Origin of the sequence: Vibrio sp. CyArs1 (assembly GCF_022432925.1) — a bacterium.
Taxonomy (GTDB): Bacteria; Pseudomonadota; Gammaproteobacteria; order Enterobacterales; family Vibrionaceae; genus Vibrio; species Vibrio mediterranei.
The window spans coordinates 461,372-519,042 of the sequence record NZ_JAKRBO010000003.1; the positions used below are offsets into that span (position 1 = coordinate 461,372).

The 57,671-nt window shown below is 44.2% G+C and carries 53 protein-coding genes (2 of these 53 running past the window's edge); 27 read left to right on the plus strand and 26 right to left on the minus strand.

All coding sequences use genetic code 11. The annotated features are described in order from the left end of the window. A protein-coding gene (locus tag MMA19_RS12675) for a hypothetical protein (RefSeq protein ID WP_240206370.1) crosses the window boundary here: on the minus strand, window positions 1-711 show its 5' portion. 198 nt of this gene lie to the left of the window's left edge; 711 of the gene's 909 nt are visible here — the first part of the coding sequence; it begins with the start codon at window positions 709-711; its stop codon lies beyond the left edge, outside the window. Window positions 712-988: 277 nt separating this feature from the next. Here MMA19_RS12675 and MMA19_RS12680 point away from each other — a divergent pair, with 277 nt between their 5' ends. The 4 genes from MMA19_RS12680 to MMA19_RS12695 all read left to right on the plus strand — a co-directional run bounded on the left by MMA19_RS12680 (window position 989) and on the right by MMA19_RS12695 (window position 5,451). Next, window positions 989-1,789, plus strand: coding sequence for a helix-turn-helix transcriptional regulator (locus MMA19_RS12680; protein ID WP_050798561.1), 801 nt, complete (start codon window positions 989-991; stop codon window positions 1,787-1,789). 96 nt (window positions 1,790-1,885) lie between these two features. Next, a complete protein-coding gene (locus MMA19_RS12685; RefSeq protein WP_171393728.1) occupies window positions 1,886-2,395 on the plus strand; it encodes a YgjV family protein in 510 nt (169 codons plus the stop codon). A gap of 102 nt (window positions 2,396-2,497) precedes the next feature. Further along, window positions 2,498-2,917, plus strand: coding sequence for a universal stress protein (locus MMA19_RS12690; protein ID WP_006069193.1), 420 nt, complete (start codon window positions 2,498-2,500; stop codon window positions 2,915-2,917). A 173-nt stretch (window positions 2,918-3,090) separates the two neighbouring features. Beyond that, window positions 3,091-5,451 carry an ATP-binding protein gene (locus MMA19_RS12695; protein WP_240206371.1) on the plus strand — a complete coding sequence of 787 codons (2,361 nt, stop codon included), beginning with the start codon at window positions 3,091-3,093 and terminating at the stop codon, window positions 5,449-5,451. Window positions 5,452-5,497: 46 nt separating this feature from the next. On the opposite strand, the gene MMA19_RS12700 is transcribed toward MMA19_RS12695, so the two are convergent. Then, window positions 5,498-6,142, minus strand: coding sequence for a flagellar brake protein (locus MMA19_RS12700; RefSeq protein WP_240206435.1), 645 nt, complete (start codon window positions 6,140-6,142; stop codon window positions 5,498-5,500). A gap of 397 nt (window positions 6,143-6,539) precedes the next feature. Between MMA19_RS12700 and MMA19_RS12705 the strand changes: the two genes are divergently transcribed. Further along, a complete protein-coding gene (locus MMA19_RS12705; protein WP_240206372.1) occupies window positions 6,540-7,541 on the plus strand; it encodes a 2-hydroxyacid dehydrogenase in 1,002 nt (333 codons plus the stop codon). A gap of 151 nt (window positions 7,542-7,692) precedes the next feature. Continuing rightward, on the plus strand, window positions 7,693-8,340 hold the full coding sequence (locus MMA19_RS12710; RefSeq protein WP_006069169.1) for a hypothetical protein: 648 nt from the start codon (window positions 7,693-7,695) through the stop codon (window positions 8,338-8,340). A gap of 37 nt (window positions 8,341-8,377) precedes the next feature. On the opposite strand, the gene MMA19_RS12715 is transcribed toward MMA19_RS12710, so the two are convergent. From MMA19_RS12715 to MMA19_RS12745, 7 genes are all read right to left on the minus strand, one after another. Then, window positions 8,378-8,947, minus strand: a complete 570-nt coding sequence (locus MMA19_RS12715; protein ID WP_240206373.1) for a glucose-6-phosphate isomerase family protein — start codon at window positions 8,945-8,947, stop codon at window positions 8,378-8,380. Window position 8,948: 1 nt separating this feature from the next. After that, entirely contained in the window at window positions 8,949-10,070 is a 1,122-nt protein-coding gene (locus tag MMA19_RS12720) for an AGE family epimerase/isomerase (protein ID WP_240206374.1), read from the minus strand. Between the two features lie 51 nt (window positions 10,071-10,121). Continuing rightward, a complete protein-coding gene (locus MMA19_RS12725; protein ID WP_006069166.1) occupies window positions 10,122-10,970 on the minus strand; it encodes a PTS system mannose/fructose/sorbose family transporter subunit IID in 849 nt (282 codons plus the stop codon). After that, window positions 10,970-11,773 (minus strand): PTS sugar transporter subunit IIC, encoded by an 804-nt coding sequence (locus tag MMA19_RS12730; protein ID WP_006069165.1) that lies wholly within the window; start codon window positions 11,771-11,773, stop codon window positions 10,970-10,972. Before MMA19_RS12730 ends, MMA19_RS12725 begins: the two co-directional genes overlap by 1 nt. Window positions 11,774-11,853: 80 nt before the next feature. After that, window positions 11,854-12,348 carry a PTS sugar transporter subunit IIB gene (locus tag MMA19_RS12735; protein ID WP_006069164.1) on the minus strand — a complete coding sequence of 165 codons (495 nt, stop codon included), beginning with the start codon at window positions 12,346-12,348 and terminating at the stop codon, window positions 11,854-11,856. Between the two features lie 11 nt (window positions 12,349-12,359). After that, entirely contained in the window at window positions 12,360-12,788 is a 429-nt protein-coding gene (locus tag MMA19_RS12740) for a PTS fructose transporter subunit IIA (RefSeq protein WP_006069163.1), read from the minus strand. A 2-nt stretch (window positions 12,789-12,790) separates the two neighbouring features. Next, window positions 12,791-14,551, minus strand: coding sequence for a class I mannose-6-phosphate isomerase (locus MMA19_RS12745; RefSeq protein WP_240206375.1), 1,761 nt, complete (start codon window positions 14,549-14,551; stop codon window positions 12,791-12,793). A 242-nt stretch (window positions 14,552-14,793) separates the two neighbouring features. Here MMA19_RS12745 and MMA19_RS12750 point away from each other — a divergent pair, with 242 nt between their 5' ends. Beyond that, window positions 14,794-15,795, plus strand: coding sequence for a LacI family DNA-binding transcriptional regulator (locus MMA19_RS12750; protein ID WP_006069161.1), 1,002 nt, complete (start codon window positions 14,794-14,796; stop codon window positions 15,793-15,795). 11 nt (window positions 15,796-15,806) lie between these two features. Here the strand turns inward: MMA19_RS12750 and MMA19_RS12755 are convergent, their stop codons facing one another. Then, the gene (locus tag MMA19_RS12755; RefSeq protein WP_124941815.1) at window positions 15,807-16,760 is read right to left on the minus strand and encodes a helix-turn-helix domain-containing protein; all 954 of its coding nucleotides are present in this window, start codon (window positions 16,758-16,760) and stop codon (window positions 15,807-15,809) included. A 103-nt stretch (window positions 16,761-16,863) separates the two neighbouring features. Between MMA19_RS12755 and MMA19_RS12760 the strand changes: the two genes are divergently transcribed. Next, window positions 16,864-17,655 carry an MBL fold metallo-hydrolase gene (locus MMA19_RS12760; protein WP_240206376.1) on the plus strand — a complete coding sequence of 264 codons (792 nt, stop codon included), beginning with the start codon at window positions 16,864-16,866 and terminating at the stop codon, window positions 17,653-17,655. A gap of 2 nt (window positions 17,656-17,657) precedes the next feature. Next, a complete protein-coding gene (locus MMA19_RS12765) occupies window positions 17,658-18,248 on the plus strand; it encodes an alpha-ketoglutarate-dependent dioxygenase AlkB (protein ID WP_240206377.1) in 591 nt (196 codons plus the stop codon). Window positions 18,249-18,304: 56 nt separating this feature from the next. Here the strand turns inward: MMA19_RS12765 and MMA19_RS12770 are convergent, their stop codons facing one another. Next, on the minus strand, window positions 18,305-19,945 hold the full coding sequence (locus tag MMA19_RS12770) for a diaminopimelate decarboxylase (protein ID WP_240206378.1): 1,641 nt from the start codon (window positions 19,943-19,945) through the stop codon (window positions 18,305-18,307). A gap of 236 nt (window positions 19,946-20,181) precedes the next feature. Here MMA19_RS12770 and MMA19_RS12775 point away from each other — a divergent pair, with 236 nt between their 5' ends. Both MMA19_RS12775 and MMA19_RS12780 read left to right on the plus strand, forming a co-directional pair. Next, on the plus strand, window positions 20,182-21,345 hold the full coding sequence (locus MMA19_RS12775) for a BamA/TamA family outer membrane protein (RefSeq protein ID WP_240206379.1): 1,164 nt from the start codon (window positions 20,182-20,184) through the stop codon (window positions 21,343-21,345). Then, a complete protein-coding gene (locus MMA19_RS12780) occupies window positions 21,345-22,097 on the plus strand; it encodes a hypothetical protein (RefSeq protein ID WP_240206380.1) in 753 nt (250 codons plus the stop codon). The genes MMA19_RS12775 and MMA19_RS12780 overlap by 1 nt, the downstream gene beginning before the upstream one ends. A 24-nt stretch (window positions 22,098-22,121) precedes the next feature. Here MMA19_RS12780 and ggt read toward each other — a convergent pair whose 3' ends face one another. Both ggt and MMA19_RS12790 read right to left on the minus strand, forming a co-directional pair. Continuing rightward, window positions 22,122-23,858: a gamma-glutamyltransferase gene (ggt, locus tag MMA19_RS12785; protein ID WP_240206381.1), complete on the minus strand. Its 1,737-nt coding sequence runs from the start codon at window positions 23,856-23,858 to the stop codon at window positions 22,122-22,124. A gap of 148 nt (window positions 23,859-24,006) precedes the next feature. Further along, window positions 24,007-24,783: a sulfite exporter TauE/SafE family protein gene (locus MMA19_RS12790; RefSeq protein ID WP_240206382.1), complete on the minus strand. Its 777-nt coding sequence runs from the start codon at window positions 24,781-24,783 to the stop codon at window positions 24,007-24,009. 198 nt (window positions 24,784-24,981) lie between these two features. On the opposite strand from MMA19_RS12790, the gene MMA19_RS12795 reads away from it, so the two are divergent. From MMA19_RS12795 to MMA19_RS12850, 12 genes are all read left to right on the plus strand, one after another. After that, a complete protein-coding gene (locus tag MMA19_RS12795) occupies window positions 24,982-25,500 on the plus strand; it encodes a DUF2058 domain-containing protein (RefSeq protein ID WP_124941821.1) in 519 nt (172 codons plus the stop codon). 304 nt (window positions 25,501-25,804) lie between these two features. Next, complete coding sequence (locus MMA19_RS12800; RefSeq protein ID WP_240206383.1) at window positions 25,805-27,457, plus strand: SgrR family transcriptional regulator; 1,653 nt, start codon at window positions 25,805-25,807, stop codon at window positions 27,455-27,457. A gap of 418 nt (window positions 27,458-27,875) precedes the next feature. After that, a complete protein-coding gene (locus MMA19_RS12805) occupies window positions 27,876-28,754 on the plus strand; it encodes an N-acetylneuraminate lyase (RefSeq protein WP_031493723.1) in 879 nt (292 codons plus the stop codon). Next, window positions 28,748-29,659 carry an ROK family protein gene (locus tag MMA19_RS12810; RefSeq protein ID WP_031493722.1) on the plus strand — a complete coding sequence of 304 codons (912 nt, stop codon included), beginning with the start codon at window positions 28,748-28,750 and terminating at the stop codon, window positions 29,657-29,659. Before MMA19_RS12805 ends, MMA19_RS12810 begins: the two co-directional genes overlap by 7 nt. 107 nt (window positions 29,660-29,766) lie before the next feature. Further along, a complete protein-coding gene (locus tag MMA19_RS12815; RefSeq protein ID WP_239913674.1) occupies window positions 29,767-30,873 on the plus strand; it encodes an enolase C-terminal domain-like protein in 1,107 nt (368 codons plus the stop codon). Between the two features lie 2 nt (window positions 30,874-30,875). Beyond that, window positions 30,876-31,796, plus strand: a complete 921-nt coding sequence (locus tag MMA19_RS12820) for an NAD(P)-dependent oxidoreductase (protein WP_236110101.1) — start codon at window positions 30,876-30,878, stop codon at window positions 31,794-31,796. Between the two features lie 16 nt (window positions 31,797-31,812). Next, window positions 31,813-32,784 (plus strand): sialic acid TRAP transporter substrate-binding protein SiaP, encoded by a 972-nt coding sequence (locus MMA19_RS12825; RefSeq protein ID WP_107305966.1) that lies wholly within the window; start codon window positions 31,813-31,815, stop codon window positions 32,782-32,784. A 48-nt stretch (window positions 32,785-32,832) separates the two neighbouring features. After that, window positions 32,833-33,336 carry a TRAP transporter small permease gene (locus tag MMA19_RS12830; protein ID WP_240206384.1) on the plus strand — a complete coding sequence of 168 codons (504 nt, stop codon included), beginning with the start codon at window positions 32,833-32,835 and terminating at the stop codon, window positions 33,334-33,336. A 20-nt stretch (window positions 33,337-33,356) separates the two neighbouring features. Then, a complete protein-coding gene (locus MMA19_RS12835; RefSeq protein ID WP_240206385.1) occupies window positions 33,357-34,622 on the plus strand; it encodes a TRAP transporter large permease in 1,266 nt (421 codons plus the stop codon). Window positions 34,623-34,654: 32 nt separating this feature from the next. Next, window positions 34,655-35,110 (plus strand): YhcH/YjgK/YiaL family protein, encoded by a 456-nt coding sequence (locus tag MMA19_RS12840; RefSeq protein ID WP_240206386.1) that lies wholly within the window; start codon window positions 34,655-34,657, stop codon window positions 35,108-35,110. Further along, entirely contained in the window at window positions 35,107-36,057 is a 951-nt protein-coding gene (locus tag MMA19_RS12845) for a dihydrodipicolinate synthase family protein (RefSeq protein ID WP_240206387.1), read from the plus strand. Before MMA19_RS12840 ends, MMA19_RS12845 begins: the two co-directional genes overlap by 4 nt. A gap of 86 nt (window positions 36,058-36,143) precedes the next feature. Beyond that, window positions 36,144-36,848 (plus strand): FCD domain-containing protein, encoded by a 705-nt coding sequence (locus MMA19_RS12850; RefSeq protein WP_107305961.1) that lies wholly within the window; start codon window positions 36,144-36,146, stop codon window positions 36,846-36,848. Window positions 36,849-36,897: 49 nt separating this feature from the next. Here MMA19_RS12850 and speB read toward each other — a convergent pair whose 3' ends face one another. The 3 genes from speB to MMA19_RS12865 form a co-directional block, all read right to left on the minus strand. Then, on the minus strand, window positions 36,898-37,824 hold the full coding sequence (gene speB / locus MMA19_RS12855) for an agmatinase (RefSeq protein WP_107305960.1): 927 nt from the start codon (window positions 37,822-37,824) through the stop codon (window positions 36,898-36,900). Then, window positions 37,825-39,735 carry a biosynthetic arginine decarboxylase gene (gene speA, locus MMA19_RS12860; protein WP_240206388.1) on the minus strand — a complete coding sequence of 637 codons (1,911 nt, stop codon included), beginning with the start codon at window positions 39,733-39,735 and terminating at the stop codon, window positions 37,825-37,827. It lies immediately after the preceding gene. Between the two features lie 239 nt (window positions 39,736-39,974). Beyond that, window positions 39,975-41,759 (minus strand): sigma-54-dependent Fis family transcriptional regulator, encoded by a 1,785-nt coding sequence (locus tag MMA19_RS12865; protein ID WP_240206389.1) that lies wholly within the window; start codon window positions 41,757-41,759, stop codon window positions 39,975-39,977. A gap of 255 nt (window positions 41,760-42,014) precedes the next feature. Here MMA19_RS12865 and MMA19_RS12870 point away from each other — a divergent pair, with 255 nt between their 5' ends. Both MMA19_RS12870 and MMA19_RS12875 read left to right on the plus strand, forming a co-directional pair. Beyond that, window positions 42,015-43,535, plus strand: coding sequence for an aldehyde dehydrogenase family protein (locus tag MMA19_RS12870; RefSeq protein ID WP_240206390.1), 1,521 nt, complete (start codon window positions 42,015-42,017; stop codon window positions 43,533-43,535). A gap of 146 nt (window positions 43,536-43,681) precedes the next feature. Continuing rightward, complete coding sequence (locus MMA19_RS12875) at window positions 43,682-44,458, plus strand: AAC(3) family N-acetyltransferase (RefSeq protein ID WP_240206391.1); 777 nt, start codon at window positions 43,682-43,684, stop codon at window positions 44,456-44,458. Between the two features lie 37 nt (window positions 44,459-44,495). Here the strand turns inward: MMA19_RS12875 and MMA19_RS12880 are convergent, their stop codons facing one another. The 5 genes from MMA19_RS12880 to codB form a co-directional block, all read right to left on the minus strand. Beyond that, window positions 44,496-44,933, minus strand: coding sequence for a hypothetical protein (locus tag MMA19_RS12880; RefSeq protein WP_031493245.1), 438 nt, complete (start codon window positions 44,931-44,933; stop codon window positions 44,496-44,498). A 50-nt stretch (window positions 44,934-44,983) separates the two neighbouring features. Further along, the gene (locus MMA19_RS12885) at window positions 44,984-45,505 is read right to left on the minus strand and encodes a hypothetical protein (RefSeq protein ID WP_240206392.1); all 522 of its coding nucleotides are present in this window, start codon (window positions 45,503-45,505) and stop codon (window positions 44,984-44,986) included. A gap of 294 nt (window positions 45,506-45,799) precedes the next feature. Then, on the minus strand, window positions 45,800-46,009 hold the full coding sequence (locus MMA19_RS12890) for a cold-shock protein (protein WP_006069145.1): 210 nt from the start codon (window positions 46,007-46,009) through the stop codon (window positions 45,800-45,802). Window positions 46,010-46,288: 279 nt separating this feature from the next. Then, window positions 46,289-47,566, minus strand: a complete 1,278-nt coding sequence (locus tag MMA19_RS12895) for a cytosine deaminase (RefSeq protein WP_240206393.1) — start codon at window positions 47,564-47,566, stop codon at window positions 46,289-46,291. 19 nt (window positions 47,567-47,585) lie between these two features. Further along, the gene (gene codB, locus MMA19_RS12900) at window positions 47,586-48,830 is read right to left on the minus strand and encodes a cytosine permease (RefSeq protein WP_006069143.1); all 1,245 of its coding nucleotides are present in this window, start codon (window positions 48,828-48,830) and stop codon (window positions 47,586-47,588) included. Window positions 48,831-49,254: 424 nt separating this feature from the next. On the opposite strand from codB, the gene MMA19_RS12905 reads away from it, so the two are divergent. Continuing rightward, the gene (locus tag MMA19_RS12905; protein ID WP_006069142.1) at window positions 49,255-49,995 is read left to right on the plus strand and encodes an RNA methyltransferase; all 741 of its coding nucleotides are present in this window, start codon (window positions 49,255-49,257) and stop codon (window positions 49,993-49,995) included. A gap of 80 nt (window positions 49,996-50,075) precedes the next feature. Here the strand turns inward: MMA19_RS12905 and fdxA are convergent, their stop codons facing one another. Continuing rightward, window positions 50,076-50,399 carry a ferredoxin FdxA gene (fdxA, locus tag MMA19_RS12910; protein WP_006069141.1) on the minus strand — a complete coding sequence of 108 codons (324 nt, stop codon included), beginning with the start codon at window positions 50,397-50,399 and terminating at the stop codon, window positions 50,076-50,078. A 221-nt stretch (window positions 50,400-50,620) separates the two neighbouring features. Here fdxA and MMA19_RS12915 point away from each other — a divergent pair, with 221 nt between their 5' ends. Then, a complete protein-coding gene (locus MMA19_RS12915) occupies window positions 50,621-52,234 on the plus strand; it encodes an NAD(P)/FAD-dependent oxidoreductase (RefSeq protein WP_006069140.1) in 1,614 nt (537 codons plus the stop codon). A gap of 125 nt (window positions 52,235-52,359) precedes the next feature. Here MMA19_RS12915 and gbpA read toward each other — a convergent pair whose 3' ends face one another. From gbpA to hutU, 4 genes are all read right to left on the minus strand, one after another. After that, window positions 52,360-53,811, minus strand: a complete 1,452-nt coding sequence (gene gbpA, locus MMA19_RS12920) for an N-acetylglucosamine-binding protein GbpA (protein WP_240206394.1) — start codon at window positions 53,809-53,811, stop codon at window positions 52,360-52,362. Between the two features lie 328 nt (window positions 53,812-54,139). Beyond that, window positions 54,140-55,363 (minus strand): tryptophan synthase subunit beta, encoded by a 1,224-nt coding sequence (trpB, locus tag MMA19_RS12925; protein ID WP_006069138.1) that lies wholly within the window; start codon window positions 55,361-55,363, stop codon window positions 54,140-54,142. Window positions 55,364-55,546: 183 nt separating this feature from the next. After that, window positions 55,547-57,079 carry a histidine ammonia-lyase gene (gene hutH, locus MMA19_RS12930; RefSeq protein ID WP_239913666.1) on the minus strand — a complete coding sequence of 511 codons (1,533 nt, stop codon included), beginning with the start codon at window positions 57,077-57,079 and terminating at the stop codon, window positions 55,547-55,549. A 10-nt stretch (window positions 57,080-57,089) separates the two neighbouring features. Further along, window positions 57,090-57,671: the 3' portion of a urocanate hydratase gene (gene hutU / locus MMA19_RS12935; protein WP_240206395.1), read on the minus strand. It continues 1,110 nt past the right edge of the window; only the last 582 of its 1,692 coding nucleotides appear in the window; its start codon lies beyond the right edge, outside the window; it ends in the stop codon at window positions 57,090-57,092.

Below are 57,671 nucleotides of genomic sequence, written 5' to 3' on the forward strand. Positions count from 1 at the left end.
GGCTTCGACTGCCTCTTTATGAAGTTCTTTATCTTTCTTGGTGTAGCTGTCGCTCTCTTTTAGCCCGAACGTATCAGCAGACACTTCGGTTATTTTATCAACCAATTGAAAAGGGGAGCTTAAAATACCGCCAATGACTCCGGAGACTGCACCTTTACTCGCCTCTCTTCCTGCCTGCTCTGCTTGCTGAACAAGGCCTTCTGCTTGCGTAAGAATATCAGGTACTTCTTTTCTAAGAGCCGCACTCTCAGACAAAATGAGTGGAATTTGTTTATTTGTCGCCGCGATTTGCTGGTTGGTTTGACGAACCGTTGTATTGGTTTTGTCCACCTCTGCCAAAATATCGGGTACAGACTGGCGCCATTTTTGCGTTTCACCGAGAATGGGTGGAATGGCTTCACGCACTTGAGCGACTTCATTGACAATAACCGGAACCTGCTGATTGACATCATCGATTCGTTTTAGAACTTCTGGAATAAGTCTCTGGTACTCTTCACTTTGAGCCAGAATCTGAGGCACAATTTCTTGAATATTTTTTATTTCTTGAATGACCGGGGTGATTTTCTGAGCGGTCGAGTCAACTTGTGCTAATAGCGTAGGAAGTTCGAGTCTGAGTTGTCTCGCTTCCTGCGTAAAGTTATAGATGGACGCTGCCATCACAATCAAAGCAATCGAAAAGGCGAACTTAGATGCCGCCATAAACTTTTCCATGTATTAAACCCATTACATCAATCTTGCATAACAAACAACATAACTGATGTGATTTTAGGAGTAAACGATAGGTTAAATGCTAGGGTAGAAAAGTTTTTTTTGTCTGCTTCCTGTTGAAAGGTTATTGGGTGTAAAGGTTCGCTAACCAACGCATTACGGTGACGAACAAAACGAATAAGAAAAGACTTGAGTAGTTAGCTGTAAACTTCGTTTGATGACTACGGCTTAGTGTAAGTTTTATCCGTTACTAATAAATCTAATAATAATTCGAGGTTATATGAATTCGTTTAGCCGCCAAACATTTTCCGAGGCGATGCGTTATTTCAGAAAGCAATGTAAATTATCCCAAACAGAGTTAACTGATCAATTGTCTACCTCTCATAAGCTATATCAGAATGTTAGCCAGAGTATGATTAGTCACTGGGAAAGAGGTAATGTTGAGCCTTCTCTATTAAGACGAATTGGTATCGCAAGTTTTTTCTCTAAAGATTATGTTTATGAAGAATCTGAAACTGCGATTATTTCAAAAGCACTTAAAAATAAAGATAATCTATTAGCCCAGCAGTGCCTTTATAATTTTACCGTTGATAAACAGGTAGTAACGCATTGGGACATGTTGGACGACACTAGCAAGCAACTTATCTCTCAGGGTCACTCAAAAATATTTTCGTTACCTCTTGAGCATGTTTTGAATAAGATGAATATTCAGCGGCCTCAGGTGCTGCGGCTATTGCACGGTGGCGCAATTATTGGGCATGCGATCTTCTCCATTGAAAACGGGGTATTTTCCCTTGCCAGTTACGGGGCTCTGGCTGAAGATGTTCGTATTCGTCTAACAAAAACTCTTCTAGAACTTTGCATTGGTTGCGAGCTTCATGTGGTGGTTCATGCATCTAGTCTTGAGTGTTTTTTGCGAGATATCTATTTGGAAAAAACGGAACAAAATGGCAACGTAAGTTTCTATCGAGGTCACAGCACTCAACTACTTAATAACCCGCTTTCCGAACCAAATCTGCACACCAATAGTAACTTCAGATGTCTGCGTTATTTGCAACAAAAAGGAGTTGGGCCGTTTTAAATGTAAGGAATGGATAACGCCTAGCTGTTAATCACAATACCGTTTCAAGACAAGTGACATAATGGTGCTTTACCGAAAATAATCAACGAGAGCTAAGTGAGCAGTGAACTAATACAAGCATTAGGCTTTATGGCGTTTGGCGTCAACCTGTTAGCTGGGAGTACAGTCAACGATAATAGAATGCGAGCCCTCATTTGTTGTTCTTGTTTGTTGTTTTCAACCCATTATTTCTTTATGGGAGCAGTAGTTGCTGCCATTAATCTATTGATCAATTCAGTGCGTGCGTTTGTCTCTCTGAGGTTTAAAGGCGCGCCTATGTTTTGGTTATTTTTGGCTATCCAAACCGTAATGACCATCACCTATTACTCGGAGGCGAAGGATCTTCTACCTTGGCTGGCGTCATCGTTGAGTTGCTGGGCACTATTTCTTGGGCATGGTTTAAAAATGCGATTGGCGTTTTTGCTTTGCACACTCATTTGGCTGGTTAACGCGGTGATAGTAGGTTCTTATGGTGGGATGCTAAACGACACATTTAATGCCATCGTGTTATCGACCACCGTGTATCGTTTATATCGTCTGGAATGTCAGCCTAGCAAAGAAACTTGAGCGAATATGTAAACTTAGCTTGCTGGAATTAATTCACTAATATCTTGAGTTTTATCGTGTTAAGACCGAAATTATAGGTAGGTATCTTAACGGGACGAAACCATGCTTTATCAAACTATTCTTCTAGCGCTTGACCCAGCTGACGAGCGCTCTCACCGATTATTGGTGAAAGCTGGTGTTATTGCAGAGCAAAACAACGCCGATTTACATGTTGTTTATGTTGAGCCAGGAATCGGCAATAACAGCTTCAATGATCTTGAAGTCGAGTTAGCGTCTTTTCATGACTCCGAACAGTTTCGTAAGTTTGAAGAGCTTATGGCGCTTGCCAAGGGAACGAGTTATCCCATTCGTGCTATCCATATGTCGGAAGGGAATGTGACGAAACACTTACTTAAACTGATTGAGGAATTGAACGCGAACCTAGTTGTGTTTGGTAAAGAGCACAGCTTTTTCTCTGCGATTTCCGGCGCTGAATCTGAACTTCGAAAGCACAACTCCATGGACTTACTGTTTATTGGCTAAACATCTTGTCTGCGTGCCAGAGTATACCCTTACTCTGGCACTTTTCACCTCTACTACAAGCTACTGCTTTGTCTAAAAACTGACCACTTAAACGTAATTTCTTACTAAGTCACTAAATTGTAAAGCCAATTCGGCTAAACTGAAGTGAAGAAGGAAATGATAAGGAGCTGGTTATGGCGATCCAACGATTAGAAACAAAACAGCTATACCACGCAGCAGAACTGGAAAAACTGCCTTGTAAATCCACCAAAGAACTTCCACCAATTGATGAAATCGTCGGACAAGAACGCGCTCAGAAAGCGGTTGAGTTTGCGATGTCAATTAAAGAGAAAGGCTACAACATCTACGCTATTGGCCAGAATGGTCTTGGCAAACGTACGATGATCTTACGTTATTTAAGTCGCCATCCTCATGACAGCAGTGACCTCTATGACTGGTGTTATGTGGCTAACTTTGCCGATACTCGAACGCCTAAAGTCTTGAAGTTGCCATGCGGTGTCGGCGAGAGGCTAAAAAAAGATGTTGAAAAACTTATCCTCAAGCTAGTAAAAGCCATACCTATGGCGTTCGACAATGAACTTTACTTTGGTCGTGCCGATAAGCTGAAAAATGATCTCGCTAAGAAACAGCAAGTAGAGTTACAAAAACTCAGTGAAGAGGCTAAAGAGAAAGGTATTAGCCTGACCATTACGCCTCAAGGTGACTACCAATTTGTGGCAATGAACGAAGAGGAACTGCATACAGAAGAGAGTTTTGCAGAATTGCCGGATGATGAGCAGGAGCGCTTTGGTTTAACGATCGATGAGTTGGAAGTAAGCCTACGTGGAATGGCTCGTGAGCTAACCGACTGGGAAGAAACCTATACTGACAATATTCAAAAGCTTAATGAAGAAGTGACGCTTGGTGTTATCAGCCATCTGATTAAAAAGCTTAAGAAAGAGTACAACGGTTACACGGAAATCAAGAAGTACTTTACAGAGTTGCAAAAGGACATCTGTGAAAACGTTGATATTTTCTTAGAAGAGGGCAGTGAGCAGGGCGAAATCGCGTCTGCCTCCCTTGATAAAAAGTTCCCTCGTCGCTACAAGGTAAACTTGATTGTTAAGCAGTCTTGTTCCGACTTTCCTATCATTGTGGAAGAAAACCCGAATTATCACTCGTTATTCGGCTATATCGAGACGGCGACCTACAAAGGCACAGTATTTACCGACTTCTCCTTGATTCGAGCTGGCAGCTTGCATCGTGCGAATGGCGGCGTATTGTTAATGGATGCGGTAAAAGTACTAGAACAGCCTTATGTCTGGGATGGTTTGAAGCGTGCTTTGCGTTCACGACAATTAAGTTTTACGTCATTAGAGAAAGAAGTAACTCTGACCGGTACGGTTTCGCTTGATCCGCAGCCAATTCCTCTTGACGTTAAGATCATCTTGTTTGGTGATTATCGTACCTACCAATTGTTGCAACACTACGATCCGGAATTTAGCGAGTTGTTTAAAGTGACCGCTGATTTCGAAGATGAGATGCCGCGCAGCGCGGACTCCGAGCTACATTATGCCCGCTTTATCTCCAGTATCATTCATGACAACAACATGTTGCATTGTGACCGTAAAGCGATAGCTCGTATTATCGAGCACAGCTCTCGTTTATCAGGTGATCAAAATAAATTGTCATTGCATTCAGCGCACATAGCGAACCTATTGCGAGAATCAAACTATGTGGCTCGTAATGCCAAATCCAATTTGATCCGAGCTGGGCACGTTGAACAGGCGTTGGAATACCAACAGATGAGAGTCAATCGCTTACAAGATAATGTGATGGAAGGGTTTGTGAATGGCACAACGCTAATTCATACCCAAGGTTCGGCCATTGGGCAAGTGAACGCGCTTTCGGTTCTGACAACCAGCGACCACATGTTTGGCGCACCTAATCGTATTACCGCGACGACCTCTTACGGCGATGGTGATGTTATCGACATTGAACGCAGCGTGGATTTGGGTGGCAGTATTCACTCCAAAGGGGTAATGATCTTAACGGCGTACTTGTCTTCGGTATTTGGTAAGACTGCTAAAGTCCCGCTTACCACTACCATCACCTTTGAGCAGTCGTATGGTGGTGTTGATGGTGATAGTGCGAGTATGGCTGAGTTTTGTGCGGTAGTGTCGGCGTTTTCAGGACAGGCAAATCGACAAGACATCGCTATCACCGGGTCGATGAACCAGTTCGGTGAATCTCAACCAATTGGTGGTGTGAATGAGAAAATAGAAGGCTTCTTCGATGTTTGTGCCATTAAAGGTAGAACCTCTGAACAAGGTGTCATTATCCCTCGCTCAAATGTTCATAACCTAATGCTAAGACCTGATATTGTGAAAGCGGTTGATAAAGGTGAATTTAACATTTGGGCGATTGATCATGTAACAGAAGCGATAGAACTGTTTACCGGGAAAGAGGCGGGTACACCGTCATTGGAAGGCAGTTATCCTATAGATACCGTTTATGGCATCGCGCAAGCAAGGCTCAATGCACTTAGAAAGTAGTTAGGCCATTATTAAAGGGAAAGCCAAGTGTTATCACTTGGCTTTTTTATGCGCGTAGTTTGAGTTTAGTACCATCGAATTTTAGATGAGAGAGCAACTCTTTTGCGTTTTTCTCGCCCTCTTCATCAAACTTTATTCCGTAACCAGTGTAGTGGCTAGACTTTTGCTGATTACAAATTAATCCTGAGAGCGCAGGAAAGAAGCGGTCTTTGTCTCCACCCGAAGCTACTTTGAGGGCGACTTCCTGTCCAACAGTCAAGCTCTTCCCTAAGGCTGGTAAGATAAATCGACATCCACTTTTTGACATGTCACGAAGTTCACAACGAACTTGTGTATCACCAGTATAAAGACGTGCACCCAAATTGACCTCATATCGCGGCTCTTTGCGGAGGTTGGTCACCTGCATGGATTGGGGAATCGATAAAATGAGCAGTGATAGCGGCTCATCAACTATATGTAGCAGTTGAGAACGGAATTGAACCACCCCACCTTCTCCACGTTGAGAGATAGCACGAACGATTAACCAAAAGCCTTCTTGAAAAAAGTACTTAAGGTCACTTTCATCGATATTGGGGATTTCTAACAGAATGCGATGATCGGAGTGAGCACCAATGAATTTAGTCGCACTACGAAATGAGGTGCCAACGGGAGTGGTCACTGTAAGCGTCACATCCCCGCCATGCTCTATCATGGCTAAAGCATCCGTACTATTTAGTGTTTGTGTACTTTTTTGAGTTGTGTTGGAGAGTGTTTTTTTATTATTTGTTTGCGTCACTGCCTGTTATTCCTGACATTTGTTACTTCACACCTATTATTTTTTGGAATGGTGTTCGCGAAATACTAGGATCTCAAGCAGTGATATGCAATCAAAAAACTTATCGAAGAGTCAAAATATTGACTTAGTTGTCAATTTTAAAACTAAGTTGGGGATTCAAATGATAGAGGTATTAGAAAATTGATGAGTTTTATAGACGTTACAGCCATAACTTATTAATTCATCAACAGTTTAACCATACTTTTTGTCATGTGTAATTGCTTAAAAGTCGGCGTATGCTAACCGATATACAATAATCGATGGGAGAGTGAGTATGACTTCGATTGCTTTTTTCAGCTCTAAATCTTACGACCAGGAATCATTTTCAAATGTGAACCAACGCTTTGGCAATGAAATGCATTTTCATGATTTCAGGTTGACCGAAAAAACGGCCAAGATGGCAGCTGGATGTGATGTGGTGTGCGCTTTTGTCAATGATGACCTATCGGAGCAAGTGCTGGTTAAGCTCCAACAAGAGGGGGTAAAACTTATTGCGATGCGTTGTGCTGGGTTCGATAAAGTGGATTTAGACGCGGCAAAAGCGTTAGGTTTGCAGGTAGTTCGTGTTCCAGCTTACTCACCAGAGGCCGTGGCGGAGCACGCCGTAGGTTTGATGATGTGTCTAAACCGTCGCTTTCACAAGGCTTATCAGCGCACACGTGACGCCAATTTCTCATTAGACGGCTTAGTGGGTTTTAATCTCCACGGTAAAACAGCAGGAATTGTCGGCACTGGAAAAATCGGTGTAGCGACCATGCGAATCCTCAAAGGATTTGGTATGAAGTTGGTGTGTTTCGATCCTTACGAAAACCCACAAGCGTTAGAATTAGGAGCAACCTACTGTAGTAAGGAAGAGTTATTCCGTACCAGTGATATTATTTCTCTGCACTGCCCTATGACGAAAGACAACTACCACCTACTCAATGAGCAGGCGTTTAGCTTGATGAAGGATGGGGTTATGATCATTAATACCAGCAGAGGCGAATTGTTGGATTCCTCTGCGGCTATCGAAGCATTGAAGTCTGGCAAGATAGGTTCACTTGGTCTGGATGTTTACGACAACGAAAAAGATCTGTTCTTCCAAGATAAGTCTAATGATGTCATCGTTGATGACGTATTTAGACGCCTGTCAGCCTGTCACAATGTGCTATTTACTGGCCACCAAGCCTTCTTAACCCATGAAGCGCTGGACAATATCGCTGATACCACATTGAACAACATCCAAGCGTTCTTCTCGGGTTCATCTTCTAATAACGAACTCATCGAACTTAGTTAATGCTCGCATACCTAAGCCCAGCAACAGTGTATGCTGGGCTTTGTTTTTCTATTACTACTCTTTACTAAAGCTATAGAATTAGACTGAAAAGAGATTGAAAACGTATGATTGCGGCCATAAGATAATCAACGAATCATAAGTGAGATTGAAAATGAACGAAAACGCCAAAAATGAGTTAGGTAAGCTATTAGTGAACCAGGAAGCTCTGCTAGAAGTCCTTTCAAAAAACCATGCTTCATTGACCGACTATCCGGAACTTCAGGAATATTTGGCTCGTAAAAACCCTAATGTTGCACAGTATGCGAAAGCAGTAAGAGAAGGACAGTTTACGCGTCAGGAATATTTAGATGAAATAGGCGAACGTCTTAATTGGCTTGCTTATGAGCTTCAACCACTTATTGATATGGAGTTCATTATTAATCGTGTTGCCTCTATCGTTGGAGACGACATTGATAAAATTAAGACGCTGACTATCGAAGACATTGGTGCCGATTGTATTTCTAAGTTACTCAATCTTATTGGGCACGCGGTCTACGCTACGCAGCAGGTAAAGCCAAGTTACCCATTCCTTGCGACAAAAGGTCAAGTTGACCACGTTTTCTGGAAACAATCACACCTTGCGTATGATGCATGGGCAGAGGGATATCAAAGCCATTATAAGCTGACGAATTTCTGCCAAGATCAACTTGATTGCAAAGCGCCACAAAGTTCAGTCCGATTCTTCCGTCAGTTCGGTGACCCTCGTGATATTCCTGAGTGGCGCGAGTATGCGGGTTATGTGGTTGAAGATAACGTGTAATACCAACAATGATGAGTGCAAGGGATTTGCACTATCGTTAAACGGTTTGCTGCTCTTCCTCAGAAACTATTTGGTATCCGTCATTACTTTTTAGTACCCGTACTTTAAACCCCACCTCATTTAGAAAATCGTAGTTATGCCCTGCGATAGCAGGCCAAACTGCAAGCGCAGATAATCGCGTGTTACCCGTATTGATCAATCGGTGGGCGACAAAGCCTGGAATATGATGCACGCTGCCTGGGAATACTTTCTCAATCGACACCTCTCCTTGTTCTGTTTGCATGAGTAATAAACCCTCACCCTGCGAGCCGAAATAGAACTCTGCTTGCTCTTTACGTTGGTGGATGTGACCTCTCGTCATGTGGAACTCATCACCTACAGAACCGGGTTCAATATGCGAAACACCAAAGTTTAGTTCTCCTTCTGCATGCTGGGCAGGTAGCATTTCCACTTGGTAGATGATTTGGTCCTGTGCACTTGCGGCACGTTGGCTTTCGTCAGCAAATACACCTTCAAGTGAGCCAAGTGTAGTTTCTTTGCAGATGACGTTTTCTGCATCAATATGACCAGTTAAGTAATTGATGCTAGGAGGAATAGATAAATGCATGTTAATCCTTATTGGCGATTTTGAGTAATTCAGAAAAGGCTAGAAATAGATGATAAAAACTGCTCGCTGGAGAGTGTTCATTTATCGGCTCACCCGTGCTATCTACTTGATCGACCCATAACCCTGGCAACGCTGGATTCAAGTAATGAACGAAGATGTGTTCCACTGCTTGACTGACTGCGGCTCTGCGAGTTTCGCTAGGATCTCTTTCCCAAAGTGCAATACAGGCTTTTAAGTATTCGGTTTGACACCAAAGGCGTGATGTTGAGCGCAACGGCTTGCCGTTGGCGTATATCTCGTCTCTAACAAGATCATTGTCGTTGTGTCCATATTGCTGTGCAAAGTGGTACAACACGTCGATGGTCTTTTGGACTTCAACGCCAGTCAGTTTCTGATAATGATTGAGTAACCAGATCCATTCATAATGATGACCAGGGTCAATATGGGTACCTGTTTCCATGTCAAGTGAGAAATCGGCCTGAAAGAACTCGGCTAAATGGTCATTTTGCATAAAATGAGTTTGGAACAACTGATAGATTTGTGTTGCTCGCTCTAGCCAAATGGGGTTGTCGGTATGCTCATAGCTGACCATTAACGCTTCGAACAAATGCATGTGGGGGTTTTGCCCTTTGTTGACCGCGTTGCCTTCAGTCAGAAAGAAACCACCTTGTTCTGTATCCCAAAGGTGCGTTGAGATGTATTGGTAAATGGCTTCCATTGAGGCTAGTGCACTCTCATCCGCTGCTAGTTTGTAATGCCAAGCAAACCCAAGAAGGGCGAAAGCTTGTTCATATAGGTTAATCGCCTCACTCTCACTGCTTTTGCAAAGTGCGAAACGATAACCGGATGATGGTGAGCCAAAGTGTGCAAATCCTTGTTCAATGGCCGCTAAAACTTGGTTGCGACCGTCGATTAGATTGAGCTCAGAGGCATGCGCGAAGACGTAAACCTGACGTGGTTGAACGCGAAATCTAAGTAAACTGTCACTAAACTCTTGTCCGTCGGAAAGTAAGCCTTCGGCAAAAATCCCGTTTTGACTGGATTGCGCTTTTTGCCACCGAGGTAGGGCATGCTGCGTGAGCCAGTGTTGACAACGAGCAATTTGAAAGGTTAGGGAGTCCATGGTTTGCTCCAAAGAATAGGGCACTCAACGAGTGCCCTAAGTATTGAAAAATTAGAAGAGACCGATAGCGACACCGATGAAAGAGATAACCACTAATGAAAGCATTGCTTTTACTGGGCTAAGACCTTTTTTCGCCATCGCAAACCACGTGCCTAAAACGACAACTAGTGGTAGTAGTTTGGGGAAGATTCCATCAAGCATCATTTGTACGTTAATGTCGACGCCGTCTTTGGTGGCAAATTCAAGACCAGTGCCTAGGTTGACGTAACTGGCTGCAACACCGCCCATGACAAAGACACCTAATAGCGACAACGCTTCACGGATCTTGGTTGAACGGTGGCTGACAAGCATCTCAACGGAGCCTGCACCCATCTTGTAGCCTTTCATAAACAGCTGGTAAGAGCCGATGATAGCGATGGCGTTGAATGCCACGATGTAGAAGATCGGGCCTAGCATGCTACCGCCAGCGGCTAGTGCCATACCAATACTGAGTAAGATAGGTACTAACATACCCGGAATCATGGAATCGCCAATACCGGCAACTGGTCCCATCAAACCGACTTTGAGTGTATTGATGGTCTCACCGTCAATAGGCTCGCCGTTGGCTTTCTTCTCTTCCATACCCACAGCCATACCATTGATGATGGCGCCCAACTGCGGTTCGGTGTTGTAGAAGGAAGCATGGCGTTTCATCGCTTCTTTTCGGTCTTCTTGATTCGGATAGAGCTTTTTCAAAGCAGGCATCATACCGAGACAGAAGCCAAACGATTCCAAGCGTTCAAAACTCATCGATGATAGGTTGTACATCATCCATGCACGCCAGCATTTCTTAAGATCTTTTTTGTCGAGTGCGACCTTTGGTTCGATCTCAGTACCAATTTTGTTGTGTTGTACAGTCATTAGAATTCATCCTCGTCATCATCAGCCTGTTGAACTGGCGCAGCGTTAGCTGTTTGTGGTTCTGGTTTGTAGTTGTAATGAAGTAGAGCGAATAGTGCGCCAATCATTACCAAACCCACCATGTTGAGGTTTAGGAATACGATGCCAACGAAACCGACTAAGAAATAAATCAGCATCGTAGACTCTTTGATAATCTGCTTTAACAGAATTGCGATACCAACAGCAGGTAAGATGCCACCTAGAACCGTCATAGTGTTAATCACCATATCCGGGAGGCTAGCCATAAACCCTTCGATGTATTGGTTACCGAAGTAAACCGCAATAAAGGTCGGAATAAAGCGCATTAAGAAGTTGGTGACCTGCGGATAAATGGCGGAGTTCATGTACACGCCTTTCTCATCACCGGCTTCTATGGCTAAGTCCGCTTTATGGTTCCAGTAAGAGTTAATGACCATCATAAAGTTGAAAATGATGGTTCCAGCGATACCGATAGTCGCGGCGATAGCAACAGCGACTTCCACGCCCTGTCCTGACATGATGCCCAGCGCGACAGCAGGGTAGGCGACAAAATTAAGGTCGGCTGGCATAGAGCCGCCAGGTGTTACCATTGCGATGTAAACGGCTTGTACTGCCACACCAACCATGATGCCAGTTTGAATATCACCTAAGATGATACCCACCAACATACCGGACACCAGTGGTCGAGTGATGGTGTACCAACCACCTGTTAATCCAAGTAACCAGGGGGTGGAGAGGGCACCGAGATAGCAAAGTATCCCGATAAATACTGCTTCTATAAACATAATGTCATCCTTTAGCTCACGTATTAGTCGCTCCACTTTTGCCGCGAAAAGTCACGTCAAAAGTGGAGGTTGTCTTGTTGTTATTTCAGTTTTTGCAGTGCATCTTGCCAGGTGTAGGAACTGGCATCAGGAACCAATCTGAAGTCGATGTGGTGACCGTCTTCTGAGAGGTAGTTAAATGCAGAGATTTCTTCTTGGTTGACGCATTGGTTGCCGCCAATTGTCGTTGTGCCTTCTCTAGCACTCATTGGGCCAACGTTGATTTTGTTATTGAGATTTTCAAGGCTAATACCCGCTTCGCGAATACGGCGCAGCGTGACTGGAGATTTCGCGATGACGAAATACTTCTTGTCGCTGGCGATCACCTTCGGTAGCTTGCTGACGGCGGTCGCTGTGTCAAATAGCCAAACTTTAACGTCGGTTACAGCGCCTTTCATGACTTGTGATAGCAATGGGTCAGCTGCAACAGCATCGTCAATGGCTACGATGCCATCACAAGGAAGTTCTTTCGCCCAACGAGTCATTAACTGTCCATGAATAACGCGGTCGTCGATACGCACAAATGAAATAGCCATAGTGTTTCTCCTTAAAAATCGTCTTCTTGTGCCAGCTCTACTGGCTTGGCAACGACAACCGTTTTTAGCGCTTCTTGCTGCAAGGTCGTTGCAACGTATGAAGCGTCCATCTCTTCAACAAAGTCTGCCGTCATTAAAAGTGTTGGGAAATTCACCCCTGTAACGACTTCAACCTTTGGATTGAAATCTGGGTTGAATGCGTAAGTGCAAGCAACGTTGTAAGGCGTGCCGCATTCCAAATCGCATAGCACAACAATGCCGTCGACATTGGGCGCTATCGCAGTGATTTCACGGTGGAAATCTCGTTTAAATTGCTCGATGCCTCCCTCTTCGGTGAGACAGATCGCAGTCGTGTTACTAAGTTCGCCAAATACCATGTTGGCACTGCTGATAAGTGCAGTGGCTAATGGGCCATGACTGGCTACGATAAAATGGAGCATGATTAACCTCTTACGAACGCTTTAATAGTGGCAATTTCTTGTCCTTCGCTTTCGCCATATGGTTGGATGACATAAGCGTCTATGTGAGCTGGGATAACGAAGGTTTCGGCATAATGAACAACAAATGGCTCAAATTTATTGTCTGGACTCAAGATAATTGCCTCTTTACCTTCTACTAAGTTCAGAACATTGACGGTTCCCTCAGTTTTATGAAGAACGGGTTTGCTGAACCAGTGGCGTCGGGTCTCGATAAACTCACGCTCATGCAGGCCCGTTTTTTCTTCTCTCCAGCCTTCACCTTCTGCGATTGGCGTAATGGCGTTAACTAGATGCTCCTGACACCATTCCGTGTTTCGTTCCCATTGAATGACTTCTTTACCGTGATCCAAATGTACTGGTCGTGGTAGGCCATCAAGCCCTAGACGATCCCAATCCCACAGTTTGAAAGTGAAGATGTATGGGGTTGCACTGATTTCAAGCACCATAGAATCGGAGCCTGAGCAGTGAATAGTGCCCGCGGGGATTAAGAAATGGTCGTGCTTTTTCGCTGGGAATTGATTGATAAAGCGCTCATCATCGAATGACTTTTCGCCGCGCTGCGCTGCATATAAATCATCCATCATTTCATCTGGGTTGATGCCAGACTTAGTGCCAAGGTACACACTGGCTTTTTCTCCAGCGTCTAACATGTAATAGCTCTCGTCTTGGGTATAGTGCATCCCAAACTCGTTCTGAATGTATTCTGTTAGAGGGTGTACTTGCAGACTTAGATGCTGACCTTGCATGGTATCGAGGAAGTCGAATCGAATCGGGAACTCGGCGCCAAAGCGAGCATGGACACTGTCGCCTAATAGAGCGCGCGGTTGCGTTAATACCAAATCTTGCGATGGAATTTCGACAACAACGTCGCCGTACTTAAGCAGTAGGCTGTTTTCCTCAGGGACGCAGTCAAAACACCATGCATAGTTAGGCTTGTCTTGGTCGAGGTCGCAGACTTCTTTCATCCATTGACCGCCCCAGACGCCAGGGTCAAAGAAAGGTACCAGTCTAAATGGTTGAGTTGTTGCTTGCTGTAAGCCTGCGTTGAACGCTGTGCCAGAGACCATTTTAGGGTCAAAAGCGGTGTTGGTGTCTAATAGAAAATCCACATCTGACAGCAGCTTAGTTTTATATCGGTCGAAGACACGCCATTCAATAAAGAATGAACGCTTGTATTTACGCAGGACGTCTTCGTTGTAGTTTTCTGCTCCCCAGTTGCCAAGCTCTCCACGGCGGAAGCGTTGCTGAATTTCCCAACGGGCTAAATCGGCGTAAACAAAGGTATCACCATCAGCTACCAGTCTAGCTCCATGACCAATAACAACGATCAAACCTGAATCAGCATTACTAACAGTTTGTTTCAAGCCTTGTAGCTTCTCGCTATCAAAAAACTCGTCCAGCTTGTGTGGTGCAATGACGCCAAATACTCGGTCATCGGTAATGTTGCGTTCTAGCATGGCGAAGATGTGTTCTTCGGAGTATTTCGCATCGTCCATTGACACCACAAGAGCGGGGGAGAGCGGTGCTACAAGCTGGTCGAGGAGTTCATTGTGATTGACACCATGATAGGTGTCGATCACCAAAATATGTTTATCTTGGCCCTGAATGCGTTGTTCAATTGTGTCAACGATACTGTCCCAACCGCGAACGGCAGCTTGGTCAAAGCCCTTCACTTCTACATTTGGAAACTTGTCATAATTGGATTGACCAGATAGGTACTTCATACATCACCTTGAGTTAATCATTTGACTACAGTCTAATCACTCAGTTAATCAACTAACAAACTGGTTAACACGTTTAACCACTCATTTAGCAGTTGTTAACCAATAATTGGCGAGGCAATTTTGTAGTTAATCACATAATCATGACGATAAATGACAGCTGATTGGGTTAATCGATTAACCTTGTTTTAATCAGAAAAGAAAGTCGCTATAACTGGTGCTAATTTCATTTACTGGAGTTCAACATGGCCAAAGCAACCATTGCGGACGTGGCTAAGCATTGCGGTGTTTCCACCGCGACTGTGTCCATGGTATTGACTAACAAAGGACGAATCTCGGCGACTACTCGTGAGCGGGTTTTAGAGGCGGTTAAGGAGCTTGGTTATGTTTACAATCAAGCAGCGGCTAACTTGCGACATAAGCGTAGTAATCTAGTCGGGCTCGTCACACCTGATATTACCAACCCTTTTTTCTCTGAAATGATCGCAGGACTTAGCCATTATCTTGAAGAGCAAGATTCGCTACTGTTTCTCGCTAATGCTGAAGAGAGCGTTGAGCGTCAAAGCAAGTTCATTGATTCATTGTTGAGCCAGAACGCTGGTGGTGTAGTAATGTGTCCTGCGATGGAAACTAATTTGGACTTCTTGGAGACAGTACAAAGTCGTGGTTTCCCAATAGTGTTGGCTGTTCGACCTATTGGAGAAGATCAATTTGATTTCGTTGGTACCAATAACTTTATGGGCTTGCAGTTGGCAACCGAGCACCTTATCAAAAAAGGTCACAAGCATATTGCGTTCGTTGGTGGACTGGAGATCTCGAAGACGCGTTCCCATCGTCTTGGGGGTTATATGTCGAAGTTGATGGAACATGGCATCCCGTTCAATGAACGATACATTCGAAGCTGTTCAGCAAGTCGTTCTGAGGGTGCTAAGGTAACGAGGGAGTTACTGGATCAGCACCCTGAAATTACCGCTATTATTGGCTACCAAGACATTGTTGCTTTTGGCGTAATGCGAGCCATAAAAGATCTCGGTAAAACCGTGGGCAAAGACATCGCGGTTGTAGGTTTTGATGACGTAGCAGAATCCGCGGATACCAATCCAGCGCTGACTTCCATCTCTGTCTCAGCACGAGAAATTGGCCGTGCGGCGGGAGAGATCATTCTGTCTCGCATGGAGGGCGACAAACAGCCATACAAAAGCGTGGTGTTCCCGCCCAAGTTGGTGGTCAGAAGCTCATGTGGTTAACATAAGGTACGTTAACCTTGGAAGGTCGCGCGCCATTGGCTCGGTGAGGTGTTAAACGCTGCTTTGAAGTGCTTACGAAACACACTTTCTGAGCCAAACCCAGAAAGTTCGGCAGTGGTCGCCACTGTATAGTGGGTTGACTCTAGTAGTTGCTGGCTGAGAGCGAGTCTTTTGTTTAGTAACCATTCTCCAAAAGTACAGCCGTAAGCCGCTTTAAATTGTCGTGTAAATGTGCGACGACTCATTGCGCAGCGCTGTGCAACACTGTCTAAATCATAATGTTCGGCAAGGTGTTGCTCGATTTCACCAATAACGTGGCCAAAGCTGGTCGGTTTGTCAGGTTGCTTGGTGATCGGATTAGGAATGTACTGTAGTTGCCCACCACTCCGAAACGGAGCTGTCACCATCATACGAGCAAGGTTTGATGCAATATCGCTCCCGCACAAAGAGCGAACAATATGCAAGCAGCAGTCAAGCGAGGCTGCTGTTCCGGCTGATGTGATGATTCTATCCTGTTCGATAAAAAGGGGCTCACAATCTATATCGACTCGTGGAAAAGCGTCGATGAAAATCTGTTGGAATCCCCAATGGGTCGTTGCGCGTTTACCATCTAATAAGCCAGCTTTTGCTAGGGCATAAGCGCCTAAACAAAGACCAACGATGGTGGCACCTCGTTGATAGTTCACTCGTAACCGTTTTAGTAAGGTCTCACTTGGTTCGGGAAGTGAATTAGGCCAACTGGGGACAATGATAATGTCCGCTTTATCGAGCGCGGACAAGTCGTGACTGACAGAAGCTTGAAATCCAGTACTGAGTGAAATGTGGTTGCTACTTTCACTGCAGATCATCAACTCAAAAAGCGGTTGCTGTTCTACAAAGACATCTTGAAATACCAAGCAAGGTACCGACAGATGAAATGCACTAATATTGTTAAGTGCCACTAAGGCGACTGTGTATTGACTCATTTTATTTGTTGTGACCCGATATGAGCGTTAGATGTCCCTTGGGACAGTATTGCACACGCTTTAGCTTTTGCATAATTATCCTATATTCAGATAGGAGGTAACTATGAAAATTCATCACTTAAGAAGCGCCACGTTTGTTATTGAATCTGGCGAAAATTTCATTTTGATTGACCCAATGCTTGGAGAAAAAGGGTCAATGCCTCCTTTTTCTGTGTTTCGATTTAAAGCAGAAAAGAACCCTACCGTTGATCTTCCAACCAATGCGGATTCGATACTTAATAGGGTAAATCAAGCCCTTGTTACTCACAGCCAGACATTTGGTTTTAAGCCTCTCCAGCATGGGGATCATTTAGACCCCGCGGGTGAAAAATTCTTAATTGATCATCAAGTACCTGTTACGACTCCTCTCAAAGATAAAGCGTATCTCGAAAAATATGGGATAACGGTAGCGAATGGTCTCGAAGCATGGGAACCAATACCATTTCTAGGAGGAGAAATCGTTGGTGTACCTGCTCAGCACGGTCATGGTTGGATCCATAAAGTGATGGCAAATGGATTTGGGTTCTTTTTACGACTTCCAAATGAACCAAGTATTTATATCAGTGGTGATACTGTGTTGACAGAGGACGTAAAAAGAGCGCTTAACGAGCTTAAGCCAGACATTACTGTTGTGGCAGCAGGTCAAGCGCAAATGGATGTGGGGCAACCGTTATTGATGCCTGCCAATGAGGTAATGGAGTTTATCCGATTGTCTCCGGGTAAAGTTATCGCAAATCATATGGAAGCACTAAACCACTGCCCAGTTGACCGAGAAACGCTGCGTCGATCACTGGAAAAACATGGTCTATCAGATAAAGTGTTCATTCCCGAAGACGGAGAAGTTATCGAGTTTTAACTATGGAATTAACACAAGGACGTTGGACTGAAGTACTGGGCGGCAAACTACTGTGGATTCCTGATTTTATTGACGAGTTCGAATCATTAGAGTGGTTTCGTCTGTTAAACAGCGAGCTGCAATGGCGTGAAGATAAGATCATGATGTTTGGTAAATGGGTGACGATACCAAGGTTGCAAGCATGGTATGGTGATGCGAGTTATCAATACTCCAATTTAACGTTGGATCCGCTACCTTGGACACCGCATCTCGAAGACTTAAGACGGCGATGTGAGTTGGCTTCTGAAGCACCGTTTAATTCGGTTTTAGCTAATCTGTATCGAACAGGACAAGACTCGAATGGTTGGCATAGCGATAACGAACCAGAACTTGGCAACTCTCCAGTGATCGCATCGTTGAGCTTTGGTGGCACCCGCCGATTTGCGCTTAAACATCGAGAAACCAAGCAAAAGATAACGCTAGATTTACCCAGTGGAAGTCTATTAGTGATGGCTGGTGATACACAGCACCATTGGTTACATACGGTACCGAAAACAGCCCGCCATGTTGAACCGAGGATTAATCTCACGTTTAGGCATATCTACTCCAAATAAGCTTAAGGCAAAAAAGCTCCTACCAGTGGCGAGGAGCTTTTTCGTTCTACGTTACTCTATATTTTGTCGGCGCTTCTACGAGACACTCTGCGAGCCGCAGGCTTTTTGGCAGCGGGCTTTTTAGCAGCTGTTTTGGCTGCTGGCTTCTTCGTCGCAGCTTTACGTGCTGGCTTTTTCACTGGTGTTCTGGCTTTTTCGAGTTCCGCTTTTGCTTTGATAAAACGTTCTGGAAGTATCTGAGTTGCAAACACATCTTCTACGGTTTCTGCGCGCTTGATTAGTTCAGATTGACCATCCTTAACCAGTACTGTAGCCGGGCGCGGTAACGAGTTAAATTGGCTGGCCTGAGACTCAGCGTAGTGGCCTACATCCATAATCGCCAGTACATCTTTTGGTTGCAGTTCAGGCATGGTGGCTCCACTTTCCCAGATTGAAGGGATGCAGATTGGCCCTGCAATCTCAGTGGTTTTTGCTACCACTGGTTGTGTCATTTTACTTGCTGGAAGGACAGGGTTTTTAGACTCCTGAGATTCCACCAAGGTCGCTAGGTAAGTAGACGCATCCACCATAGTGTAGGTGTAGTCCATTTCTTGATCGTCTTTAACGACATAAACTGACGTGAGAAGCGTACCTATGTTACCTGCAATATAACGGCCCGGTTCTAACCACAACTGAGGGATGTCAAAACCAGCACGGTTGAATTCGTCCAACATGCCCGCGCAAACCACTTTTGCGTAGTCTTCAATGGTATTGGCGTTCATCATGTGCTCTTTGCTACGACATTCAGGCTCACGTTCACGTGGCCAACCGCCGCCAAGATCGACTTGGAATGGTTGAACATCACAAGCACGAGAAATTTCAATCACATCTTTAGCATATTGGCGATACAACGCATCCCAGCCTGCTGGATCTTTAGAGAAACGACCTAGGTGAGTGTGGAAGCCGTAGAATTCAAATATATCGATCTCTTTTACGCGGTTAACGATTTTCTTCGCTTCTTCACGCAACAAACCAAACTTGATCCACTTCATTGCACCTTTGAAGTCAGGGAATGGGTAGGCATCTGGTGAGAAGTTGTCGAAGAAGTCGTCTGGTAGAACCTTGAGACGAACAGCAATTCTTACTTTGTCCTCAGGTTTTACTTCACGGGCGATACGTTCAACTATTTCGATTTCTTCATAAGAGTCTAGGTGAATGGCATAGCCGTACTCAATCGCTTTGCGAATTGCTAGCTCAGGTTTCACGGTGCCGTTGAGAGCGATCGTTTTCGGATCTGCTCCAGCAATATGAGTCGCTTCTACTTCACCCGGGCCAAAGCAATCACCGCCAACACTTTCTTCATTACAAATAGCACGTACCGCGAAGTTAGTATTCGACTTGATTGCGAACATAACGTTGACAGGTTTCGGCCAGTAATTCCCAAACGCTGCTTTAACACGACGCAGGTTACCACGCAGTGTATCTTCACTCAGCACAAATAGCGGGCTGCCATACTGTTCAATAAGATCGTTTGCTTTGCAGCCTCCAATTAACAGATCATCGCCCTTGGTTGTGAGTGTGTCTGTTGGAGTGAGAATATTCTCAAGACGCTCGGCGTAGTTCATGGTTGCTTTGTGTTCTTCAAGTAACTGCTTTTGCTCTGCTAATACCATGCCGAGATGGTTCACGGTTTCTTCTAAACGATCTTGATATTTCATGTCTGGCCTCTGTTAAAGGTAAAGTCTTGATTCATTTAACTAAGGCTTAGATTAACCAGTGGTCAAAACAGCATCATGTCACTCAGTGTCAATAAAAATTACGCTAAATCCAAATCGGTGTTAAATGAGAAAGAAACCCTTAGTACTAGGCTGCTAGTAGGTCGTTGATTTTAATTCTATTCCCCCCAAGCATCCCTTGCCGTATACTGTCGTTTTTCTCCAACGATTTCATAAACATGATGTTTAAATTTGCACAAGGAACCGTGTGTCGGTTAAGCGTGTTGCTCGCCGGTTTCTCTCCAGTTGCATTCGCTGTTGAACCTCTTATTGCTACTCCTAACGATTACCAGCCCAATATCGTGGACGATGTTCTGGATATATTCGGTGCTGATGCAGATTTTGATCGCTCAAAAACAATAGACATGAGTTATATTCCGACCGCCTACTATACGCCTGAAAAGCAATTCGGAGTGGGGCTGCTACTTGTGGGTTTATATAAAACTGATAAGGCGACAGAACAAGAACAGCCCTCTTCCCTAGTTGTTAACACTTATGCGTCAATGAACCAGTCTTATGGCATCAGTGCGGAAAACATGACCTACTTTAACCAAGGTCAGCAACGTCTAAATTTGGAATTGGAGCTGCATAATGAAGCGGCAGTTTATTATGGGATAGGTAGTGCCGCCGGAGATAACGAGAATAATAAAAATGATTTTGATGAAGTGCTGGTATCTTTCAAACCGACATGGATGACCGCGCTAGCTGATAATTATTTTGTGGGCATAGGGGCAGAGGTTACACACGCTAAAGCAGAAAACATAGAAAGTGAAGCTGGGCCGACTTCTTTGACTTTGCCGAGCAGTACCAGTTCCGGTATTCGTCTTTTTAGTAGTTATGATTCGCGTGATTATCGTCTAAATGCCTCAGAGGGCTGGTTATTTGAAGTCGATGCGGCTTTGTTTCATCGTTCTGATAATAATGAGCAATATGGACGTTATGGCGTTGAACTCAACAACTATATTGATCTCTCTCCCATGCCTGGTCTTTTGGCTTGGCAGCTGCAAGGTCAGTTCAGCAGCGGTGATGTTCCATGGTATGCATTGTCTGATCTTGGAGGTTCAAGTGCGATGCGCGGTTATATTCGAGGTCGATATCGAGACAAGCAAATGGCGATGGGACAAGTCGAATACCGATTACCCGTTTTTCAACGTTACGGTATGGTATTCTGGGGCGCGGCCGGTAGTGTAGCACCTAGTATTCATGAGTTGAACCAAGATGTACTTGCCTCTGTTGGAACTGGTTTTAGAGTCAGAATTAAAGACCGAATCAACCTGCGTGCAGACATAGGTAAAGGTAAGCATGAAACGCATTTCTATTTGAATGTGAATGAGGCGTTTTAATGGTTGTTAAGTTAACAAAAGCGTTGAATCACCTCGCTGGATTTGGTGTGCTGCTAACCTCTGCCGCCGTCAGTGCTGAAGCAATGAAATCGCATGATAATAGTGCACTGTGCCGAAATAGCTTTGACTATGCGATTTATTTTAGTGGCATTCGAACAGGCAGTATGCAGCGCTATGAGACGTTTGATGGGCACCAAGGGAGTGTCGAGTCTTATAGTCGCGCCAGTATATTAGGCATTGGTACTAAGTATCATCAGAAGGCTCAGTTTGTTTACCGAAATAACACTTTCCTTACTCAAACCTTTCATCAAAAGGTATCCGGATTTCGAAGTCGGGATATGTTAGTTAGCTTTTCTGAAAGTGGTCTTCAAAGTGAAGTGAACCTCAATGGTGAACTAACTTCCTACGATAATCCAGCCGAACCGCTTCGTGATATGGATACGCTTTCTCTTCAACTTAGAGAATGGGTCAAACAAGGGTTTAGTAGCTTCACGTTAACTAGGCAAGCTTCTGACGGCCCCGAACCGTATCAATACCAAGTAATGGCCTCGCAGCGAATGACGGTTGAGCCGTGGGGCGAGCTTGAGGTGATCCAAGTAGAGCAAACAGGTGCGGAAACCGTAACGTATTGGTTTTCACCAAAGTTAGATTATCAACTCGTCAAAGCGACTTATCATGGTTTTTTATTCAATGGTGGTTTAGAGCTCAAATCTATGACTTTAGGCTGTGAAGAAACAGAGTCCAGCATTTAACCTCTAGACTCTGTCTCAATGATTTTAATCACCTAACGAAGTCGAGGCTCGGCGACGATCAGTGGCGCCATGTAGCTCACCATCCTTAATTTCAATTGCGTTGAGCCCGCTTACCACTGGGATGACGTGAACTTTGTAGCCCATTTCGGCAAACTCCGGCACCATAGACTCTGCAAATGTGCGCTTTTCGACCAATAGACCTGTAGGGTTATATGGCTTGGTACGGTCGATTTTTGTCCCGTACTGAATGTTGGGCAGGTCGATAGCATTTTGAGCTGGAAGATTCCAATCAACAATACCAACGATGGTTTTTAGCACATACCCCGGAATCTGAGAACTACCCGGACTGCCAACCACCAAACGCAACTGGCCTTTGTCATCCATCATCATTAGTGGCGTTATGGCAGAACGTGGTCGCTTACCTGGTTCGATAGAGTTTTGAACTGGCTTACCCTTGATACTCGGAATTGAAGAGAAGTTTGCCATCTGAGCATTAAGTAAAACGCCATCGACCATAACGCCGGAGCCCATTCCCGTTCCTACGGTACTCGTCATGGCTACCGCATTACCTTGTGCATCGACGATAGAAATATGTCCAGTGTCTTGACTCTCAAAACCCTCGTGATTGGCTGGCGTCTTAGCCGGAGGCAATCCTGGTTTTATCGATTTCTTATTACCTGCCCCTTGCTCAGGAATGAGCTCATAGCGATCATCGATATAGTCTTCCGCAAGCAGTTCTTTGACGGGTGTATCAACGTAGCTAGGATCGCCTGCGTATGCGATACGATCTTCCTTAGCGAGTCTCATCGCTTCTACCATTAGTCGCCAGGGTTCGGCGCTGGTGTACGTCATGTTGGAGATATCATACTTCTCGAGCATATCAAGCGACTGAGAAACAAGGACACCGCCGGAAGCAGGGTAACCGAATGAGACGATTTGATTGCCTCGGTAATTTGAGCGGATGATATCGCGTTGCTTCATTCGATAATCGGTAAAATCCTTTAGAGTGAGTTTGGCTTGTCCGTCTTTTAGCTGTGCGTTGACCGTCTCAACAATACGCTCTGCCAATGGTCCCTGATAGAGATAGCTATCCCCTTGTTGGGCGATCATTTTAAGTGTTTTCGCCATTTTAGGGTTGGTCATTTTAGTACCAGTTGGCCGAATCGTCTCTCCTTTCCAGTACAGCGCTTTTATCTCAGGGTCATTGACTAAACGTTCACTTTCACGCACGACAATGTCATAGGTATAGCTGTTCATAGCGTAGCCGTTTTCAGCATAATCTATAGCTGGCTGGACCAACTGTGCCCACCCTAACTTGCCATGCTTTTGATGTGTTTCGTAGAGGAGCTTAAGGGTCCCTGGTATTGCGACGGAGCGAGGTCCCAATATGTCGTTTCGGCTTATTGCCTTGCCGTTGTCATCGAGAAACATGTCGGGCGTTGCACTCGCTGGAGCGGCATCTCGTCCATCGTAGGCGGTAAAGCTTTTGGTTTCATTGTCGTAATGTAAGGCGAAGGTACCACCGCCAATACCAGTCATGTCCGGCTCAACAACCGACATAACCATTTGCATAGCCACCATAGCATCAATAGCATTTCCACCTTGCTTGAGAACGGTGTAGCCAGTGCTTGTGACGTAAGGATTGGTAGCACTGACCATAAACTCTTTCCCAGTATCATTGGGAATGGTCGGGAAAGGGCTTGGCTGTGCAAAAGCCGCCGATGAAACAAGCGATAACAGAACCGCGTAGCGTACTGACATGAGGGCCTCGGTGTTTTTGGATACATTTATTATTAAGGGTAGGAAGTATCAGTAACATATCCACACACCGAGTTGATTACCGTCCGGTCATCACTTTGTCATTGATAGGTTAGAGGGTTATATAAGTTATATTGATTATTCCCGCTGGTTATAGATATATGTCGTAGAAAAAGTAGCAGGTGATGGCAATGGAGCTCAGCGCAACAAAGCCACGAACGTAAGATTGGGGTACTTTTCGTGATAAATCAGCGGCAAAGTAACCGCCCGTTAATGTGCCCAGCATGACAGCAATGCCTGATTGCCAATCAATCAATCCATTGAAGATAAAAAGTACGATGGCAATAGCTGACACACAGGTTGAAATTAGCAGTTTGAGTCCGTTCATTAGGTTGATGTCACGATAGCCTGCGACCGCTAAATAACTCAGCCCGATAACCCCTAAACCCGCATTGAAGAATCCGCCAAATACACCAACCCCTATTAGGAACAATGAAAGCATCAGCGATATTAACAAGCCAAGCTTAGCGTGGCTGCTGACCTTTTTGAGGTGGTTATTGATGATGTCGCCAAATAAGAACAACAAGGTAGCGACTAAAAGAAGCCAAGGTACCGCAGTAACAAACTGTTGCTCAGAGACTTGGATCAAAAGGAAACTACCGGTAATACCACCAAAAAGGCTTAGTACAATGATCTTGGTAAGGTTTGCTCTGTCTCTGACAATTTCTCGTCTGAACGCGTAGGTGCCACTTATATAGCCAGCACATGCGGCGAATGTGTTGGTGGCATTGGCAGTGATTGGAGGGACACCAGCTAGAAGTAGGGCAGGGAAAGTAATAAAACTTCCCCCTCCAGCAATGGAGTTGAGAATACCGCCGAGAATACCGGCAACAAATAAGGTGGCTAATTGAGTGATGTCGAGCAGCATAAAATCGTTAATTTTTTGTTATTTTCTAAGCAATAACATATAGCAATCCTACGTAAGTCTCAAAGTGTTTAAATACCAACGTGATCTCTGATTTGATGTAACGGATTTTTATTTTGAGATAGCAGCGTAGCACTTGCTCTCGCGCGAATTTCTTGGGAACATTAAGGCAATAGGTAAATTGATTCAGGTCTACATCCCATGTCGAAACTAAGCCTACAAGAACAGATGTTGAAAGCTGGCCTTGTAAACGAAAAAAAACTGAAGAAAGCCAAAAAAGGCTCTAAAAAATCTCGTGTTCAAGCGCGTGAAGCAAAAGCGGCTGTTGAAGAGAACAAAGCGGCTCAAAAAGAACGAGATCAAGCGTTAAACAAACAACGTGACGAAGAGAAATTGAGCAAAGAGATTAAGGCTCAAGTTAAACAATTAATCACATTAAATGCTATTGAACAGCGCGACGGTGACATTAAATACAATTTCACTGACGGCACGCTTGTGAAGTCTATATATGTGACTCAGGAAGTCCGAGATCAGCTTAGCAAAGGAATACTTTCTATAGCACGACAAGAAGACACTTATACCGTTATCCCAAGTGTCGTTGCCAAGAAGATCATGGAACGTGATTCAGAAACTATCATCGAGAATGAATCGAAAGAGGAAGTCCTTGAAGAGGATGATCCATATGCACAGTATGTGGTGCCTGATGACTTGATGTGGTAAGTAGGTATTTTCTAGAAGCCTCGATGCTGGCAACAGTATCGAGGCTTTTTTCTATCTGCAAAATGTGAGTTTGCTCTCATGGTATCGGTTTTCCCCCAATCGCTTACAGAACAAGAATGAGTTGAAGAAATACAAATAAAATGCTCAGCAGCTTAGGTTCGGTCGCTTTGGCGGCATAGCGGTAATCTTGGCGTTCGGCCCTTACAGTGTGTGTTGGATAATATACAGGATACATATTGACCTCCGGGTTGAGTGTGTGGTTATTATGTAAACTAATTGGCGAACAAAGAATGAAGAGATGATTATGGGAAGTTCACCTTTTTACTCGATAACGCAACTTAGAAGGCTCCAACAGCTCAATCAGCTATATTCAGTCGGAACCATTCATCCTGTTACGATAGGAGAACTAGCGGAAAATCTGTCGTGTTCCGAACGTAATGTCAGCAAGCTGATGGGCACTTTGATGGAGCGTGGGTGGCTAGATTGGAAAGCAGGTAGAGGGCGAGGTAACTTGTCTAAAGTTACATTACTTGTTGACTTTAAGGCAGTTATCCTAAATCAGCTGAGAGCTTTAGTTGGTGCAGGACAGGTCCAAACAGCGTTTGAATTAGCGGAACATTTTGATTACCAGATTGACTTTAAAGCCAACCTTTCTAATTGGTTACAAGATGCAGAAAGTGAGCTAAGAAAGCAAAATACGTTGATCTATGCGACTCCATTCCCACTTCCTGAATGGCGACCGATGCATGCTCGTTCGTCTCGCTCTATCATGCTACTTGAGGGCGTATTTGATACATTGTTAAGATTTGATACTGTCACTCAGCGTGTCATACCGCACCTTGCCCACCATTTCAGCTATCAAGATAATCAACTGAGCTTCCGATTAAGAAATGACGTCTTTTTTCATGATAATCAAAGACTAACGACAGAGATAGTGAAGGAAAATCTGTTAATCAGGCATACTAGTGAGCATAGCTACAAAATACTATTCAGGCATTTAGAGAGCATCACTATTGAGGGACAATGGGTTCACATAAAACTACGTCAACATGATCCTGTATTTGTTCATCTTTTAGCGGACGTCCATTCGGGTATCTTTGATACCGAACAACCTACCTTTCCTAACGGAACGGGACCTTACTCTGTTGGTACGTTTAAGACTTTTCACTGGAGCTTTACTAAAAACCACAGATATTTCGCACTCGGTGGCTTGATAGATCAAGTCGAATTTTGGGAAGCGGATTCTTCTCCCACAACTGCCCACTTTCAGGAACTAAGAGAGTTATCACATAGCAATGATGAAGATAGCCAAGTAGCTGAGCAAGATGGAGGTTTAGTACTTCAGTTTATTCATCATAACAACATGTTATCGTCTGAAGAACGACATTGGATTGTGAATCAATTCAGATCGGTTGAAATGAATATGTGTCAGGCAAACAGCATAATGCGATGTCATCAAAAGGAAGGACTGTACTTCTTTACGACAACATCTGCATTACCTCGAAGACCTGTGGTTATTGAAGTCAGGCACGTACATCGCAGCCTGCTTTTGAAAGTGTTAGAGCAAATCGATGTCGCATCTGAATCTTGGGTCGTGGTAAATAAAGACGAAGCACATAATTACAGCGTTGACATCTCTTTTGACTGCTATGTGTTTAGTGAGGACCAAGCATTTCAGTACTACGAATGGCTCTTAACATCCGATGTTTTCCGAAGGTGTCTCTCTGTGGAGAACCAGAAAAATATGACCCGCTTTCTAGATGAATGGCTAGAAGAGAGTGAAACTAGTGACGACTTCCTATTAAAGATGCACAAAGCTGAAAACTGGCTTATCCAACAGTTCTACTATTGCCCATTATGGCGAGATGACATGATATTCAAGACGTCACATAACTTATCAGGGGTCGAGATCAATGGAATGGGGGTACCGACTCTGGCGAAAATGTGGTTGGACTAGTTTGTATTTATCACACAAGCTGTCATCTATTACTTGGCTAAAGTTCGAGTGTTTGCTCATGAATTTTTCAACCCCCTGAGTTCGCACTATTACTCGCACCTTAATCTGCTTAATGTTACTTAACCTCGTATTTTAACGAGCGATTGAATTTAAAGAATCAGAACATCCACTATCTCGATTTCCAATGATCCTCAATATAACTAATTGAATTTTAGCTAACTTAATCATTCTGAAGCTATTCAAAGCTGTCGCTTCTCCTATTCGTAAACGCTAGAAACACGTGATTGTAGAAACTAATAACTAGATCACATATTTCTTTGTTGTTGAATTTTTGCTCAATAAGCGTGATCGCTATCACGCACTATACTGGTATAACAGGTATAGTGATTATAGTTAAGGTAATAAATAGGACGCATTGATGGATTTATCAGGTTTTTATGCAGCTACGCTCACTCCTTTTAACAAAGATGAGAGTATTAATTTTCAAGATCTACAGAGATTACTTGAATTCAATACTCAATCTGGATTGAAAGGACTTTATGTCGGCGGTTCAACTGCAGAAGCATTTCTATGCACTACTGACGAACGAATTGAACTCTTAAAAGCAACTGCGGAAGTTGTTTCTTCAACGAATGCTACGTTGATTGCTCACGTGGGTGATATCTCTACTAAGAAGAGTGAGACGATAGCAAGGGCTGCTGCGAATCTTCCTTATCATGCGGTATCCGCCGTGACGCCTTTCTATTATCCAGTAGGGTTCGAGCAATTAAAACAGCACTACTCCAGTATTATTCAAGCTGCTGGGAAACCAATGGTTGTATACAACTTCCCTGCATTCTCAGGGATGAGTCTAAGTAGAGACCAAATTGGTGAACTCCTTAATCTGGAAGGTGTTGTTGCACTCAAGCAGACTTCTGCTGATCTATATCAAATGGAACAGCTTTCTAGAGGTTTTGCCGACAAAACTATTTTTAATGGTTTCGACGAAATACTTGCATCTGGCTTGGTTGCGGGAGCAAAAGGTGGAATTGGTTCTACTTATAACGTCCAAGCTCAACGTATTTTAGATATTAATACCGCTTTAGAGTCGGGAGACGTAATCAAGGCTACACATCTTCAAAGAGAGGCAAATAAAGTCATTGATACACTTGTTGCTGCCGGTGTTATTCCAGGTTTGAAATATGTACTTAAGCTGAAAGGCATATTGAGTTCGGAGTATTGTCGCCGTCCACTTAATAGTGTTTCTCAAGAGCACAAAGCTAAATTAGCTCAACTCGTAGAGGCAGGGTTATGCTAATTGGTTTGGATATCGGTGGCACAAAAATTGAAGGTGTTTTGGTTTGTTCGAGAACGATGGCGATAAAACAACGAAAGCGTGTTACTACGCCGAGAACGAATTACAGAGAGTTTTTGGCGTCTGTAAAGTCGTTGATTGATGACTTGATGGCTCAGTCCAGTATTGAATCTATTGGCGTAGGTTGTTGCGGATCGATTAATAGAACCACCGGTACCATGCAAGGTGCAAACATTCTGTATCTAAATGGCCAAGACTTTTTAGCAGATCTGAAGAGCGTTTATTCGTTACCAATTGCCTTGACCAATGATGCAAACTGTTTGGCCATCTCCGAGTTTAAGAATGGAGCAGCCAAAGAGGCAGCAAACTCATGTCTTGCAGTGATTTTAGGGACAGGATGTGGCGGTGGTGTAGTTATTAACGGCGATATCGTTGATGGACTTCATGGCCTGGGGGGAGAAATTGGCCACAATCCATTACCCGGATACGACGCTAGTGTCGATGGCCCTACAGTAGATTGCTACTGTGGGTCACAAAACTGCGTCGAATCTTTTCTCTCGGGAACTGGGTTAGAACGACTCTGGGAATTGTCTCATTCAAAGATATCAGCAGAGAAGATCTTTGACTTATATAAGACAGGAGATCAAGACGCAATTAGACATATCGATGAATATACAGACCGGCTGGCAAGAGTATTAGGCTCCGTTGTTAATATCATTGACCCAGAAATCATTGTCTTAGGTGGTGGTGTTTCGAATCAGTCGAATATCTATCCAATGGTACAAGACAAACTAAGTCGATATACGTTCAACAAAAAAGTGTCTACGCCTGTTGTAAAGGCACTTCATGGCGATTCAAGTGGTGTTTTGGGGGCGGCAATACTTCCTCAAATGAAGGGGCTAATTTGATGGTAACTATTAAGCACATTCGTCCAATTATACTAACCGGCGAATACGGATTTGAAGGTTGCGCAGAGAATGCTCTTCACTTACCTGAGGGACTTAGGTGTTGCTCGATGTTGGAAATTACATTGAGTAATGGTGTTAAAGGCATTGGTGAGGGTTACCTCGGTGTATTTGCACCAGATGTGTTTTGCTCGATAGTCAACCTAATTGCACCTTCGATACTTGGTTGTGATGTTACTGATGGCTATCAAGCGCCATTAACGAAAGCAAAAAACACAACAGCTTACTGGTCGTTGCAAGGTGCAGCTCAACACGTAATTTCAGCATTAGAAATTGCGTTAGTTGATGCTTATGCCAGATGTAAAGATATTCCTGCGGTCGAGCTTTTCGGCGGAGCAAAATCCAAATCGATTGCTATGTATGGGTCGGGAGGAGATTCTTTACATCCCGTCTATATGCGAAGTGAGTTGGAACAGCTTCATTCACGTGGAATCGACATTATTAAGATTCGAGCTAGACACAATCAAATTGATAAAACGGTTTGGACTGTGGAAGCTGGAAAGCGTTTAGGTATTCGTGTTGCCGTTGATATGACCCAAAATCTAGCTATCAACGGACAGACTGCGAAGCAAGTTACTGACTTTTGTCAAACGGTCTTTAACAGAACAGGAGAGCAGTTGGTTTTTGTTGAAGAGTGCTTAGGGCTCGACAAGCTCTCGCAACTTCCCTCCCTAGCAAAACTCTCTGAGATATGTGTCGCAGGTGGAGAAATAGTCACAACAAAACAAGAATTGTTTGAACGTATTGATCAGGCTTATTACAACATTGTTCAGCCTGATGCATCAGTCATCGGAGGAATTCAAGACACAATCGAGGTTTGCAATTATGCACAGCGTTCGAATTGTCAAGCGGTAGTGCATTCTTGGGGAGGAGCCGTGTCAATGATGGCGAATTACATCGCTGCTTTTGCTTCTGGAGGTTCACTCATTGAGTATCCTATGCCTTATTTTTCTCTGCGCCCAGCATTGTTTGACTTTGATGAGTACATTGATGGAGGAAAGTTTTCTTTACCAGATGCACCAGGACTGGGTATTGAGTTAACTCCAGATGTGGAGCATGCATACGCTTACGAAAAATCTGCGCTATACCATTGCTCACCATTGGAGTCGGGTATTCAAGATCTGAATCGCAGTCATTCAAATTGGTCTGAGGGGTAGATATGAAAGTATACGTACATCCCTTACTTAACGAGCGAGAAAGAGAGTATTTCATTACCCATTCTGCCACTGAACTAGCGTTCACCTTCAATGATGGCACGTGTACGTTAAAGCACTGTCGGGATGCGGACATTGCTATAGGGAATTTCAATACGTCTTGGATTGAGGAGATGACTAATCTAAAGGCTATTCTTCTAGATTCAGTTGGCACGGACAATTTCAATGGTTACCAATGGTCTAAAGGTAACACGGTTATGGTTTGTAACTTAGCGGACTTTTTTACCATACCAGTCGCGGAAGAAGTGTTGGCAAGCTTGTTGTCTGTCTATCGATTGCATTCTGAGTTATACGGCGCTCAACAAAATAACTGCTGGGCCAAAGATACTATCCGTTTTAAGAAAAGACTTCTTAGTGATGCTTCAGTCCTTATTATTGGTTTCGGTAATATTGGGCGCAGAATCGCATCGTTATTAGCACCATTTGGTTGTGAAGTTCAGACTTTTGATAATCAAGATATGGAAGTCGGTGGTATAGCGGCATTAACTTCAGCAGTTTCTCTTAATGATGTAATTATTTCTACGATTCCCGCAACCACAGAAACTCTTGATATTTTCGATGAGAAAATGTTCGCAGCTATGCGCTCTGGAGCGACGTTTTTGAATGTTGGCAGAGGGCAAGTGGTTGATGAAGTTGCACTGTGCCAAAAAGCAAAAAATGACAAAACGTTTAGTGCGTGTTTAGACGTGACGGTACAAGAGCCAATACCCGACAATTCTTTACTTTGGAAACTCCCTAACATCTATTTGACCCAACATACAGGTGGTGGGTCGATAGATGAAAACTATAAGAAAATTGACATCTATATAAGTCAAATACATCGGTTGTTAAATGACCAACCACTTAACAATATGATCCAATTCTAACAAGGATATTTAGAACATGACGATGAAAACTACCCTCAAAATTAGTGTTATAGCTAGTGCTTTACTCGCAGCGAATGCTTACGCGAAAACGGAACTCAAAGTGGGTTTCAATGAAGCGTATAACAGTCCCATTTACCACGGTATGGTTACCGCCTCTGAAGAACTGAAGAAGCTCTCTAATGGAGAATTAACCATGAGACTGTATGAAGGCGGTCAATTGGGCAGCGTACATGAAATGTTAGAACAGGTTTCACTAGGTGAAATCGACATGTCAATGCAGGTTTTTGGTGGCTACGCTCAATATGTTCCGGAACTTGGTGCTTTGGAAACAGCATACATAGTAAAAGACTTCGATCACTTACGTAAGATTTTTAACGGTGAATGGGGGCTTAAAATACGCGCGGAGTTAGAAGATAACTTTGAACTTAAGCCTATTGATATGTGGTACTTTGGCGTTCGCCAAACTACCTCAAACCGTCCGATAAATTCAATTGAAGACATGAAAGGCATGAAGCTTCGTACTCCTAATGCGAAGGCTTTAATTGACTACGCAAAAGCAACCAGCGCTATACCTTCTCCAATCGCATATGCTGAAGTTTACTTAGCGCTTCAGACGAATGCTGTTGATGGCCAAGAGAATCCGATCCCTTCCATTGAAGCAATGAAGTTTTATGAAGTTCAAAAATACTTGGCTATGACAAATCACGTTGTACAAGACCAGACCATTTCAATTAATTCAAATAGTTGGGATGATCTTTCTGAACAAGAACAAAAATGGCTCATTACAGCGCTTCACAAAGGTGGAGAAGAAGCTGAACGTCGAATCAACGAAAACACGGATAAGTTCCTCGCATTATTTAAAGAGTCAGGAGTGACAGTTACACACCCAGATTTAGAACCGTTCCGTGCCGCAATGAAACCTTATTATGCTGCGCTAGACAAAAAGTATGGTAAGGGATTTACGCAAACACTAATTGACGCGCAATAGAAACGTGAAGTGGCGGAGCTGTGCTCCGCTACAAGATAAGGTCCATGTATGAATAATATAATCCGAAAAATGGAGTGGGCAGAGAAGTACCTTTCAATTCTTCTTTTTTTGGCCATGCTTTCTGTTCTCACTATTCAAATAGTAAGTCGGTACTTTTTTAGTGTTGCCATACCTTGGACAGAGGAACTGTCTCGTTGGCTCTACATTTACATCGTGTTTATTGGAGCAAGTGAGGCGGTCTCGCGAAGAGACCATATTGCTGTTGATATTGTTCCAAACAGGCTCGGTGTGAGAGCTAATTTAATCCTAGATGTCTTGATTCACGGCAGTTTTGCAGTGATATCTGTTTTCATTGTTTATCGTGGTTATCTCTTTATGGAGCGAATGGATCGATTGGGCTCGATCACAATGGATGTGCAAATGTCGTGTTTGTACGCTGCGGTTCCGATAGGTTTTGCACTGGTATTTGTTAAGTCCATTTTAAATGCAGGGCTCTCTTTGTCTAAGCTGTTTCAGCAAGAGAAAGGTAGTACAACTGCGATTCCCCAATAGTATGAGAAGGGTTTAATGCTATGTTTAGTATTTTTGGAGGCTGGGGCGCTTTATTAGCTATAGGTATGCCTGTTGCATTTACGCTTTACGCTGTTTCTATCATTTATTTGTTGCTCAATGGTGGCATTGCTCTCGCGCCACAAAAAGTGATTTCAGGACTAAATTCTTTTCCCCTTCTTGCGGTTCCATTTTTTATCTTTAGCGGGCTGCTTATGAACTCGGCGGGAATCACGGACAAAATGTTCAAGTTTGCTAGAGATTTGACTGGACATTTAACAGGTTCGTTAGGACACGTTAACGTATTGGCAAGTTTATTGTTTTCAGGAATGTCTGGTTCTGCTCATGCTGATGCCGGAGGGTTAGGGCAGCTTGAAATCAAAGCAATGCGTGATGAAGGTTATGACGATGGATTTGCAGGTGCCATAACGGCAGCTTCCAGTGTAATAGGACCTTTGATGCCACCAAGTATTCCTATTGTAATATATGGGGTTATGTCCGGCGCTTCTGTGGGAGCTCTATTTTTAGCTGGAGTTGTTCCTGCGTTACTCTGTGCGGGCGCGTTGATGATTATGGTCTATTTCATCGCTAAGAAAAAGCGCTACCCAGTCTATCCTAGAGCATCATTTAAGACTATTTGTCATTCATTTAAAGATGCATCTTTAGCGTTACTAACACCGGTGTTAATTATTGGAGGCATATTTTCAGGGCTTGTTACTCCGACTGAAGCAGCGGTCGTTGCATCACTATATGCAATGTTCTTAGGGTTTGTTGTATACCGAGAGCTGACGTTTAAACGTTTTATAGAGTTAGTTCATGAAACGGTGAATACTTCAGCGGTGATTGGCTTTTTGATTGGTGGGGTAGGCTTATTCGGTTACGTAATTATTAAGGAAGATATCCCTTTAAAAGCCGCTGAATTATTCTTGCAAGTAACAGATTCTCCACTGGTATTTTTAGTGCTAGTCTCAGTAATGCTCTTTATTCTGGGGGCTTTCATTGAAACGCTTGCTCTATTGTTGATTCTAATACCGATTCTTCTGCCTATTACGGTGCATTTAGGTATCGACCCTGTACATTTTGGGATCGTGGTTGTGATGAATATGATGCTGGGTATCCTTACGCCGCCAATGGGAGTATCTTTATTCGTCGTAGCAAAAGTGGGTAAGATTCCTTATGAGACATTGGCCAAGTCAGTATTGATTTTTCTAGTACCGTTAATATTTGTTCTTGGGCTGATTATTCTCTTTCCTGAGTTAGTGATGTTTTTACCGAATCAACTTCTTTGATTTTAGAATGATCGTAGCTAAAGGAGAGAAATATGGTTGTTTCTAGTTTAAATGCGATGGACAGAAGCAAAACGCTTGGCCAAATCATACACCATATTATTAATGATGGAGTTGATACGTATCCAAATGGTCTGACGGAAGTAAGTGGCAGCGATGTTTTTGTTAATCGTATTCGAGGCCAAGCGAAAGACGTTGAAGATGCATTGGCGGAAGTACATGATGAATATATTGATATCCACCTAGTGTTATCGGGAAAGGAGAAATTTGGTTATTCATTAAGAGTCAATGAGAGTGAAGATGAACTCGAGAAGTTTGTAGACGACGCTAAGCTAAGTCGCCATATGAGCGGTGAGCAGTTTGTTATTCTAGAACAAGGCAATTATTGTGTATTTCTACCGGGAGAGTGGCATCGACCCATGCTTAAGGCTTTAAGCGATGACCACATAGTAGACAAAGTAGTGATTAAAGTGAGAGCGTCACTGTTATGAGAAAAAAATCCCAACTTGAACTACCGGAAATTCGAGGAAACTGGGCGACACTTTTACTTCCAGTAGAGCATGAGACAATAAACTTTGTAATGTTAGAGCAGCAGATTGACTACTATATTGAAGCAGGTGTCGATGGTATTTATTCGAATGGTACAGCTGGTGAGTTTTATACTCAGTCAGACGAAGAGTTTAAAAATATTAGTACCTTATTAGCGAAGAAGTGCCGTCGTGCAGAAATGCCATTTCAGATAGGTGCTAGTCATTGTCATCCACAAGCAACGTTAGAAAGAGTTAGATTTTCTGCTTCCTTAAAGCCAAGGGCTATACAAGTTATATTGCCAGACTGGTTCCCATGTTCTTTAGATGTGGCAGAAAGATTTCTGCGTGGAGTTGAAAAGGAAGCTGACGGAGTAGATATAGTCTTATATAACCCTCCGCACGCAAAAGTTAATCTGAGTGCGAAGGAGTTACTTTATCTGTATCAAAACATTGAGACCTTAGTAGGTTTTAAATTAGCCAGAATCACGCCTGAAATTGAAAAGACAGGCTTACCTCTAGTAGCATCTATTTTTGTAGCGGGACACTTTCTCGCGACAGATGCGTATAAAGGGGCAAAAGGGGCGTACTCAAATGTGTGTTGCTTAAACCCAACCGCAGCGCAAAGATGGACAGAGCAGTGCTTATCTTTGGACCCTCAAGCCTTAGAGTTGGAAACACGAATCCAACGATTTATGGAGCGAGAAATAGCGCCATACATTGTTGATGAAGGCTACAGTAATGCAGCCGCAGATAAGTTTATGGCGGCGATGGGGGGGTGGTGTAACATTACACCAACAATGAGGTTTCCGTATGCTTCAATTCCCGCAAAGTTTATAGCACCGAAAGCAAAAAAACGAAAAATGTACTTACCCGAATTCCAACTGGTGCCAACAGAAGCAACAAACTAGCTTTATTGCTTAACCCAGGTGAGTCGTTCGGACATAATAAATACCATTCTATTAGAATGTAATGAATGCAAGATGAGGAAACTCTTATGGGGTTAACGTCTTTTCCACTAAAGCCTATGAAAAAGACCAAGCTGTCCGATAGTGTGGCGGAAGAGCTGGAAAAACTGATTATCAATAACACATTAAAAGAAGGCGACACGTTACCGTCAGAACGGGAGTTAATGGCAGCTTTTGACGTTGGACGTCCTTCAGTGCGTGAAGCTCTAATGAAGTTATCTCAAAAAGGTTTAGTTGAAATAAAAAGTGGGGAAAAAACGCGAGTAACTAAACCCTGCACTGAGACCTTATTGAATAATGTTTCTGGTTTAGCGATTGGTTTATTATCTCAACAGGATGAGAAGCGTCAGTTCGAGCACCTAAGACAATTGTTTGAAATTGCGATTGTAAGGGAAGCTGCATTAGTGCGCACTGACGAGGATCTTGTCCGGCTCAAAGCTATTCTCGAACAGAATAAAATGCACTGTAAAGACTACAATTCTTTTGTTAGCACAGATATAGCGTTTCACCGATGTATCATCGATATGATCGGCAACCCAATGGTTTCTTCATTGTATGAGTCCTTGATCTCTTGGTTGATTATGACGAGAAACCCGGAAGACTATACGCCGTATCATACTCAGAACTATCATGAGCATGTGACTATATATAACGCTATCGCTGAAAAAGATCCTAACAAGGCGGAGAAATGCATGCGTGAGCACTTAGATGCTGTAATGCGAATAGAGAAATAAAGAGTAGCGCTAGACAGCAAGGCCAGTAAGCCTTGCTGTTTTTTTATGTTTAATCTTGAGTCGGTCTACTCGCCCAAACATAAAGCAGCTCTAGCGCTATGGTTGCACCAGCGAGAGCAGTCAGTTCGCTTTGGTCGTAAGGAGGTGAGACTTCTACCACATCCATACCTACCACGTTGATACCAGCCAAAGCGCGGATGATCTTAAGCACTTTATCTGAATTTAGTCCGCCGCAAACAGGCGTTCCCGTTCCTGGCGCGAAAGCGGGATCCAAGCAGTCGATATCAAACGTGATATACACTGGTTTGTCACCGATAGTCTCACGGATCTGGCTAACAATTTCGTCAACACTCTGGTCATTCGCTTGCATTGCGTTGATGACTTTAAAACCATGGTCATCGTAATCATACTCAGTACGAATGCCTATTTGGACCGAATGCTTGGCTGAGATTAACCCTTCTTTTGGCGCATGGTAGAACATGGTACCGTGGTCGTAACTACTGCCATTAGCATAAGTGTCAGTATGTGCGTCGAAATGGATTAGCGCCATTTCTCCGTGATGTTTAGCGTACGCGCGTAAGATCGGCAGTGTGATGAAGTGATCACCACCCAATGCGAGCATAGTCTTACCACTCTTTAGAATTTCACTAGTCGCTGCTTCTAAGCGATAGGTGAAATCTTCTGCGTCACCACAGTCGAAAACTAGGTCGCCAGAGTCGATAACTTTTGTTTTGTCGAATACGTTAAAATCCCAAGGAAACTTCTTTCCTTCCCACGCAAGATTGACTGATGCACGGCGAATGGCGTCTGGCCCTAAACGAGCGCCAGGGCGACCAGAGGTCGCCATGTCGAGTGGAACACCCAAAACAACCACATCTGCGTCAGCAGAAACTGGATTTTTCACGTATGGACGACGAACAAACGTCATCGCGTTTGAATACAGTGAATAATCAGTTTTAGTAAACAAATCATTCATTTAAAAATCCTCTAAATAGGTATAGCCTGTTAGGCCGTATTCTAATTCTGCTAAAATTAAGGCTTGTTCATCAGCTTCGATGTGTTTTTCAACAAGCTCTTTATAATTGTTTTTGATCGCTTCTACGTCAATGTGCACATAACGCATCATATCTTCAACGGTATCGCCAAGGTCGATAGCAGCAAACTCGAAATCACCATTATCAGTGACGTTAACTACCGCGCTGTGCGTATCGCCAAACAGGTTATGCATATCACCCAAGATCTCTTGGTATGCGCCTACTAGGAAAAAGCCCATTAAGTATGGCTGGTCTTTGTTCCAAGCTGGCACTGGTAGTGTTGACTCAATACCCTGACCATCAACATATTGGTCAACTGCACCATCAGAGTCACATGTGATGTCTAGCATAACAGCACGAGTCTGCTCTTCACTTCCTAAACCAGATAGTGGTAGCACTGGGAATACTTGGTCAATTCCCCAAGCATCAGGAAGCGACTGGAATAGCGAGAAGTTCACGAAGAACTTATCAGCCAAACGCTCGCTCAGTTCGTCAAGAATCGGTCTGTGGAAACGATTCTTGTTGTCCATTTGTTTATGTAGCTCGCCATAAATGCTTAAGCTTAATTGCTCAACCCAGGCACGCTGATGCAAATCCACGACACCAGAAGTGAAGAGTGTTTGAGCTTCGCTCAGGTCACTTTGAGTATCGTTGTAAATCTCGATAAGTGCACGTGCATCGGTGCCCGCTCTTAGGTTTTGCCAGTTCTGCCACATATTTTGCAGCAGCAGCGGTGCGTCTTCGCTCGGTGCATCGACTGATTCCACATTATAGCTTTCCGTACCAATTACATTGGTAATCAATACCGCGTGGTGTGCGGTGAGTGAGCGACCAGATTCTGAAATGATCACTGGCGCGCTTTCTTCATAAAGAGCACACACATCACCTACGGTACTCACGATGTTGCGAGCGTACTCTGCCAAGCCGTAGTTCATGGAACTGCTTGATTGGCTACGTGTACCATCGTAATCAACGGCTAGGCCGCCCCCAACGTCGAAGTAAGTAATAGGCACTGACATTTTGCGAAGCTCACAGTAGAAACGTGCAGCCTCGTTCACACCATTGCGTACATCACGGATGTTGGCCATCTGCGAACCTAGATGGAAGTGAACTAACTGAAGCATTTCTAGCTGGTCTTCCGCTTTCAATCTCTCAACGACTTGTAGCACTTGAGACGCTGACAAACCAAATTTCGATTTTTCACCGCCGCTTGCTTGCCATTTACCTGCCCCTTGTGATGCTAGGCGAATACGTAAACCGACACGAGGTTTAACGTTTAGTGCTTTTGCTTCCTTAAGAACGATATCCAGCTCGGATAGCTTCTCAAGAACGATGAACACTTTGTGGCCAAGCTTTTCGCCAATCAGTGCAAGACGTACGTATTCTCTGTCTTTGTAGCCATTACAAACAATCACTGAGCTCGCACGTTGAGCCATGGCCAGTACTGCCATTAACTCAGGTTTGCTTCCTGCTTCAAGGCCAAGTTGTTTTGTTTCTGCTTCTGCTTGGCTAGCAAGAATTTGTTCTACTACGTCTTTTTGTTGGTTCACTTTAATTGGGTAAACCAATAGATATTCGTTGTTATATCCGTAATCATTGATCGCTTGGTTAAATGCGTCGCAGATACCATGAACTCGTTGATGGATGATTTGCGGAAAACGCACTAAGGCAGGCAAGGTTAAGCCTTTTTCTTCAAGTGCTTGTGCAATACGAGTTAATGGAACATGGTGTTGGCCGTCTTTACGAGGAGAAACAGTTACATCGCCGCTGTCATTGATGCCAAAGAAATTTTGGCTCCAGTGTTGTACGTTGTAGTCGGCGCGGATGCGGTCAAGTTTGGAAGTATTAGTCACGGCATGTCTCACTTATCATGCGCTCAGGCTGGTACTAATCTTTTTCTTTTTCGAATTTTCGCTCGATTTGATGATTGGGAATTAGCGTTAACCTGAAAAATCAAACCTCGTGATGATCTTCCATGATGGTCACGAACAGCTTCTTGAGTGCCAATGTTGTGGAGCAGGGTACTCAAGAGTCGTGCGCATTAACGGATATATTGGGTTTAATGTCTAACAAAAGGTTTTTCTCGAAACGATTAAGAAATTTTGTCTATCCCGAGCTTCCTCAATTTTCGATAAATAGTGTTTCTACTCACGCCTAATATTCGCGATGCCAAGCTCACATTTCCGTTTGTTTCTTCGATAGTTTTCAATAGCTTATTGTCAATGGTCGATTGTAAGTCGTTATCTTGTTCGAGAGTAGCAGTTCGTGTAGTGGTGAGCTTACGGATTATGTTTTCTGGAAGATCATCTAGATTGACGATGGGATTATCACATAGAGCGGCGATCAAACGGCAGGTAGAGTGCACTTCTCGAAGGTTTCCCGGCCAATCATACTTAAGCATGAGGTCAATAACGTCATCTGAGAGACGCTGTTTATTGGACTCCTGCGTAAACGTTGACTCAATCAGCTGTTGAGTGTCTTCTCTTTCACGAACGCTTGGTAAAGTGATACTCAGTCCTTCAAGTCGATACCATAGGTCTTCTCTGAACTCCCCTTTAGCGACCATATCAGTTAAGTTCTTGTGGCTAGCAACGATGACGTAGACATCAACGGGATAGCTGCGATTGGCTCCAATGGGTGCAACAATTTTCTCTTGTAGTACATGTAAGAGGCGAGATTGAGCATTAAGGGGAAGGTCTGCAATTTCGTCGAGAAACAAAATGCCGCCATTGGCTTGCCTAAATCGACCTTCGAACCCCTTGGGGTGAGCACCTGTAAAAGCTCCCGGAGCATAACCAAATAACTCGGACTCAATAAGGTCCTTTGGTAGCGCTCCACAGTTGATAGCAATAAGAGGTCTTGCGGCACGTGAACTTTGTTTATGCAATGCTTTTACAAATTCATTTTTCCCGGTTCCGGTTTCTCCTGAAATTACCAAGCCGATACGTTTTGACATGACTTTTATAGCTTGTTGCCAAGCTTTTTCAACACAACTATCTCCTTGGTGTAATGGGCAGCTTGAAGACTCGGCTTTTGATTTACTCTTAGGAAGGTGACGCAGAGGTTTAACAGACTCAACTTGATAGTAAAACTGGTCTGTTTTACGGATACGATCAAGAGTCAGTGAACCAATAACAGACTCAATAGGATCACCCGGTTTAAGTTGATTAGCTAGTACACTGGAGGCAATAGCATTTTGAGCCAGCACTTGCCCATTTTTATCGGTGACAACGATTCCTTGCCAACCACTATTAAGAACAGAACTATCATGACCAAGGCGTATTTTTAATGCAGCATCGGGAATAAAGTTGAGTAGTTCGCTCTCTATGTTTTGGACCATGTTCTGAATAAGTACCCTAGTGGCATCGTTATGGGTTTGATATTCACTGGTCACGTCCAATATAGCAATGAGTTTTCCGGCGGGTGAAAAGATCGGGCTGGCAGTACAACTAATGAAATGATGATGCCTAATAAAGTGTTCTCCACCTATGATGGAGACCGGACGTTTTTCTACCAAGGCTGTCCCTATCGCGTTTGTACCTTTCAGTCCCTCATCCCAAAGCACTCCTTGATCGAGTGCTATTTCCGTGAGTTTCTCGCGAAATCGCTTTTGTCCCCACGTCTTTACTATTGCACCGTTGGTATCCGCTAAGATAAGTCGGCTATCAGTACGAGAAAATATCTGACAAAAAAGTGGGTATGCATGTTTTTCAATGACATTTATTAACGTTTGATGCTTATCGATTCGTTCAGTAACTTCGACGTTACTAAGTCGATGATCTTCGGGCAGATGGCGGCTACTTAAACCAGCTTGAATACTGCGTTTCCAAGAGTCCTTGATCCACGCCTTTTCGTTAGTTGTATGGCTAATTAACATGAGTGTTCCATTTTGTAGCAGTTCACTGTGACATCATGCTACATAACGGAACAACGGCCATTTGAGCATCAACAATAGAAGGACAAATACAAGTTACGTTTAAATTATATTAATCATAAATTTACAAAATTATAACATCTCTTTTGTTAGATTGGCGTAATTGTTGCCTCTATCACGATGTCGTATGACACATAAGGCATGACTTTTTTGCATACGACGCTGCTAACATTCGATTAAATAACAAAAGGATAAGCTATGATTTACGCTCAGCCAGGAACGGAAAACGCAGTAGTTAACTACAAGCAACGATATGAAAACTATATTGGTGGAGAGTGGGTAGCACCAGTAAACGGCAAGTATTTCGAAAATACATCTCCAGTTAATGGTAAAGCGTTTTGCGAAGTCCCTCGCTCAGATGCCGATGATATTAGTTTGGCCCTCGATGCTGCCCATGCTGCACGCGAAGCTTGGGGCAAAACCAGTGTGACTGAGCGAGCAAACGTCCTGCTCAAAATCGCTCACACGATAGAGCAACACCTTGAAGAACTTGCCGTCGCAGAGACGTGGGAAAATGGCAAGCCTGTGCGTGAAACATTAGCTGCAGACCTTCCTTTAGCCGTGGATCACTTCCGTTATTTCGCTGGTTGTATTCGTGCGCAGGAGGGATCTGCGGCGGATATTGATGCCAACACTGCAAGCTACCATTTCCCAGAACCTGTGGGCGTTGTTGGTCAAATCATTCCATGGAACTTTCCAATGCTGATGGCAGCATGGAAACTAGCACCAGCATTAGCAGCAGGGTGCTGCGTGGTACTCAAGCCTGCGGAGCAAACGCCAGCATCTATCTTAATGCTTATGGAAAAAATCGGTCACTTAATCCCTGCTGGTGTGGTCAATATTGTCAACGGTTATGGAGCCGAGGCCGGTCAAGCGTTAGCAACTAGCGAGCGTATTAATAAACTAGCGTTTACTGGTTCGACGGAAATTGGCCACCATATATTGAAATGCGCAGCGGAAAGTTTGATACCTTCGACGGTTGAACTTGGAGGTAAGTCTCCGAATGTGTATTTCGAAGATATCTTTGATAAGGATGATGACTTCTTAGAAAAGTGCATTGAGGGGACACTATTAGCTTTCTTTAACCAAGGTGAAGTATGTACTTGCCCATCCCGAGTATTGGTTCAAGAGTCTATTTATGACAAATTTATCGCCAAGCTTGAGGAGCGCTCAGCAACCATAAAGCAAGGAAATCCTCTGGATGTGACCACGCAAGTCGGTGCTCAAGCGTCACAAGAGCAGTTTGATAAGATCATGAGCTATCTTGAAATAGGTCGTCAAGAAGGTGCAAAAGTGATCATTGGCGGCGACATGAACAAGCAAGAAGGTGACTTACAAGACGGCTATTACATTCAGCCAACCATGCTTGCAGGTAACAACAAAATGCGTGTATTCCAAGAAGAGATTTTTGGCCCTGTTATCGCGATTACCACCTTTAAAGACGAAGCCGATGCCCTGCGAATTGCTAACGATACTGAGTATGGTCTAGGCGCAGGGGTTTGGACTCGTAATGGCAACTTAGCGTATCGCATGGGACGTGAAATTCAAGCAGGACGAGTGTGGGTTAACTGCTACCATGCATATCCAGCACACGCTGCATTTGGTGGTTACAAGAAGTCGGGCATTGGACGAGAAACTCATAAACTGGCTCTCGACCATTATCAAAACACCAAGAATTTGTTGGTGAGTTATTCGACTAGTCCGTTAGGTTTCTTCTAAGGTCTCTAGTTTTTGCTAAGCCGGAGTTTTTTGCTCCGGCTTTTTTCGTCATATCTCTGTAAATTTACCAGAATACACGTCTGGTTAACGGTTATTTACTGCGGTTTTTGTCAGTATCTTTCGAAACAACGAAAACCAACAAAAAAATGATCACGAAACAGAGATTAATTAGCGATTTTCAAGATATCGGCATCAATCCAAATGGAACGTTGCTCGTACATTCCTCCATGAAAGCCATAGGAGACGTTGAGGGTGGGGCTGACACAGTACTGGATGCTTTGAGTGAGTTTATGTCGGAAGGGCTGTTATTGCTACCCACGCACAGTTGGGATAAGCACAATCTTGCTAATGGTATTTATGATCCTAAAACAGAACCCTCTTGTGTCGGTATCCTTGGTGAGATGTTTAGGCAAAGGGAGGGCGTGCTTCGTTCGCTTCACCCTACTCACTCTATGGCCGCGTTGGGGAAAAATGCCGAGCAGTTTATTGCTGGCGAAGAAACATTGACGTCTCCATGCCCTCGACATGGCGCTTGGGGAAGACTCTATGACGTTGATGCGCAGATTCTCTTTCTAGGGTGTCCTTTAACTCGTAACACATACATACATGGTGTGGAGGAGTGGAGTGCGATTCCTAACCGTATCGATTCTGAGTCAGAAGCCATCACGATTATTAAAGGTGATGAGGCTATTGAGACGATTTTGCGTCGCCATAAAAGTCCGTTTGGTAGCATTCATGAAAACTATGACAAGCTTGAGCGTCCATTTGTTAAACAAGGTATCGGCCATTGGGGGACTATTGGCGAGGCAAGATCGTTTTTAGCCAGCGCGAAAGGAATGGCAGATATAGTGCAAGCGTTCTTAAAGCGAAACCAAGATGTCTTTTTGTACGATGAGCCCATCCCAGAGTCGTGGTATGAATAAAGTAAAAAGAGCCTAAATCTAGGCTCTTATATATTGCTTATCCGTGACTTTCACCGACGATAACGACTTCCCCGGTTTCTTCATCGAGATACGCACCAATCGGTTGAATATCCACAATGTCGAACTCATAACAGGTTCTAGAATCCCAAACGCCAGAACGGTTTAGTTCGTCGCCAGCGAGCTTTCCCGGCTTATTTTTGCTTAGCCATTCATTGGCCACTTCTCGTAACTCCCCAGAATCGGAGGCACTGAAGATACCGCTTTGGTTATAACAAACCAGCATTTTGTTCCTGCTTTCATTATGAGGCACAGGAATACTGTATTGGCTGCCATTATCAGAATTATAAATGGCGCTATTTCTTAAGATTAGGTCGTAGTCCGCTTGCAGTTGTCCTGCTTTCACCGCGTTGTAGACGGAACAGCCTGATAATAGTGAAGCGCCAATGACTAGCATTGTTAATTTCAGTGTTTTCATATGTCTTGTTTCGAATGATGACATTACTGTGAGCTTCTAGTTACAAGGTTTTAGAAACGGTATCCGACTAAGAAGCTGATGTAGGCTTTATCCTCGATAGACAGTTCGCCTGCACTGCCAACATCTAGTTTGTCATTTTTGCCGATAGTACCGTGCAGGTTAAGATTGAGGCCGTTTTTGAATTCATATCCAGCACCTAAAAATGGCAGCACTTTACGGTTGCTAAAAGAACCGATCTCACTTGCAACATGGTCGAACTTAAGACTATTAACGGTGACACCTGCTTTAAGGCTAAGCCCCATGTCAAAGCGATAACCTGAATAGAATGAGAAATTATTGCGTTCTACGGTGCCTAGAGCTATTGCGTTTTTTGATGTTAAATCGGCTACGTTTGAGTTTTGCTCAGCGTGTAGCTGAGTACCCAGTAGAATGTTTGCATAATCAACTTCAAACGCTACAGTAGGTGCATTGCGGTCGTACCCTGCCAAAATGTTAAAATTAACGTCGTCCATACCTGCTGCGATAGTTGAGGAAGAAGCCACGATTAGTGCAGATGCGAATAGTTTTTTCATTGTCTTTACGATTCCAAAATTGTCAAAAATACAGTTAGAAAATACCAACTGACGAAATCGCATCCCTGCGTGGAAATCCATAAGATTGGATGACTGACTCTCCTGATTTAGAGCCTCGGAGAGACAGCCTATGTCACGGTGAGTGACAGGAGATATCGTAAAGATGATGAGTTTAGTAGCCTAATGTAGCAGTGTTAGAAAAGCGTTGGAAAAGAGAGGTGGGTAGTTGTGTTTGCAGATACAAAAAAGGCTTCGATTACTCGAAGCCTTTTAGAAATTCTTTAACTGTCGTTATTATTGAGGAATAACGTTAACAGCTTGAGGACCTTTTTGGCCTTGCTCAACACCAAAAGAAACCGCTTGGCCTTCTTTTAGAGTTTTGAAACCTTCGCCAGAGATAGCGCGGAAGTGAACGAATACGTCTGGACCGTTCTCTTGAGCGATGAAGCCGTAGCCTTTCTCTTCGTTAAACCATTTTACTGTGCCAGTATTTGTGTTAGACATGTTATGTCCCTTACTTTTAAGATTAAAATTTGCCTTTCGGCGATCTCGCTTTGTGTTTCCGTTTATTTAATCAAGCCGTAAATGGGAAAAACGAATGACAAATACCCGCAAGGGAAATTATCTGACAATACTTCTCGTACTCTTTTACTCTTACTTTAAATAACTCTGAACACCAGAGCGCAAGCAGTGTAACACACCTAGCAAAGGATTAAATGAATTTCTTATGAATTAGTTACAAAAAGAGCAAGCCATTCGTGACTTGCTCTTTTGAGATGATAATTAGCGTTTAAACGTAACGTTTTCAGAGGACTCGAGGTGGATTTGAGTCTCGGCTGGCTTCGTTTGAGCGATGACATAACCGTTACGAATGGAGTAGCTGACGGGTACTTGGCGACGGACAGCGTCAAAGCCATTGTCCGCTGGCAGCAATAGCAAGCTACCTGCTTTGCCCACTTCCAAACCGTGCTTGTTTTGGATATTCAGTGCTTTAGCTGAATTAGTACTGATCAAGTCAAGTGACTGATTGATTTGATCGTAGCCCATCACCTGACATACATGTAGCCCCATGTGCAAGACTTGAAGCATGTTGGCAGTACCCAATGGGTACCAAGGATCAAAAACATCATCATGCCCAAAACAGACGTTGATGTTTGCAGCCAACATTTCTTTTACTCGTGTTACACCGCGACGCTTAGGGTAATCGTCGAAACGACCTTGTAAATGAATGTTAACCAGTGGGTTTGCGACAAAGCTAATGCCTGACATCTTCAGCAGACGGAACAAGCGAGATGCGTACGCGCCGTTATAAGAACCCATTGCGGTGGTGTGACTTGCTGTCACTTTGTCGCCCATTTCGTATTTATGAGCGAGCGCCGCAAGAGTTTCCACAAAGCGAGATTGTTCATCATCAATTTCATCACAGTGAACGTCAATCAAGCGGTCGTATTTACGCGCCAATTCAAAGACGTAATGAAGTGATTCAACGCCGTACTCGCGAGTAAATTCGAAATGTGGAATCGCACCGATAACATCCGCACCAAGCTGTACCGCTTCTTCAAGGAGCTCTTGGCCATTCGGGTAAGACAAAATACCTTCCTGCGGAAACGCAACGATCTGGATATCAACCCACTGCTTCATTTCTTCACGAACTTCCACCATCGCTTTAAGCGCAGTTAGTGTTGGGTCAGACACATCAACGTGAGTACGAACGTGCTGAATACCGTTGGCAATCTGCCACTTTAAAGTTTGTTTAGCACGCTGCTTAACGTCTTCAATAGACAGAAGTGCTTTGCGTTCTGCCCAACGTTCAATCCCTTCAAACAAGGTTCCCGAGATGTTCCAACTAGGCTCTCCGGCAGTTTGAGTCGTGTCTAAATGAATGTGAGGTTCACAAAATGGCGCTGTCGCCATATGACCGGTCGCGTCAATGTGTTTGTCCGCAGTCAGCGTTTTTGAGCCGGCAGGTTCAATCGCCTTGAAAACGCCGTCTTCAATCAAAAGGTCATAAAGACCTTCTTTCATATTGATTGAAGCATTTTGAATGAGCAAAGATGACATAACACCAAATTCCTAATTATTAAGCGTCTGCTTGTTTAAGTTGCGCCGCTTTCTTGTTGATAAGGCGGTCTAATATGACGTAGCTGATGGCACCGCCAAGTACAGCATTAACTGGTACTACACCTGGTAGAAAATTACCTGCTGCTACGCCAAGACCTACTGCAATGATACCTGCCCAGTTCACAGTTTGGAATTTCGCAGTTTCAAAATTTGCGTAACGTTTTCTGTTTGTAATGAAATCCGCGATGATTACGCCGCCGATAGGTGGGATAGCAAGCGATAGGAAGGTCAACCAACCAACAAAATTGTTATAGAGCCAAAGCGCACATAGTGTGCCAACCAGACCATTCGCCATAGACAGATACTTACTTGGCAAGCCTGTCACATTCGAGAAACCAAGACCTGATGCGTAAAGCGCGTTGTCATTAGTTGTCCAAATGTTTAGACCTAATACGATAATGGCTGGAAGCAATAGACCTTGAGCAATCATCACTTCAGAGATATCAGATTGTCCCGTCACCGATGCGCCTGCTGCACCAAAGATGAACATCAGAGAGTTACCGATAAAGAAAGCGACCATTGTAATGAATACAGCGCCTTTTGGATTACGACCGAAGCGAACAAAGTCGGCAGTAAGTGTACCAGCACTTACGAACGACCCGACTACCATGGCCAGTGCAATTGAGAAATCGAGAGGCTCCGCCGGTTGAATTTTCTGAAGCTCGCCAATACCGCCAACACTGTCGACTGCGGTGAATACTGAATAACCGCCAAGAATAGCAATGGCAGGTACCGCGATGGCTGATAGAACCATTAACGCAGAAATACCGAAGTAAACCGTCGCTGTCATGAGCAGGCCACTTACTATGATTAATGTATTGGTATCGATACCTGTTGCTTTCTGTACGGGGATGGCAAACATAGCCACACCGACTCCAAACCAACCTACTTGAGTGCCGCCAAGAAGGACAGAAGGAAGCCAAGAGCCTTTAGAGCCAAAAGAGAAACGAGCTAGGAGGTGAGTAGAGAGGCCAGTGGAAGAGCCGATGTAACCAAGAAAAGAAGTGTAAATACCGAGGATGAGGTTACCAATGAGAACAGCGAGGAAGAAATCATTAAAGGAGAGACCAGTTCCGAGTGAACCACCTGTCCACATACTTGCGGAGAAGAAAGTCAGTCCTAACATCACCATGGTTAATGAAGCGACTCCCTTTCTAGCCGATTGTGGAACCGGACCTAGACTGTAGTTGTTATCCGCAGACATCTCTTACCTCACAATTATCTAAATTTAAATACACCATTTACCAGATTTCAGGCAAACGGCGCGTATTATGGTGATGTAAATGTGAGAGTCAAGAGGCGAATTGTCGTATTTTTACAGCTAGCCGAGTGGTATTGATATTTAGCATAATAAAATCATTGAGTTAGGTGTTTTATTGTGACGGTGATTATTTTGTGGTTATTTTGTATTGGCAGGTGGCAACCGTTTGCTGAGGCTCTTTAGTGTGCGTTTTTATAAACTTTGTTATCAAATTGGTTCATAACGTCGATAAGTGCAACTTTATGGCTATTGCCCAATATTCTCTGAAACGCCAAGGTTTTAGAAATGACGCTAGGCAGCGTTTTGCTACTCGCATCAGATTCTCAATTAAGTATATAATGCCCGCGCTTTCATCTGGGGTATGACTATGATTTCCAAAAACCAATTAAAACTTCTTCGTGCATTAAGTCAAAAGAAACAGCGTAAAGCACATGGCTTATTTCTCGTAGAAGGTGAGAAGAACGTGTTAGAGCTATTGGAGACATCCATGGTGATAAAACATGTCTTTGCCACCAGTGAATTTTTGGCAAGCAATCGAGAAGCATTGCAACGTGTTGAATGTATCGAAGCATCGCTTGAGGAACTGACTAAAGCCAGTTCTCTTGTGAGTAACAATGCGGCAGTGGCCGTTGTAGCGATCCCTCAAACGGAAATACCAGCGGCTAAAGGGATGATGATCGCCCTAGATGGGGTCTCTGATCCGGGTAATTTGGGCACCATTATTCGAATCGCCGATTGGTATGGCATCAAACATATCGTGGCCAGTACCGATTGTGCGGATCCGTATAATCCTAAGACCATTCGAGCTACGATGGGCAGCTTTGGGCGTGTTCAAGTAACGCTTTTGGATCTTCCTAGCTACCTAGAGCAAGCGTCACTACCGGTATATGGAGCGTTCTTAGAAGGCGAAAATGTGCATAAGATGACCTTTTCTCCAGAGGGTATCTTACTAATGGGTAGTGAGTCTCACGGTGTCCGCCCTGACGCAGCACAGTATGTGACAGATAAAATTACCATTCCAGCATTTGGTGGTGCCGAATCACTGAATGTAGCTATGGCAACGGGGATTATTCTCGATAACTTCCGTCGTCAACATAGTGAAGTTTAACGGCCTTTGCAGAATACGACTAGAACTAAAAAGGGCGCAATATCTTATTGATATTGCGCCCTTTTTGGGTGTTTATGGTGCTATTTTTCAAGCATACCTAACTTGTTTGGCACGCCATTCCATTTCTCTGCTTCATCCATAGCAGGTTTGACTTCGGTGATATTGGGCCAGACTTCTGCTAATTCAGCGTTCAACTCAATAAATACTTGCTGGTCTTCCGTCAGCTCGTCTTCTTGGAAAATCGCTTGAGCGTCACACTCTGGCACACAAAGTCCACAGTCAATGCAGTCGATAGGGCTAATGACCATAAAGTTTGGGCCTTCGTAGAATGCGTCAGCAGGGCACACCGCGACACAATCGGTATATTTGCATTGGATACAGTTATCAGTGACGACAAAAGCCATGGTTATCAACTCTTAATTTGCCAAATTTGTGGAGGGGCGATAATACTCATTCGCCAACAAAATTCAATATTAGAAGCAGGTTATTCGTGTATCTAACTCCTGCCTAAAGTGAATTAAGTATGACAGACAAAACAAGTTAACGTAAAATGCGCGCCATTGTGAGCTTATCGGTCCCCAAGTTGACCGATTAGGCTAAGACACCGACTAGGCGAGACCCCTCCATGATACGTTTAACTGAAATTAAACTTCCTCTTGACCACGAAGAAGGCGCAATCTCTGCTGCCATTCTTAAAAAACTCGGCATTTCTGCTGAGCAGATGATGTCATTCAATGTGTTCAAGCGTGGCTATGATGCGCGCAAGAAGACCAAGATTCTCCTTATCTACACTCTAGATGTAGAAGTGCAGAATGAAGCATTACTGCTTGAGAAATTTACCGATGATCCGCACGTCAAAGTCACTCCGGATATGGAGTACAAATTCGTTGCTAAAGCTCCTGCTGGTAACACTGAACGTCCAGTCGTTATTGGATTTGGCCCTTGCGGTCTATTTGCTGGCCTTGTGTTGGCACAAATGGGCTTTAATCCGATCATCGTTGAACGTGGTAAGGAAGTTCGTGAACGTACCAAGGATACTTTTGGTTTTTGGCGTAAGCGTACACTGAACCCAGAGTCGAATGTACAGTTTGGTGAAGGTGGTGCGGGGACGTTCTCAGATGGCAAACTCTATAGCCAAGTCAAAGATCCAAAGCACTATGGTCGTAAAGTCATCGAAGAGTTTGTAGCTGCTGGTGCACCTGAAGAAATTCTTTACGTGAGTAAGCCGCATATCGGTACGTTTAAACTTGTGACCATGATTGAGAAAATGCGTGCGAAAATCATCGAACTAGGTGGTGAAATTCGTTTTAGTACTCGCGTTGATGATATTCACATGGAAGACGGGCAAATCACTGGCTTGACACTGTCAAATGGCGAAGAAATCAAATCACGCCACGTGGTACTAGCCGTAGGTCACAGTGCTCGTGATACGTTTGAAATGCTGCATGAACGTGGTGTTTATATGGAAGCTAAACCTTTCTCTGTGGGTTTCCGTGTTGAACACAGACAATCAGTGATTGATGAAGCACGTTTTGGTCCTAATGCTGGTAACCCAATCCTTGGCGCGGCTGATTATAAACTGGTGCATCACTGCAAAAATGGTCGCACAGTATATAGTTTCTGTATGTGCCCAGGCGGAACCGTTGTTGCGGCGACTTCTGAAGAAGGTCGCGTAGTGACTAACGGAATGAGCCAATACTCTCGTGCTGAGCGCAACGCTAACAGTGCAATTGTAGTCGGTATTTCACCTGATCAAGACTACCCAGGTGATCCATTAGCAGGTATTCGATTCCAACGTGAATTAGAGAGTAATGCTTATCTGCTAGGTGGTGAGAATTACGATGCACCAGCTCAGAAAATTGGTGACTTCTTAAAAGGTAATGACCCAAGTGCTTTAGGTGAGGTAGAACCGTCATTCACACCGGGCATCAAGCTAACCGATCTCTCTAAAGCACTACCTGATTTTGCTATTGAAGCAATCAGAGAAGCGATTCCTGCGTTTGATAAAAAGATCAAAGGCTTCGCTGGTGCAGACGGCCTGTTAACTGGTGTTGAAACTCGTACTTCATCGCCTGTTTGCATCAAACGCGGTAAAGACTATCAAAGTGTTAATCTTAAAGGCTTCTTCCCCGCAGGTGAAGGTGCAGGTTACGCTGGTGGTATTCTGTCGGCAGGTATAGATGGTATCAAAGTGGCAGAAGCGCTTGCTCTGTCTATGGTTGGCGAACAGCAAAACTAAATGCTGGACCGATGAATTATAAAGCCCATTAACTAGAGGTTAATGGGTTTTTTTATTGGCCACTCAAAAGAGTGAAAACAAGAAAGGCAACACCCATAGGGGAAGGTGCTACCTTAGAGGTAAGATTAATTCAGTTTGTTCCAAGCCGATGTCCAGTGGCTACCGACGCCAGGTTCAAACTGCGTTGCTGTTGGTGACCATTGCACACAGTAACCGGAGTTCGGGAATGGTTTGCACTGATAAATGTGACCATCTTTAGCGAGGACTTTAGTGCCTTCTGTGTACTGTGACAGACCATCAGGGAAAACGAAGTCATAGTCGCCGGGGATGGTTTGTTCTACCAGCATAAAGTCCTGCGTTGTTTGGTCGACAAGATTGCCTTTATCGTCTCTTACGCGTGTCACTAACATATGGTGACCAGCTTCAGATTTAGACAGTATGAGGGTTACATTCTGGTTTTCACCATCCGCTAAGCTAAGTTCCTGACTCGCTAAAGATTCTTGTGCGTGGTTGTAAACATTCATGCTCACGTCCACGTTACCTGTAGCCGCGACATTCAGTGTCAGTTCAACTGGTGTTTCACCGATTTGATACTCTGGCTCCAGTCCCGTTACGTCTGCACCAATTGAAGGTGGAGGTGTCACAATATCATAGCCAATTTCAACGCGATCTAAGCCGCTATTATCTGCCACATACACGGTGTTGCTACCATAAACTGGTGAGATATTGCCGTTACTATCTTGCTGTCCAGCTTTGATATCAGTGTGCTCATGATTAATTTGTGTCGCGAGAGCGTGAGACCACTGATTTGCCTGTCCTTGTTGCTCTGAAGTAATGGTAACACTGGTAGAAAGGTTTGGTAGCTCACCGTTAGAATCAAAGACGCGAGTGAAAACGGAGTCGCCAACCTTCAAATCCATCGTTGGATTGATTGTACCTGCTTGAGACCAGCCAGGGATGCCAGGATTATCACCATTAAACTGTACGTCAATAACATTATAGAAAGCAGCGGCAGTATCACCCACATCCCACACCGCTAGTACGATTTGATAGCCTTCCCGTTCAGGGACATTACACTGGTGGCTCATTAATTTTGGTGGCTTTTGCATATTGCCTTCTACCACACAAAATGGATTCAGATCGAATGAATCTCTCGTCAAGGCTTGGTTCGGATTCCAGTTCGGCTTGGTAATGTAATACTTCCAATCTTTAGTGACGTGATTGGCTGTAAATGTCCACTCAAAAGTCTGCATACCTGATTGAATAGGGCGCTTTACCCAACGGTCAGACGTCTGCTCGTTAAGAGGAGAAAACTGTGTTAGGCCTGCACTCGCGATTTGGCCGTCAGGAGGGCCAGCTTGAGGAAAGCCCTCAGGACCTTCAACACTTTGGGGTTCCCACTGGACGGAGCCACAATTTACGTTCTTTTCTCCAGTGTCGGCTGGATACTTACATAACGTTGCACGAGCTTCTGCAACACCGCTTTCAACCGCTGAAACGTATCCGTGGCTGTATGCTAACGGGCTAGCAACTAAACCAAGTGCCGCCATTGAAAGCAAGACTCTTGTCTGTTTCATACCAATACCTTCTCTTAATCAGTTTCTAATGCGTATTAACACGCAAGTGGAAGTCTTTATTCTTATGGTCACTCGCATCCGGCAAGTGATAGAAAGTAATTTAGAGTGGAAAAATAAGTGTGGCGAATGGTTTGCTTTATTTATGGAATCAAACTCAATAAATCGGCGAGGTTGGCATTAAAATGACATATTCTAGATGATTATTCTAAAATACTGGTCTAGCGTTGGTTTTAATGTTGATTTTATCAATGAGTGAGAATGTTAATTCTGCCTGATAAGCGACTCAATCAGGCAGAACTCTTTAAGGTATGTTGTGGTCTTTTACGGCCTACAGCAGCGATTCAATACCGAAGTCTTGCCCATAATGCTCAACAACAAAATCGATATCTTTGTCGCCTCTACCAGATAAGTTGAGAAGAATAGACCCCTTTTCTCCCTCTTTTGCCAATTTCAGCGCGTAAGCAACGGCGTGAGCCGACTCAATGGCTGGAATAATGCCTTCCAAACGAGATAGCTCGAAAAAAGCATCAATGGCTTCTTTATCATTAATATGGCCGTAACTCACTCGGCCAGTATCTTTGAGGTAGGCGTGTTGAGGCCCTACCGATGGATAGTCGAGACCACTTGCCACTGAGTATACTTCTTGAGGCTCGCCTTCTCCGTCTTTTAGCATGTATGATTTGAACCCGTGCATAACGCCAGGCTCACCAAGTGTTAGCGTCGCAGCATGTTCACCTTCGGTATGCAAATCGCGCCCTGATGGTTCGACCCCGTGGATTTTAACCTCTTCATCATTCAAAAACGCGCTAAACAGACCCATTGCATTAGAGCCTCCACCAACACATGCTACGAGATTATTGGGCAGTTCACCTGTCATTTCTTGGAACTGAACGCGGGCTTCGTTACCGATAATCGATTGGAAGTCTCGCACCATTGCAGGGAATGGATGGGGACCGACAACCGATCCAATGGCGTATAACTGAGTGTGCGGGTCCGCTAAGTAGGCTTCAAATGCAGCATCTACCGCTTCCTTCAACGTTTTTCTACCGTGAGTGGCAGGAATCACATTAGCACCTAGAATTCGCATTCTTACTACATTTGGGTGCTCTTTTGCGATGTCGACTTCACCCATATAGATATCACACTCTAGACCTACTAAAGCCGCCGCTGTGGCAAGGGCAACGCCGTGCTGACCCGCTCCAGTTTCCGCGATGAGCTTTTTCTTACCAAGCTTTTTAGCAAGCAGCGCTTCGCCCAAGCAGTGATTAATCTTGTGTGCGCCGGTGTGGTTTAAATCTTCCCGTTTGAGATAAATAGGTGCGCCGTATTTATCAGAAAGATTTTGAGCGTGGAAGATTGGACTAGGGCGACCTACAAAGTGTTTATATAGGCGTGCAAGCTCGGCTCTGAAATCTGGATCTTGGCGGCATGAGTCGTAAGCTGCGCTGATTTCATCCATGATTTCTTGTAGCTGAGGAGGGATAAAACTACCGCCGTATTCGCCAAAATAGCCCTCATCGTTGGGCATAGGGTGGTTAAACGTATTTTCCATGTCTTTTGTGCCTCGTTGTTCTTTTATTAAGCACATTTGTTATAACGCAATTTGATGCATGTACACATAGGCTCATTTTAAACTTGTGACTGCCAACATGTCGTCCGGTTATTTAATTGGTAAATATTTGCGTCCAACAAAAAAGAGCCAGCAGTATGCAGGCTCTTTTTTAAATCCATAAAATCAGAGGCTTGGAAGTATATTCTCAGGCATCAGTGCGTTATGAAGTGCAAGCTTGATAATCTCATTTGCTTTAGCGATATCCGGGGCGAAGTAGCGGTCCTTATCGTAGAACGGCACCGCCTCACGCAAGATTTGTTTACCTTGCTCTACTCGTGGTGAGGACTTCAGTGGTGCCCTGAAGTCCAACCCTTGTGCCGCCGCTAAGTATTCCACTGCCAAGATACCACGCGTATTTTCTGACATATCTTTTAAGCGACGAGCCGCAAAAGTTGCCATAGAAACGTGGTCTTCTTGGTTAGCCGAAGTTGGCAAGCTGTCAACTGAGGCCGGGTGAGCAAGGGTTTTATTTTCGCTTGCTAACGCGGCTGAAGTCACTTGCGCAATCATAAAGCCTGAGTTAACACCGCCGTTGTCGACGAGGAAAGGCGGTAACTTACTCAGGGCACTATCAATGAGCAATGCCATTCGACGCTCTGAAAGGCTGCCAATTTCTGCAATCGCTAGCGCTAAGCCATCTGCCGCCATAGCGACGGGTTCAGCATGGAAATTACCGCCGGAAATAATATCGCCGTCATCAGCAAACACTAATGGGTTGTCAGAGACAGAATTCGCTTCCACTTGGAGCGATTCTGCTGCGTTGCGAATCTGTTGTAGACATGCCCCCATCACCTGAGGCTGACAACGCAGTGAATACGGATCTTGTACCTTCTCACACCCCTGGTGAGAATCACCCACCTCACTACAGCCTTCCAATAGGTGGCGATAGGCCGAGGCGGCGTCCATTTGTGCACGATGTCCCCTTACTCGATGGATGCGCGGGTCAAATGGACGACGACTACCCAGTGCGGCTTCTACTGACATTGCGCCGCATAGTGTTGCTGATGCGAACAGGTCTTCCGCTAAGAACAGACCTTCTAAAGCAAACGCCGTCGAGGCTTGCGTGCCGTTTAGTAGTGCTAGCCCTTCTTTTGGTGCTAGCGTGATTGGTTCAAGCCCAGCAATTTGCAAAGCCTCTAGACCACTAATGATTTTCCCGTTATGTCTCGCTTCACCTTCACCGAGTAAGATTGTGCTCATGTGAGCGAGTGGGGCTAAGTCACCTGATGCACCAACAGAACCTTTTTGAGGAACGCATGGGTAAACTTGCGAATTAACCAGTTCAATCAAGGCTTGAATCACTTTAAGTCGAATGCCTGAATAGCCGCGTGCAAGACTGTTGATCTTTAGCACCATCATCAGACGAACAGTTTCGTCACTCATTAGCTCACCAATACCGGCGGCGTGTGACAACACGATACTCTTTTGCAGGATCTCGAGATCTTCTGGCTCGATGCGTGTATTGGCTAACAATCCAAAGCCAGTATTGATGCCATAGACTGTACGATCTTCGGCGATAACTTGCTCTACAATTCGAGTGCTGGCATCAATGTCTTCAACCGCTGAAGGATGCAAAGATAAGCTCACAGGAGAACGGCTGAGTTGGCGTAGTTGCCCTAACGTTAGCTGACCTGGCTCAAGAACTAATTTCAACATGGTGTACTCCTTAAGCTCGGTTATCATCATTTTGATTCAGCATTGGCAGATCTAGGCCCTGTTCTTTGGCACATTGTTTAGCGATGTCGTACCCAGCATCGGCATGGCGCATTACGCCAGTTGCAGGGTCATTTTGTAAAACGCGTGCAATACGTCGAGCAGCATCATCGCTACCATCACAGCAAATGACCATTCCACTGTGTTGTGAGAAGCCCATTCCTACACCGCCGCCGTGGTGCAGAGAGACCCAAGTAGCACCACCTGAGGTGTTGAGTAAGGCGTTCAATAATGGCCAATCGGACACCGCATCTGAGCCGTCCATCATACCTTCGGTTTCGCGGTTCGGGCTGGCTACTGAACCTGAATCAAGATGATCACGACCAATAACCACAGGTGCTTTTAGTTCGCCATTCTTAACCATTTCATTGAAAGCCTGACCCAAACGCTCACGATCTTTCAGGCCTACCCAGCAGATACGAGCAGGTAAACCTTGGAACTGAATACGCTCACGCGCCATATCGAGCCAGTTATGCAGATGTGGATTATCAGGAATCAGCTCTTTGACTTTTTGGTCTGTTTTATAGATGTCTTC

Bases quoted from the DNA above. Each gene is read 5' to 3' on its own strand.
- MMA19_RS12680 (WP_050798561.1), top strand. From the start codon at position 989: ATGAATTCGTTTAGCCGCCAAACATTTTCCGAGGCGATGCGTTATTTC.
- MMA19_RS12690 (WP_006069193.1), top strand. From the start codon at position 2,498: ATGCTTTATCAAACTATTCTTCTAGCGCTTGACCCAGCTGACGAGCGC.
- MMA19_RS12695 (WP_240206371.1), top strand. From the start codon at position 3,091: ATGGCGATCCAACGATTAGAAACAAAACAGCTATACCACGCAGCAGAA.
- MMA19_RS12700 (WP_240206435.1), bottom strand. From the start codon at position 6,142: ATGATAGAGCATGGCGGGGATGTGACGCTTACAGTGACCACTCCCGTT.
- MMA19_RS12705 (WP_240206372.1), top strand. From the start codon at position 6,540: ATGACTTCGATTGCTTTTTTCAGCTCTAAATCTTACGACCAGGAATCA.
- MMA19_RS12710 (WP_006069169.1), top strand. From the start codon at position 7,693: ATGAACGAAAACGCCAAAAATGAGTTAGGTAAGCTATTAGTGAACCAG.
- MMA19_RS12715 (WP_240206373.1), bottom strand. From the start codon at position 8,947: ATGCATTTATCTATTCCTCCTAGCATCAATTACTTAACTGGTCATATT.
- MMA19_RS12720 (WP_240206374.1), bottom strand. From the start codon at position 10,070: ATGGACTCCCTAACCTTTCAAATTGCTCGTTGTCAACACTGGCTCACG.
- MMA19_RS12725 (WP_006069166.1), bottom strand. From the start codon at position 10,970: ATGACTGTACAACACAACAAAATTGGTACTGAGATCGAACCAAAGGTC.
- MMA19_RS12730 (WP_006069165.1), bottom strand. From the start codon at position 11,773: ATGTTTATAGAAGCAGTATTTATCGGGATACTTTGCTATCTCGGTGCC.
- MMA19_RS12735 (WP_006069164.1), bottom strand. From the start codon at position 12,348: ATGGCTATTTCATTTGTGCGTATCGACGACCGCGTTATTCATGGACAG.
- MMA19_RS12740 (WP_006069163.1), bottom strand. From the start codon at position 12,788: ATGCTCCATTTTATCGTAGCCAGTCATGGCCCATTAGCCACTGCACTT.
- MMA19_RS12745 (WP_240206375.1), bottom strand. From the start codon at position 14,551: ATGAAGTACCTATCTGGTCAATCCAATTATGACAAGTTTCCAAATGTA.
- MMA19_RS12750 (WP_006069161.1), top strand. From the start codon at position 14,794: ATGGCCAAAGCAACCATTGCGGACGTGGCTAAGCATTGCGGTGTTTCC.
- MMA19_RS12755 (WP_124941815.1), bottom strand. From the start codon at position 16,760: ATGAGTCAATACACAGTCGCCTTAGTGGCACTTAACAATATTAGTGCA.
- MMA19_RS12760 (WP_240206376.1), top strand. From the start codon at position 16,864: ATGAAAATTCATCACTTAAGAAGCGCCACGTTTGTTATTGAATCTGGC.
- MMA19_RS12765 (WP_240206377.1), top strand. From the start codon at position 17,658: ATGGAATTAACACAAGGACGTTGGACTGAAGTACTGGGCGGCAAACTA.
- MMA19_RS12770 (WP_240206378.1), bottom strand. From the start codon at position 19,945: ATGAAATATCAAGATCGTTTAGAAGAAACCGTGAACCATCTCGGCATG.
- MMA19_RS12775 (WP_240206379.1), top strand. From the start codon at position 20,182: ATGATGTTTAAATTTGCACAAGGAACCGTGTGTCGGTTAAGCGTGTTG.
- MMA19_RS12780 (WP_240206380.1), top strand. From the start codon at position 21,345: ATGGTTGTTAAGTTAACAAAAGCGTTGAATCACCTCGCTGGATTTGGT.
- ggt (WP_240206381.1), bottom strand. From the start codon at position 23,858: ATGTCAGTACGCTACGCGGTTCTGTTATCGCTTGTTTCATCGGCGGCT.
- MMA19_RS12790 (WP_240206382.1), bottom strand. From the start codon at position 24,783: ATGCTGCTCGACATCACTCAATTAGCCACCTTATTTGTTGCCGGTATT.
- MMA19_RS12795 (WP_124941821.1), top strand. From the start codon at position 24,982: ATGTCGAAACTAAGCCTACAAGAACAGATGTTGAAAGCTGGCCTTGTA.
- MMA19_RS12800 (WP_240206383.1), top strand. From the start codon at position 25,805: ATGGGAAGTTCACCTTTTTACTCGATAACGCAACTTAGAAGGCTCCAA.
- MMA19_RS12805 (WP_031493723.1), top strand. From the start codon at position 27,876: ATGGATTTATCAGGTTTTTATGCAGCTACGCTCACTCCTTTTAACAAA.
- MMA19_RS12810 (WP_031493722.1), top strand. From the start codon at position 28,748: ATGCTAATTGGTTTGGATATCGGTGGCACAAAAATTGAAGGTGTTTTG.
- MMA19_RS12815 (WP_239913674.1), top strand. From the start codon at position 29,767: ATGTTGGAAATTACATTGAGTAATGGTGTTAAAGGCATTGGTGAGGGT.
- MMA19_RS12820 (WP_236110101.1), top strand. From the start codon at position 30,876: ATGAAAGTATACGTACATCCCTTACTTAACGAGCGAGAAAGAGAGTAT.
- MMA19_RS12825 (WP_107305966.1), top strand. From the start codon at position 31,813: ATGACGATGAAAACTACCCTCAAAATTAGTGTTATAGCTAGTGCTTTA.
- MMA19_RS12830 (WP_240206384.1), top strand. From the start codon at position 32,833: ATGAATAATATAATCCGAAAAATGGAGTGGGCAGAGAAGTACCTTTCA.
- MMA19_RS12835 (WP_240206385.1), top strand. From the start codon at position 33,357: ATGTTTAGTATTTTTGGAGGCTGGGGCGCTTTATTAGCTATAGGTATG.
- MMA19_RS12840 (WP_240206386.1), top strand. From the start codon at position 34,655: ATGGTTGTTTCTAGTTTAAATGCGATGGACAGAAGCAAAACGCTTGGC.
- MMA19_RS12845 (WP_240206387.1), top strand. From the start codon at position 35,107: ATGAGAAAAAAATCCCAACTTGAACTACCGGAAATTCGAGGAAACTGG.
- MMA19_RS12850 (WP_107305961.1), top strand. From the start codon at position 36,144: ATGGGGTTAACGTCTTTTCCACTAAAGCCTATGAAAAAGACCAAGCTG.
- speB (WP_107305960.1), bottom strand. From the start codon at position 37,824: ATGAATGATTTGTTTACTAAAACTGATTATTCACTGTATTCAAACGCG.
- MMA19_RS12865 (WP_240206389.1), bottom strand. From the start codon at position 41,759: ATGTTAATTAGCCATACAACTAACGAAAAGGCGTGGATCAAGGACTCT.
- MMA19_RS12870 (WP_240206390.1), top strand. From the start codon at position 42,015: ATGATTTACGCTCAGCCAGGAACGGAAAACGCAGTAGTTAACTACAAG.
- MMA19_RS12875 (WP_240206391.1), top strand. From the start codon at position 43,682: ATGATCACGAAACAGAGATTAATTAGCGATTTTCAAGATATCGGCATC.
- MMA19_RS12880 (WP_031493245.1), bottom strand. From the start codon at position 44,933: ATGAAAACACTGAAATTAACAATGCTAGTCATTGGCGCTTCACTATTA.
- MMA19_RS12885 (WP_240206392.1), bottom strand. From the start codon at position 45,505: ATGAAAAAACTATTCGCATCTGCACTAATCGTGGCTTCTTCCTCAACT.
- MMA19_RS12890 (WP_006069145.1), bottom strand. From the start codon at position 46,009: ATGTCTAACACAAATACTGGCACAGTAAAATGGTTTAACGAAGAGAAA.
- MMA19_RS12895 (WP_240206393.1), bottom strand. From the start codon at position 47,566: ATGTCATCTTTGCTCATTCAAAATGCTTCAATCAATATGAAAGAAGGT.
- codB (WP_006069143.1), bottom strand. From the start codon at position 48,830: ATGTCTGCGGATAACAACTACAGTCTAGGTCCGGTTCCACAATCGGCT.
- MMA19_RS12905 (WP_006069142.1), top strand. From the start codon at position 49,255: ATGATTTCCAAAAACCAATTAAAACTTCTTCGTGCATTAAGTCAAAAG.
- fdxA (WP_006069141.1), bottom strand. From the start codon at position 50,399: ATGGCTTTTGTCGTCACTGATAACTGTATCCAATGCAAATATACCGAT.
- MMA19_RS12915 (WP_006069140.1), top strand. From the start codon at position 50,621: ATGATACGTTTAACTGAAATTAAACTTCCTCTTGACCACGAAGAAGGC.
- gbpA (WP_240206394.1), bottom strand. From the start codon at position 53,811: ATGAAACAGACAAGAGTCTTGCTTTCAATGGCGGCACTTGGTTTAGTT.
- trpB (WP_006069138.1), bottom strand. From the start codon at position 55,363: ATGGAAAATACGTTTAACCACCCTATGCCCAACGATGAGGGCTATTTT.
- hutH (WP_239913666.1), bottom strand. From the start codon at position 57,079: ATGTTGAAATTAGTTCTTGAGCCAGGTCAGCTAACGTTAGGGCAACTA.